Below are 54,477 nucleotides of genomic sequence, written 5' to 3'. Positions count from 1 at the left end.
CCCATCGATACCGGGTTCTCCCACCCACCCTCCCTTTGTTTGACCCCGGGCTCCGCCCGGCCCCGCCGCCACCGTGGCTCCTCTCGACGGAATCTTGCGGATGCGATTCCGACATAGAGCGACAACCAGAGTCCCCGACCGACCCCAGAAGAGGGCTACCACGATCTCCCACGAAACGAAACCGCCATAACAGCGAAAGCATGCGAAACCATCCACGCCCACCATCACAATTCCCCGAACACGGAACCACCGCAACAACGAAATCGGGCGGAGCCCGAGAGCAAACAAAGGGAGGGTGGGTGGGAGAATCACTTCAACAGCGGGCCACGCAAAAACTGGAAACAAGATGGGTGAGGGAACCACCGTAATGATTATGATCTTGTAACGGAAATCAGGGTGAGCGGGTTCGTCCGGTGGATGTCGGGATGGTTTGCCTAACGGATGCCTTCGCGGCGCAATGCCGTAGCCAATTTGCGTGTATGTCTTACGACGGCGTCGGCGATTTTCTCGGTTTCCTCCGGCGGAAGATCCGATGGCATGGAGCAGCTGATCGCGTCGGTGGCGGGGATGCGGTAGTCGACGGCCACCGCGACGCAGGCCACGCCTGGTGTGCCCTGTTCGCGTTCGTAGGCATAACCCCGAGTGCGTACCTGATCGAGTTCGCCGGTCAGCCGGGGAAGGTCGGTGATCGTGTGGTCGGTAATCCGGGCGAGTGGGGTCGGCAGGAGCGCGTGGACCTCGTCGTCGGTCAACTGGGCGAGGAGCACCTGGCCGAGGGCCGTGACATGGGCGGGGAGGCGGCGGCCGACGCGGGGGATCGTGGGGTGGCGTTCGCGGGATTCGCGGGTGGCCAGGTAGAGCACGTGCGCGTCGTCGCGGCGGGCGAAGTGCACGGTGTGACCGATCTCCTCCCGGAGGTCCTCCAAGGTCTCGTGAGCGAGCGGGAGCGCCAGGTCCTTGTCCAGGTAGGCCGTCCCGGTCAGCAGCGCATGCGGCCCGATCCCGTAGGCGGAGCCGGTGGCCTCGATCCACTTCAGTTCGGCGAGGGTACGCATCAGCGCGTGCAGACTGCTGCGCGGAAACCCGGTGAGCTGCTGGAGCGCCGAGAGAGTCAACCGGTCGGGCGACGCGGCGAGGGCTTCGAGGATACGTACCGTACGTTCGGCGGACTTGACCAGCTGGGGCTCCATCGCTGTCCCATTTCCGTCGTTTTGCTATATGACGGGCAGAATACCGGATGCCATCCAGATACATGGACACCTACCCTTTGATCGCGCCGCTGGTCAGACCGCGCATGAACTGACGCTGAAAGGCCAGAAACGCGATCACCGAGGGCAGCAACGCCAGTAGTGAGGCGGCAAGCAGCACCCCGATGCCCACCTGCTCGTCCGAACGAAGTGAGCGCAGCGCGATGGGCAACGTCCAGTGCGAGGACTCGTTGGCCACGATGAGCGGCAGCAGATACTGATCCCAGATCATGGTGAACCCGAACACGCCGATCACCCCAAGCGCCGGCCGGCACAACGGCAGAATGATCGTGAAGAACGTGCGCAACTCCCCCGCGCCATCGATCCGCGCCGCTTCCTCCAACTCGACCGGCACTTCCTTCATGAATTCGGTCATGACCAGAATCGAAAACCCCCACGCCCCCACCGGCAGGATCATCCCCAGGTACGTATCGATCAGGTTGGCGTGAATGAGCGGCAGATCGGCCAGCACCAGCGACAGCGGAATCGCGATGATCTCCTCCGGCAGCATCATCGTGGCCAGCATGACGAGCAGCACGAACGTCATCCCCCGGAACCTCTTGCGAGCCAGCGCGTACGCGGCGAACACGCTCACCACCATCTGCAGCAGCAACCCGAACCCGACGACCACGAAGGAGTTGAGCAGGTAGAGATAGACGTTCTTCTCCCCCGCCTGGGCGAAGTTCTCCAGCGTGAGCTCGGACGGCCAGAGCGTGAAAGCGGTCGGATCCAGGGTCGTGCTGAACGCGCTGATCAGCAGCCCGAAAAGCGGTCCGGTGAAGACCACGAGCATCATCGCGTACAGGACGAACTTGCCGATCGAGGCGAGCGGGCCCTTCCTGGCCTCCAGGCCGAGCGCGGTGTCGAATCTCATCGCGCCTGCCTGCGGCGCATCAGCTGGACCACCAGCGTGAGCACGAGCGTGGCCGCGAACAGCACGACCCCGCCCGCCGACGCGACCCCGAGCTCGTTGCGCTGGAAGCCCAGCTTGTAGATCAGCGTCATGATGACCTCGGACGAGCCGTTCGGCCCACCGTTGGTCAGCACGTACACCTCGACGAACACGCGCAGCCCGCGAATCGCGGCGAGCGTGAACAGGATCCAGAAAACCGGCCGCAACGCGGGCAAGGTGATATACCGCAACCGGTGCCGGGTGGTGGCGCCATCGACGGCTGCGGCTTCGTACAGCGTCCTGTCAATGCCCACCAGACCGGCCAGGAAGATCATCATGTCGTACGGCGCGCCGCGCCAGACATTCATCCCCATGATCGACCACAGCGACGAATGTTCGCTGGCCAGAAAGGGCTGCGGGTCGATGGCGATCCAGCCGAGGATGGTGTTGAGCAGCCCGCTGTCCCCCGGGTGATACATGATCCGCCAGACCTCCGCCACGGCCGCCATGGTGGTGACCACCGGCAGGAACACCGCCGCCCGGACGAACCAGAGATATCGCGCCGGCCCCTCGATCAGCAGCGCGAGCCCCAGCCCGAGGGCGAGCGACCCGCCGGTGGTCCCCACGGCCAGCAGCAGGCTGTGCCCCACCGCGCCGGCGAACGCCTCGTCCGTCATGATCGTGCGGTAGTTGTCCAGCCCGACCCATTCGTCCCCGAGAAACGGCTGGACCTTGAAGAAGCTCTTCCACAGCCCCAGCGCCATCGGGATGAACTTGAAGTAGAGGAACAGCAGTAGCGCGGGCGCGAGAAGCAACCACGCCACCGCCGTACCTCGCCGGGAGTGCGTCACGATGCCTTCTGGGCCTGCAGTTCCGCCGTCAGCTTGGCCGCCAGTCCGTCCATACCGGCCTTGACGTCGGCCGAGCAGTCCGCCCACACGGCGTTGATCGCGTCGGCGGTGGTCTGCCGGATGGGCGCCCAGTTGGGCACCGCCGAACTGTAGACGGCGTCCGCGTACGCCTCCTGGAAGACCTTCCACCCCGGAGCCTGCCGCTCGGCCGCCATGTCCACGGTCGTGTTGACCGGAAGCCGGACGATCGCACCGGGAGCGTCCTTGTTCATCCCGATCCGCTGGCCCTCGGCGGACACCGCGAACTCGGCGAACTTCTGCTGCCCTGGCTCGTCGGCGGAACCCGCCATCAGGTAGACGTTCTCCCCCTCGCCGAGCGTGCCGGGCCCGCCGGACGGACCCTTGGGCACCTTGACGACTTCGAGCTTGTCCGCGCCGATCGACTGCTCGAACCTGGCCAGCACGTACGGCCCGACCAGATAGATGCCGCCTTGACCTTTCTCGAAGACCTCGTGGGTGACGGTGGTGTCGTTGCTGACCGCGCCGGGGTTGACGGTCTTGGCGACGCAGAACTGATCCTGCAGGAACTTGATCGCCTCGACGAACTTGGCGTCGGCCACGGCCGGGGTGAACTTGCCGGCGCCGGTGGGGGTGAGGAAGGTGGCGCCGTTGGCGTAGATCATCGAGGAGGCGTACCAGGACGCGTAGCCGCGTTTAGTGCCCGCGGGGGCGACGAAGCCGTAGGTGTCGGCGGCGCCGTTGCCGTCCGGGTCCTGCTCGGTGAAGGCCTTGGCCAGGGCGGCCAGGGCGGCCCAGCTCCGTGGCGGTTCCAGGCCGAGCTTCTCGCGCCAGTCCTTCCTGATGATCAGCGCGAACGACTGGGCCGAGAAAGGCGCGGCGTAGTACTTGCCGTCGCTCGCCTGGGCCGCCTGCCAGGCCCGGTCGGCGAGCTGGTCGCCGCCCTTGAGCGTGGCCTTGTCGACTTCGCGCAGCCAGCCCTGGGTCCGCATGTTGCCGAGCTGGGCGGTGTCGTTGATGACGATGTCCGGCAGGTTCTTCTGCGCGGCCTGCTGCTGGAGCTTGGTCTCGAAGTCGTCCAGGAGCGCGACGACCTTCGTTTGGACGCCGCTGGCCGTGGTGAACGCGGTGGCCAGCTTGGTCGCGGTCTTGGCGGCGTCGGAGTCGGGGGGTTGCCGGATCCAAATCTCCAGCGCGTCGCCGCCGGAGGCGTCGCCGGATCCGCACCCGGCCACCGTGGTGGCGAGCGCCATGGCGATCACGGCCCCGAGCAGATGGCGTGTCATCAAACCACCTCTTCACAGATATGGAAATGTTTCGGGAGCGTGTCGCAAGTTTCAGGTGAACGTAACCAGAGCTGAAGAATCCGTCAATGGGTTGGAAGGTATCCATGTATGTGGATTTTCATCAGGGACGTGTACACCATGGGTGCATGCGCATCCTGATGACCGGGGCCGCCGGGAAGGTCGGCACCCTGATCCGCCCGCTGCTGGCTCGCGAGGGGCGGGAACTCCGCCTGTCCGACGTGGTCCCCATCGACGCGCCCGGCTCGGTGGTGGCCGACCTCACCGACGCCGACGCGATGGCGAGAGCCGTACGCGGCGTGGACGCGGTGATCCACCTGGGCGGCCAGAGCCGGGAACGGCCATGGGCCGACATCGTGCACGCCAACATGACGGGCACCCAGACCCTGCTGGAAGCCGCCCACCGCGAAGGAGTCCAGCACGTCGTCCTGGCCGGCAGCCACCACGCCGCCGGCTACCACACCCGCCCCCCGGACACCTCCGACCTGCCCGACTACACCTTCCCCCGGCCGGACACCTTCTACGGCGTGAGCAAGGTCGTCATGGAGGCCCTCGGCAGCCTCTACCACGACAGGTTCGGCCTGAACATCACCGTCATCCGCCTCGGCACCTGCACAGAACACCCCACCGACACCCGCTGCCTGGCCACCTGGATCTCCCCCGCCGACTGCGCCCACCTCATCGAATCCGCCCTCACCGCCCCCGGCTTCCACATCGTCTGGGGCGTCTCCGCCAACAAACGCCGCTGGTGGTCCCTCAACGAGGCCATGTCCATCGGCTACACCCCCCAGGACAACTCCGAGCCGTACGCCCCCGCCCTGCTCGCCCACGAGGGCGAACCCGACCTAACCCACCCCCTCCACCACCGCGCCGGCGGCTCCTTCACCCTCAACAACCTCGGCGGCACGTGGTGACCTTGGCGATCATCAACATCAGATGATCGGATGAATTGGCACCTCAAGGGGTCGCGCGAAGAGTAGTCTGCACGTTCGATGGCCACTGGAGGCAAGATGGCGGAAGGGTTGGGATGCCCGTGAGGGAGTCGCCAGCGGACGAGATCGTTCAGCTCCCTCTCAACGCCATGAAGGAGCAGTTCAGCCTCAGCTTCGTTCACATGATCGCATCGGCTGCCGGCTGTTCCATCAAGAGCCACGCCACCGACTATGACGGCGTTGACATCACGATCTCGTCTTCGGCCGAGTACGCGACGTACTACTGTCCAGAGTTTGAGCTGCAACTCAAGGCGACCGCGCAGCGCGATCTCCTCAAAGACGACCACCTGTCATGGACAATGAAGGCCATTCCGTTCAAGAAGCTGACCAATCCGAAGCGGTTCGCCCCTGCCTACCTTGGAGTCCTGCTGCTGCCGGAGGGTGGCTGGCTCGAGCAGGACGAGGAGCGGCTCGTCACGGGGAGTCGCATGTACTGGCAAAGCGCCGCTGATCTCGGCTCGATCGGCGATGACGAGGCAAGCAAGACTGTCCGTCTGCCGAGAAGCAATCTGTTTGATATACCTCAGCTTCAGGGCATCATGAAGACCATCGGCGATAGGGGCGACTGGTGAACACGTTCGCACCGGACCCCTCAATCCTTGAGCTCGCGCACTCGGTCACCCCCATTGCGGTCTCTCAATACCTGGCCACCCAACCCTGGGAACTCGAGTCCCGGCAAGACCACATCCGCGAGATCTGGCGGCTTCCCGGCGACGATGGGCAGAGCCTGGGCCGGGTACTTCTCCCGCTCGCTACCGACTATGCGGACTTCCTGCCACGGTTCTACGACGCCTTGTTCGCCATCAGTCGCGTCCATGACTGGGACGCCGAGAAGCTGCAGGAACGGATCGCGGCCGCCAGGGCAGATTTGTTCTTTGTCCGCCTTGATCAGGAAATGACGGACGGCACTATTCCGTTTCGCCAAGCCGAAATCACCGTCGACGCGATCTGGAAGATGCTACGAGCCGCTGCCACGACGGCTGCCGATCCAGAGCACTCTCATCTTGGGCGCAGACCAGCCGCAGTCGCCGATTTTCTGGACGAAGACGTCCGGTTGGGTCACACCAGGCGGGGCAGCTTCGTTTTCACCGTGGTCACCCGGCTCGGCGATCAGCCTCCGGAGCGGCAGGCCGATCAACCTCCCGGCGTGATCAGGCCATTTCCCCGGCGAGTTATGGAGACGCTAGCTCAAGGTCTGGAAACGACGCGCAATCTCACGCTTGGCCAGAATCTCACGGCTCTGGACGAGCCCTCCCGATGGGGGCTGAGCGCAGGGCTTGTCGAAGCCATCGAAGAGATGGCGGAACCTGATGGGCTTCGGGCGCTGGACCTATCCTTCGAATGGGCGGCAGCCGAGACTAAACCGAGCGTGGGAGAATCCCCCATCAAGTTGGAGCATCAGGCATTCGGACAACTGGGCCGTTTTCGTGAACGCCTCATTCGGCAGGAAGAGCCAAAGCGTCGCGAAACTCTTATCGGCACAGTACGGTCTTTGACCCGGGACGAGGCTCAGGAAGACGACGAGTCTGGAATGATCATCCTGCATGCCGCGGTTAAGGGCCGATTCCGGAATGTTCACATGACTCTCGGGGGCGAAGACCACGAGTGGGCGATTATCGCTTACCGCGAGAAACTGCCTTTCACGGTCACGGGCGATCTGGTCTACGAAAGGCGAGCTTGGCGGTTGGTGGGCGACCTCAGGGTCGATTCGGATTTCTTGCGTCAACGCCATAGGCAGACCCCGCCTTCCTGAATCGGCTGGCCACGCTATGCGCCGTGCGCGGCGGGTACAGTCGTGGCCATGGCGATCCCGCGGGTCATGAGATCAGCGTCCGTCGCTGTTCTCGTCGCGGTCGTTGACGCGGCGGTGGTGTTCCCCGGGTGGGATGGCTGGCCATCCGCCGCCCAGGTGGTGGCCATCGCAGTGGTAGCGGGTCTGGCGGCGTGGTTGCCTGTGGTCGCCTTGCTGGCGGCTTTGGTGCTTGCGGTGCCTGGTGGGGCGAACGCGCTGCTCGTCTGGACCGGATACCAGGTGGGGCGCCAGGTCGTGTCACGGTCGGGCATCGTCGTTGCCGCCGTGGGGTCGGTCGGTTGTTTGGGTGTGCAGCTTTTTGTCCTGTCCGCGCCGCCGGGGCCGGTGGTTTCCAGGTATGTGATCTTCGTTGCGTTGCCTGTGGTGCTCGGGCGTTACCTGGCCCAGCAGCGGAGGTTGGTGTCGGCCCGCGAGGCGCAGCGGCGGCAGTCGCGGCGGGAGCAGGCGCTGCATGAGCGGCTGCGGATCGCCAGGGATGTGCACGACTCCCTGGGGCACCGGCTCAGTCTGATCTCGATCCAGGCGGCCGCGCTGGAGGTGACGGAGCTGCCGGCCAAGCAGCGGGAGGCGGTGCTGGAGCTCGCCGCGAGCGCCCGGCAGGCATTAGACGACTTGCACGAGCTGGTCGGCACGCTCCGCGATCGCGGGATGCCGGAGTCGCGCTCGCTCGGTGGGATCGATGGGCTGGCGGCCGAGTTCCGGGCGACGGGCGCGCCCGTGACGGTCCTGAGGGAGGGGGTTCCGGCGGCGCTGGCCCCGGCCGCCTACCGGGTGGTCGAGGAAGGTCTCACCAACGCGGCCAAGCACGCGCCGGGGCAGCCGGTCACCGTGTCGTTGCGGGCGGAGGGCGACACGCTGCTGGTGACCGTACGCAATCCGCTGCCGGCTGAGCACCGCCGCAATGCAAACGGCCGTACCGGGCACGGGCTGGCAGGACTGGACGAGCGGGTACGGCTCGCCGGTGGGATGTTCCATACCGCGTCCTCGGACCAGGAGTTCCGGCTGGTCGCCATGCTGCCGCTCACCGATGCCATCGAGGAGGCCGAGCCGGAGGTTCCCGCGTCGCGCAGGCGGCTCTGGGTCGTCGCGCTCACCCTCACCGCGGCGGCTATCGTGATCTTGGCCGGTCCGGCCAGCATGCTGGGAGGATTGGGCGGGTGATCCGCGTGCTGCTTGCCGACGACGAGCCGCTCATCACCGCCGGGATCCGGACGGTGCTGGAGTCGGCGCCGGACATCGAGGTCGTCGCCGAGGCGGACAACGGCAGGGCGGCGGTCGAGAAGGCGCTCGCGCATCGCGTCGACGTGGCCCTGCTGGACATCACCATGCCGGTGCTGGACGGCCTGAGCGCGCTGGACGAACTGCGCAGGCACGCGCCGGACACGCGGGTGGTGATGCTGACCGCCTTCGGTCAGGACGCGAACGTGCGCCAGGCGTTGCGGAACGGCGTCGCCGGGTTCGTGCTGAAGAACTGCACTCCCGATGAGCTGATCCGGGCGGTCCGCGCCGCCGACGCCGGGGAGGCCTATCTCTCCCCGGCGGTGACCCGGCTCGTGCTCGGCATGGTGCCTCCGGCCAGCCGCCGGCTGGACGACGCGCGACAGCGCCTGGCGGGGCTGACCTCCCGCGAAGGCGAGGTTCTCGATCTGGTGGCCGAGGGCCTGTCCAACGCCGAGATCGGCCGGCGACTGCACATGAGCGAGCCCAGTATCAAGACCTACGTCAGCCGTATCCTCACCAAACTCGGCTGCGCCAACCGCGTCCAAGCCGCACTGCTCGCCCGCGACTCCCGCTGACTCACTCCTGGCACGGTACGGCGAGAATCACCGCTGGCATGAACGGCGCCGGATAACGGCGAGCAAGCTGGCGACATGCTCAGGCGTCGCGGCGGCGCAGCACGAGGTGGCCGCCGAGTAGGGCGGCGATGGTCCAGAGCGCGAGGATGCCCATGCCGGTCCATGGTCCGTAGTCGCGGGCCCAGCGTGGGTCGTCCTGCGGGCCGACGATGTGCATGATCAGCATGCCCGCCTGGTCCGGGAGGTACTGGGTGAATGCCTTCACTCCCGGGACGTTGCCGAGTCCCTGCGAGCCGAGGAACAGTAGGGGTAGCAGGATCCCGAGCGAGCGGGTGGGGCTGCGGAGCATCGTCGCCACTCCCATGGCGAACAGGCAGATCAGCGTCAGGTACAGGCACGCGCCGACGACGGCGGACGGCACTCCTTCGTCCCGCAGGGAGGGAGCGTCGGGGCCGAAGGCGGATGTCGCGACGAAGAAGGTGGCCAGCACGGTGATCACTGAGACCGGGAAGGCGAGCGCGGTTCCGGCCAGCAGCTTGCCGCCGTAGAACCGGCCGCGGCGGGGGACCGCCAGGAGCGAGGCGCGGATCGTCCCCGAGCCGTACTCGCCGCCCACGACGAGGACGCCGAACACCACCAGGGGGAGCTGGCCCAGGGTCAGGCTGTAGAAGGTGGCGAAGAGCGGATCGAGCGTCGCCCGGCGTTCTGGCGAGGCGGTGGCGTAGGAATCTCCCATCGAGTTCGCCAGCAGGTAGCCGAGGCCCACGCTGAGCGCGAAGGTCAGCAGGAGTGTCCAGACCGTCGACGGCACGGTCCGGATTTTGGTCCATTCGGAGCGGAGGATCGCGGTCACCGTCATCGCCCGCCTCCCCGGTACTCGACGGAGTCCCCGGTGAGCCGCATGAAGGCCTCTTCCAGCGACGCCGACCGCAGGGTGGTCTCGGATACGACCAGACCGTGGGCCAGAGCCAGCTGGCCGATCCGCTCCGGCGCGGTGTCGTAGACCTCCAGCGCGCCGTCGTCCGCCTGTTTGACCGGGAGACCCTCCGCCGCCAGGACGTCGCGCATACGTTCCGGTTCGGGGGTGCGGATCCGTACGTGCGGGCGGGCGCCCGACTCGGCGAACTCCTGTACGGAGGTGTCGGCGAGCAGCCGGCCGCGGGCCAGCACGATGAGATGCCCGGCGGTCAGAGCCATCTCGCTGATCAGGTGGCTTGACACGAACACGGTCCGGCCCTCGGCGGCCAGGCCCTTCAGCAGGTTCCTGATCCACAGCACGCCCTCGGGGTCCAGCCCGTTGACCGGCTCGTCAAAGAGCAGCACCGGCGGATCGCCCAGCAGGGCCGCCGCGATACCCAGCCGTTGCGTCATGCCGAGCGAGAACCTGCCCGCCCGCTTCCCCGCGACGCCCTCCAGCCCGGCCAGGCGCAGGACCTCCCGCACCCGCGACTTGGGGATCCGGTTGCTCTGCGCGAGCCAGAGCAGATGGTGGTACGCGCTGCGCCGGTTGTGCAACGCCTTCGCTTCCAGCAGCGCCCCGGCCCGTCGCAGCGGATCGGGCAGCTCCCGGTAGCTCCTGCCGTCGATGCGGACCCGGCCGCCGGTGGGGCGGTCAAGGTCCAGGATCATCCGCATCGTGGTGGATTTTCCGGCGCCGTTGGGTCCGAGGAATCCGGTCACCCGGCCGGGACGGACGGTGAAGGACACGCCATCGACGGCGAGCGTGTTCCCGTATCTCTTGCTGAGGTTCTCGACTTCGATCACCTGGTTCAGGGTAGGAACCGGGGCTCCGGCGGGCAGTCCTCGAAAGTCGCCGCCCGTGCCGACGAAAGTTGTGTTCCCCAGGGCTTCCCGATGGCCGTGGGATTGTCGGGGGCGGCTGTTAGCGTCGGGAGTTGTGAGTGAACTGGTCGCGGCGGTGGAGCGCGGGGAGTTGGCCCTGGTCCGGCTGCTGATCGAGCGTGGGGCGGTGCCGGACGAGGACGCGTTCTACCATGCCTGCGAGAACGGGAATACCGAGTTCCTTGACCTGCTCCATCGCCCCGGTTACGAACGCATGATCAACCATAAGCTGGACTTCGAGGATGTCGCCGGGCTCCGGTGGTTTCTCGACCGTGGTGTGGATGTCAACGTCTGTCGTTGCCTTCACCACGCGATCGCCCGGGGGCGCGGAATCGCCATCCTCACGCTGCTTCTGGACGCGGGAGCCGACGTGGATCTCCCGTGGGATCGGTGGGATGTCGGCCGTCTTCCGCTGGCGCTGGCCGCCCGGTGCGGACATCTGGCCGCGTACGAGCTCCTGGCCTCGCGGGGGGCGACCGCCGACCTGGACGCGGTCGACCGCGCGGTCCTGGCGGTTGCCCGGGGCGAGTCCACCCACCTGCCCGAAGCTCCACCGCCCGCTCTCGGCATCCCCGATGACGGACATTACGGCTGGATCCTCGGGCAGTTCGCCGTACTCGGCCAGGCGGGGATCGTCCGGAATCTCCTGGACAGCGGCCTCGCCGTCGACACCCGGGGCTGGAGCAACTTCACTCCCCTCGACCAGGCCGCCATGCACGGCCGCACTTCGGTCGTCCAGCTCCTGATCGCTCGCGGCGCGGACCTGACCGACTGTGCCTTCGACGACGAGGGCCCAACCCCGCTCGACTGCGCCCTCTGGGGCCTGAGCAACAACCGCGCCCAGGACGGCGACTACCGCGGCACCGTGGAAGCCCTCGTCTCCGCGGGCGCCCCGACCCGACATCCACCCAACACCATCGAACACGCCCTCGAACTCCCCCCACACCCCAACTCCCGGCCCGATTAATGCCCAGGCGTCCCGGTCCAGAGTTAGCCCGTTGGGGCGTCGTCGATCCACGACTGGGCCAGTTGATACTCAGCGTCTAGCCCGGCACGAGCCGATCAGGGTGCCACCGACCCACAACCCAGCTCCCGGCCCCGGTTGATGGTCAGCGTCCGGTCCAGAGTTAGCCGGTTGGGGCGTCGTCGATCCACGACTGGGCCAGTTGATACTCAGCGTCTAGCCCGGTATGAGCCGATCAGGGTGCCACCGACCCACAACCCAGCTCCCGGCCCTGGTTGAGGGTCAGCGTCTGGTCCAGCGTGGGCCGGTGGGGGTGTCGTCGATGTGGATGCCGATGGTGAGGAGGGTGGTGCGGAGGGTGTCGGCCACGTCGTAGCGGCCGTCTTGGCGGAGGGTGGCGCGGAGGTTCACCAGGGCTTCGGTGAGTGTGGTCAGGTGGTGGGCGGATTCGGCGTGTTTGCCGAGTTGGGTGATCAGGTGGCGGAGGGTGTCGCGGGATTGGGCGACGCCGCCGGAGTCCTCCTCGGTGTCGGCGGACCAGGCGACCAGGTCGGATTCGAGGGCGAGGATAGCCTGGGTCGCCGTGGCGGTGTCGCTGTCCTCCAGCGCGGCGGCGAAGCGGGACTCGTGGGCCTGGGTCAGCTCAGCCAGCGTGATCCGGGGCGCGCTATCGGGAGGCGGGGGTGGTGGTGGGGGCAGTGTGGTGTGGCCGCTGGTCAGGTGGCGGAGTTCGGGCAGCGTCAGGGTCGTCCCGGCGGGGAGTTGGAGTCGGGTGCCGGGGCGGCGGATGGTGACGGAGCCGCGACCGGCGACACGTACCTGGTCGGTGGTGAGGTCGATGATGGCGGCGGTGTGCTCGTCGATGCCGAGGACGGCGGTGCCGTCGGGGAGGTCGGCTTCCATCCTGGCCAGGCGGCGCTCCCCGAGGTAGCAGAAGCGGGTGTCGTGGGTGCCGCCTTCGGCGTTGTCGTAGTGCGGGATGACGACGACCTGGAGATCCAGCGCGCTGAGCAGGTCCAGCCCTTCGCGCCAGTGCGGGTCCGCGCCGACCTTGTAGATCTCGTAGACGGGTACGGTCACCACGCCTGCCGTACACGCGGCGGCAGAGGCCAGCACCGTCACGCCGCGCCGCGCCCGAACCCGGGACCGCAGGTCGGCGGCCGTTCCCGAGGCGGTCCAGCGATCCAGCGCGTACGTCGGGCTGCCGGGCCCGGAGAACACCCAGTCGGCGGTGGCGACGTCTCCCCCGACCTGGACGTCCAGCCCCACGCTCCGCGCGAAGTATCCACGGGCCCGAGCGGATATGTCCGCCGCGTTCTCCTGGAACGCGTAGGGGGTGTCGAGCAGCACCGCCCGAGGCCGGCCACCGAGCCGCCGCGCGGCGGAGCGGTGCACTTCGACCATGGTGGGGCTCGTCTCGCCCGACCCCATCAACATTAGGACGCGACATGTTTGTTGCTGCATACTATTCGCAATAACCACCACCTGCACGGGGGCGTACGTGAACGATCAGGTCAGCGTCGAGGTGCTGCCGCTTCGTGTCGATGCCGCCGGAACGTGGCGTTACCGCCGCCTGCTCACCCCGCTTGGCGGTGAATCACCTGACCAGGCGGCACGACGGGGCGCCGGTGTCCGCGCCGGCGACGCCTCCACGGTGGTCCACTCCACCAGCTGGCGCTACCGGCCGCAAGGCCAGATCGTCCTGACTTACGCCATTTGCCCCGATCCCGACCCGCATCTCCCCGCCACCGAACTGGAGACCATCCGCCTAGCCCGGGGCGCTACCCCTTCGAGCCCCACCCCCGAACATGTGCACCTGGAGAACGTGGTCGCACACGCCCTCCGCCACCTCGCCTACCTACTGGAACACGACCCGGTCGTGGGCGCAGCCCTATCGGGCGACATCGCCGTGGCCCGCGCCCTCAATTCCCTCTCCCGCGAACCGGCCGAAGCGTTCATCGGCGCTCATTGAGGGGCGTCACCGCACCGAACACCCAGCGCCACAGGAGTTCATCGGCGTTCGCTGGAGGGACGTCGCGCGCCCACAGCGCAGAAGTTCATCGGGGTTATTGAAGGGCGTCGCGGGCGTCCATCAGGGCGAAGCCGAGGAGGTTGAGGCCCTTCCAGGTGGTGGGGGACGCGGCGGCGGGGTCGTTGGCGGCCAGGCCGATGCCCCAGATGCGGTCGAGCGGGCTGGCCTCGACCAGGACACGTTCATGGGTGGCCAGGAGGAACGCCTTGAGGTCGGGGTTCTGGCCGAACTTAGCAATGCTCGCGCGCACCACGATCGGGTAGCGCTGGGCGGTCCACACCTCATCATCGAAGGCGCGCACCTTGCGGCCGAGAGCCTTCGCCTCGCCCGGCGTTCCGGCGGCGAGGATCTCGGCGGCCGTGGCTTCGTCACCGAAGAGCCACGCCTTGTGGGACATCATGTAGTGCTCCGCGGTACAGAAGACGTGGCCGTCCTCGGTGAACTCGGCAGGCCACCACTGGCTCAAGCAGCCCGCGCCAACGCTGCCGTCACGCATCGGGCGATGCCCCCAGAAGCACAGATAACGCAAGCGCGTTCCGGCCCGCTCAGCGTCGATCGCTTCCTCAACAGAACGGGGCAGTCTCGCGAAATCGGACATGCCCATACCTTGACACACCAAGCCTCTCCGACGCCTCAACACCAAGAGCTCCCCGCGCGAAGGAACTCGACGAGTCGTCATACGGAAGGTCTCGCGGGTTCGGTTCTGATGGCACGGAGTGGAACGGGATGTCCCGCCTCCTCTATGACGGCTCTCCCGCAGAACGTGATCCGAAGGACGTGACACCGATGGCCCGGTTCCGATGGAATCGCACGTCACTCGAGGCTGGTGACACGGCGGGGGCGCTGCCGGCGGAAAACGCGCCCGCGTCCCCAGATCACCCGACGTCCGACCACGATCCGGTCCCGCCGGATGTGATGCGCGACCGCCTGGCCGCCCTGTACGCCCTCGTCATGACCGACGACTCCCTAGACGACCCAGATCAGGACCCGGAAGACTGGGAGATCACCATTCCCGGCAAGCTCCCCGATCCGGCAACCGGGGAAGACACAAGGCGGCCATCGAACTGGCCCTAGAGCACCTGACAGCATGACCAGATCGTCGGCTTACTCGCCGTTATCCGGCGCCGTTCACGCAAGTGATGATCCTCACCGCACCGGCGCCAAGAGCAGCTGCGGCATTGTGCTCGGTGTTCCTTGGGCCGCAGAGCAATCACTCATAGATCCTCAAGCCACTGACCTCGGCGAACCCTTGGTGAGCACGCAAGTTAACTCTCTGCGGGCCTGACAGCATGAGCAGATCGTCGGCTTGCTCGCCGTTATCCGGCGCCGTTCACGCAGGTGATGGTCCTCACGCACCGGCGCCAAGAGCAACTACGGCATTGTGCTGCGGCATCATGTTGGGCGTTCTTTGGGCCCGCAGAGCAATCACTCATAGATCCTCAAGCCACTGACCTCGGCGAACCCTTGGTGAGCACGCAAGTTAACTCTCTGCGGGCCTAACAGCATGAGCAGATCGTCGGCTTGCTCGCCGTTATCCGGCGCCGTTCACGCAGGTGATAGTCCTCACCGCACCGGCGCCAAGAGCGGCTGCGGCATTACGTTGGGTGTTCTCTGGGCGAGCGTAGACATCGAGACGATCGCAACCTCGACCCGAACGGCTCTGCCTGGCGGGCAGGTCAGGGGAAACGTGCCGCTACGTCCAGCCTGCCGGTGGCGGGGGGCGGGAGGGGTAGGGCAAGGCAGGGGAAACGTGCCGCCACGTCCAGCCTGCCGGTGGCGGAGGGCCGGAGAGGGGCAGGACAGGGGAAACGTGCCGTTACGTCCGGTCTGCCGGTGGCGGGGGGTCGGGGAGGGGTAGGGCGAAGGCGACGGCCTTGCCGCCGGTGACTCGGTTGGTGGTGGAGATCTTGGTGGGGTAGGCGCCGCACCAGCCGCGGGACAGCCGGTGTACGACGTCCAGGCCGCGGCCCGACTCCAGCAGTAGCGGGTCGGGGATGGCGTCGATCTGGTCCAGGGTCAGATGTACGGCCCTTGGACCGGGGATCGCGGGCAGGGTCTCCGAGCCGTCGACGACCTCGCACACCACAACCGGGGGGCTCCGGTAGAGGCGGAGTTCGAATGGGCCACAGGCGTGCCGCAGCGCGTTGGTGACCAGTTCCGAGACCATCACCACGCCGTCGTCGATGGCGTCATTGCCCAGGCCCAAGCCGGTCAGCACGCCCCGCATGAGATCACGGCTGCGCATCACGGCGCGTGATCCCTCGGCCAATGGCCAGGTGGCGATCGATGCGGCCCGGTCCAAGCCGGTCTCCGCGAATCTTATGAGCGGCGAGGCGAGCGCGGACTCCGTCCCTCTCACACGGTCCCTCTCACACGTCGATCTCCCGGGCATACGCGCGGCTGGACAATCCAAATGTGCGGAACGTCCTAAGTATCTATCGGTTTCGGCCCGCGATGCAAGATGACCAACCCTCCGAAAACCACGAAGAGCCGGGGGTTCCGGCTCTTCGCGAAACTCTGCATTACGTGGGAAAACTCGGGTCAACCTGGGGAAACTCGGAAACGACTGGTGAGAGGGTCAGCTCAGGTCGTATTCGCCGTCCTTCACCGCGTCGACGAAGGCACGCCATTCCGATGGGGTGAACTCCAGCACGGGACCGCGCCCGCGCTGTTTGGAGTCGCGCACGCCGACAACGCCGTCGGCGCCGCCGGTGCTGGCGACCTCGACACAGTTGTCCCCGCCGCTGGAGCGGCTGGACTTGCGCCAGTTGGTGAACTTGCTGTTCTGGTTCATGAACCGTCTCTCGGACAACGGCTAATTCTGGACTGTACAAAAGTGTCGCATGTTCAGATTGCGGTCGTGCACGCCTGAACCGGACGTCTCACCGGCCTTGCCCGGCACGCCATACAGATGGATACTCGGCACGATCTAGAACCTCGGACCGTATGGAACCCGGAGATATCCAGCCGGACGGACAGACAAGGGGCCGGACAAGGTGTCTGACAGCCACGAGGCAGAGCCCATCAGGATCGACACCACCGCGGCCCACTCGGCCCGGGTGTACGACTACTGGCTGGGCGGCACCACCAACTTCGCCGCCGACCGCGCCGCCGGCGACGCCGTGCTCGCCGCCCGCCCGGGGCTCCGCTACAGCGTCCAGGCCAACCGCGCGTTCCTGGTCCGGGTCGTGCAATGGCTGGCCGGCGACATGGGCGTACGGCAGTTCCTGGACATCGGCACCGGCATCCCCAGCAAGAACAACACCCACGAGGTCGCCCAGGCGGTCAACCCGGCCACCCAGGTGGTCTACGTGGACAACGACCCGATCGTGCTCGCGCACGCGCACGAGTTGCTGAAATCCACCCCCGAGGGCGCCACCGACTACATCAACGGCGACCTGCGCGACACCGAGAAGCTGCTCCGCGGGGCGTCCAGGACGCTGGACTTCAGCCAGCCGGTGGGAATCCTGCTGCTCGGCGTCATGCACCACATCCCGGACGAGCACGACCCGTACGGGATCGTGGCCCAGCTGGTCGCCGCGGCGGCCTCCGGCAGCTACCTGGTGATCTCGCACCCGGCCAGCGACCTGCTCCCGGAAACCCAGGGCGAGGCGTCCAAGCGCTACAACCAGCATGTGGCCACCGGGCAGCGGCTACGCTCCCGGGAGGAGGTCGCCCGGTTCTTCGACGGCCTGGAGCTGGTCGAGCCTGGGCTGGTCCAGTGGCACCAGTGGCGGGCCGGGGACGGCTCTCCCGATGGCGCGATCACCGGCCACAGCGGCGTGGCCAGGGTGCCATAGAACGTTCGGAGGATGCCGATGATCAGTCCTTATGTGCGGCGGCTGCGACTGGCCACCGAACTCCGGCACCTGCGGGTCAGCGCCCAGCTCACCCACGAGCAGCTCGCCAAGCGCATCGGGCTGCCACGCGCGCAGATCTCCCGGCTGGAGAACGGCCATGTGGTGGACCTCGCCGACATCATGGCCATCCTGGAAGAGCTGGGCGTGCACGGCGAGCGGTGGACGCAGATCATCACCATCGCCCGGGAGGCCGGGGAGCGCGGCTGGTGGGAGTCGAACAAGGCGATGGGCGAGCGGCAGGCCCTGTTCGCCGACCTGGAGGCGGGGGCGGAGACCATCCGCGAGTTCCAGATGACCTTCCTGCCCGGCCTGCTGCAGACGGCCGAGTTCACCCGGGCCCGGGCCGAGACCGACCGCAGGGACGGGGCGGACGGCTACAAGCCGGACAAGGCCGCCGAAGCGCGCCTCGGGCGCCAGCGTATGCTGCGCCGCCCGGGCGGGCCGAGCTACGAAGTGATCATCGATGAGGTGGCCGTGCGACGCCGCGCGGCCCCGCTGGAAGTGGTGCAGCAACAGCTTTATCACCTTGCGGCTACCGTCAACGGGGACCCGAAGATCACCCTGCGGGTGCTGCCCATCGACGCGGTCATCGACGGCTACAGCCTGCCGCGGTCGGCCTTCTCGATCTACACCTTCGCCGATCCCGGCGACCCCACCGTGGTGGCCGTGGACACCGTCACCGACGATCTCGTCCTGACCGAGCCGGACGCCGCGACCCGCTACGAGACCCTTTTCACCCGCATCCGGGCGGCCGCGCTGACCCCGGACGAGAGCCTGCAGTTCCTGATCAAGGCGGCTCGAAACCTACCGAATGGGCATAGCTCCGCGTAACCAGGAGCGGGTTCGGAACGTTCCCACGCCGCGATCGCGCCGTGGCGGCGGGTGACGCCCCCGGAACGCCGGGAATCGGCCCTCCCCTATCGCCGCCGACCGAATCCGCAGGTCATCGCCATCCCAGTTATATTTCCCGGGTTAACTACCGTGCGTGGCAAACTCGAATGCAATTCCCGCTTTATATCCCGGGCATTCAAGTTCTCTATAGAACTTCGCGCTTCGCAAAAAATGGGGTCTACCCATTCAGGTGGCCCGCATGTAAGCATGTCGTCAATTGACTCCGGGTCGAAAGGCGTGTCAAGTGACAGTGTCCGAGGCCCTGGGTGACCGCCTCCGGCAACTCCGCAAGGAGGCGGGCCTGACCCAGGATCGATTGGCGCGGCGCGCACATGTTAACGACAGTTACATCTCTCTGATCGAGACGGGACGGCGGGTTCCGTCGCCCGAGGTGACGGCGGCATTGGCGGCCGAACTCGGGTGCACGGCGGAATACCTGCTCTACGGCAAGGCGGGAATCCCGGTGCAATACTCGGTCGAGACACGGAGCGCGGCCAACCGCCGGCTGCTCCGCCCGCTGAAGCGCCCCCTGGCCGGGTTCCGCCCTGGTGACAAGGTCGAATACCGCCAGTCGGGGGCGCTGCTGATGATCACCTACATCCGCCGGGTGGGCGAGAGCGCGGTGCCCGGTCAGTGAAGCTTGACAGCGACTCCACCCAGGATGTGACCGGGGACGTAATCAGGCGCGGACGCGCCGGGGACGTCCCCGTTCGGGTGCCAGTCCTGCACCGGGACGACCCCGGGGTGCAGAATGTCGAGCCCGTCGAAGAACTGAATGATCTGAGCCCGGTCGCGCGGATAAAGCGGCTTGTTGGTTCGATTATATATTTCGAGAATTCGCTCTTCGTCTTCTTGATTGGCCACATCCCCGTGTTTACTGTGAGATAAGACCAGATAACTTCCCGGCGGCATCGCGCGCATAATACGGCCCACGATGTCATGCGGATCGTCAGCGTCGGAGACATAGTGCAGGACAGAAGTGAGGATCACGCCGACCGGCCCGTCGAAATTGATCATTTCGTTCAGGCGGGGATCGGCCAGGATCTTTTCGGTCGCGCGCATGTCGCCACTCGTGGCCACCGTGTTGCCGTCGGAGAGGATCGCCTGGATGTGGGCGAAGACGATCGGGTCGTTGTCGACGTACACCACCCGGGCCCCCGGCGCCGCCGCCTGGGCCATCTGATGGGTGTTCTCCCTGGTCGGAAGGCCACTGCCGATGTCGAGGAACTGCCTGATCCCACGCTCGGCGAGGTAGTTCACGGCACGCTTGAGGAACGCCCGGTTCCCCACCGCGACGTCGGCGGCGTCGGGCGCGACCTTGAGGAGTTCCTCGGCCGCGACCCGATCGGGAGCATGGTTGTCGCTCCCACCGAGTAGATGATCATAGATTCTGGATGCATTCGGACAGTCATGGTCGAACACGTTCTGCCGCTTCATGTAGTCACCCTCGCCGGTGCCCATTGAGCTAGCGTTTGATCACTTTCACCGATCAACCATAGCAACCCACGCTATTCACGTCAGGTGTGGATCATGTGGTCATGCCATCCGGAGTTTCCCCGCGAACGACATGAACGTGCCTTGACCGTCGCGAGTATATGACTACATGCCCGACATAGCCGATAATTCCGAGGGAAGAATTTTTCCTTTTCCGGGTGGGCCGAATCCGCATTTCCGGCCGTACTGGATTACCAGCCCCGAGCGGCCCTCCGGGCCTCCTGCGCCTCGACCTGGAACCCCAGGTTCTCCAGGTCCGCCGCGGCCTGCTCAGCCAGCTTCCTGGCCTCGTCCAGGGAGCCCTGAGCTGCGTACATGGCGGCGATCCTGACCCGGCAGAGGGACGGCCGCCGGTCGTCGGCGGCGATCTCGAACAGGCCGGCCGCGCGGGTGTAGCGGGTGATCGCCTCGGCGGGGCGATCCAGGCCCGCGAGGGCGTCCCCGGCGAACTCCTCGAAGGCCGCCTCGGCCGGGATGTCCCCGGTCTCCTGGCCCAGCACGCGGCCGTGATCGCACAGCTCAAGGGCTTGATCGTGATGGCCCGCGGCGATCTTGACGGTGATCAGCGTGTCCAGGGCGAGGCACTCGTAGACGCGCTCGCCGCTCTCCCTGGCCAGCTTCTCGGCCCGGGTGTGGGCTGACTCGCAGAGCTGGATCGCCTCGTCGGGGCGGCCCTCGGCGGCGGCCACCAGGCCGAGCACCCGCAGGCAGGCCACCTCGGAGGGCGCGTCCTCGACCTCGCGGGCCAGCTTGAGACCGCGCTCGGCGTCCGCGGCGGCGGCGTCGAGCGTGTGCTGCCGGTGCCCCACCAGGGCCCGCCAGGCCAGCGACCTGGCCACCCCTTCGGCGTTCTTGACCTGCTCGAAGGCGTCCAGGCAGGCGGCCAGCAGCTGGACCGCGCGCGGCTCGTCGCCGGGCTGCCTGGCCACCACGGCGGCCAGCCTGAGCCGGGCCTCGGCGGCCAGCCGGGTGTCCTCCTCGGCCAGCGCGGCGGTCATGACCCGGTCCCACATGTCCTCGGCCTCGCGGTGGCGGCTCTGGTGGCACAGGAACGACGAGAGCCGCAGGGCCAGCCCGTACGCCAGCCGGTAACGCCTCTCTTCGCAGGCCAGGCGGATCGCGGCCAAGATATTCGCGCATTCGGCGATGAACCAGACACCAGGGCCGGAGTCGATCAGGTGCCGAGCCTCGTCAGGGGCGAAAAGTTCCACGTTCAGCCGGGCAGGGCGAGGAAAGTGTGGCTCTCCGGGTAGGCGAGCGTCGGCCCGGTCCACGAGCTCCAGCCAGCCCAGCAGCAGCCGCTCCACGGCCAGGTCCCGCTCGCTGATGTGATCCTGCAGCTGCGCCTCGGCGTAGTCCCTGAGCAGGTCGTGCTGCCGGTAGCGGGGCTGCCCCACGGTGCCCGCGCTGACGGTGACCAGCAGGCTCCGGTCGGACAGCGTCTCCAGTAGTTCCTCGGCCTCCAGGGTGCCCAGCAGCATGGCGATCAGCCAGACCGGGAAGTCGCCAGGCCCGGCCAGGGCGAGCACCCGGAAGGCCTGCTTGGCGGGCCCGGGCAGGGCGTCGTAGCTGTCGGCGATGCTGGCGCTGACGGTCATCTCGTTGGCCCGCAGCGCGCGCAGCCGGTCGCTGAGCCGCCCGGCGAAGTAGGCGATCGGCCAGTTGGGCTGGGCGGACAGCCGGGCGCCCGCGATCCGCACGGCCAGCGGGAAGCCGCCGCAGGCGGCCATCACCTCGTCGGCGGCCGCCGGCTCCGCGGCCACGCGGTCGGCCCCGATGATCTCTTCGAGCAGGCGCAGGGCCTCCTGGCGCCGCAGCGGTTCCAGCCGAAAGGGACGGATACCGGCCCCGCCCGTGAGGTAGGCCCGGGACGTCACGATGACCGCGCACCCGGCCGTACCAGGCAGGAAGGGCTGGACGTGCTCGGCGCCGGCCGCGTCGTCGATCACCACGAGCACCCGGCGGCCGGCCAGCATGGACCGGAACAGCGCGGCCCGCTCCCCCGTGCTGGCGGGCAGGCTGTCGGCCGGGGCGCCCATGAAGGCCAGCAGCTCGCCGAGCACCTCGGCGGCCTCGCGCGGGTGCGCGGACATCCCGGCCAGGTGGATGTAGATCTGGCCGTCGGGGAAGGCGGCCCGCAGCCGGTGCGCGATGTGGATGGCCAGCGCGGACTTGCCCACCCCCGGCGGGCCGATCAGGGAGGCGATCGGCACGCCCGTCACGTCAGGGCCGGGGGTCAGGAACTCGGCGACCCTGGCCACCTCGTCCTCGCGGCCGGTGAAGTCGATCACGTCGGGCGGGAGCTGGGCCAGCGGCGGGGGCGGCGGGGCCTGGGCGGGCGCGGCGGCGGCCGGGGCAGGCGCTCTGGTGTCCAGCACCAGGGCCTCGTCGTCCACGTCGATGGCGTCCCTGAGCTGGCGCAACGCCTGGCCGGGGCCGCTGCCGGCCTCGCGCAGCAGCAGCGCGGAGACCGTGTCGAAGTGCCGGAGCGCCTCCGCCCGGTAGCCGGAGCGGTACAGGGCGGTCATCAGCAGCGCGTGCAGCTGCTCGGAGAACGGGTCCTCGGCGATGCCGCGGCGCAGGTCGCCCAGCACGTCGCGGTGCTCGCCGAGGTGAATGCGCTCGCGGAAGAGGGAGATCTGGGCGGCCCTGCGCTCGAAGACCAGCTCGTCGCGGAGCAGCCGGAGGCGGGCGGTGTGGTCGGGCAGGTCGGCCAGCGGGGGCTCCCCCTGCCCCCAGAGGTTCAGCGCCTCCTGGAGCGTGCGCACGGCCTCGTCGTGCTCGCCCCGGCGGACCGCGTCGGCGCTGTCGGCGACCAGGGCGCGGAACCGGTGGGCGTCCAGGGTGTCGGCGGGGTCGAACTCGATCCGGTAGCCGCCGGAGCCGCCGGCGGGGATCCGCCCGGGCAGCACCCGGCGCAGCTGGGACAGGCACGTCTTGAGCGAGCCGTCGCGGGCATATCCGTCACCCCAGACGGCCTCCATCAACTCGCCCGGTGACAGGCCCTGCTCACCGGCCAGCAGAAGCGCGCACAGAGCCCTTCTCTTGATCGGCGAAATGGCCAGCGGGCCGCCCTCATCCGGGATCACTTCCAACCGGGTCAAGATCCGGAAGTGCAACGCCTGGGCCCCCAATCCGCTCGGAGGTACGCGCGATCAACATGACATTCAGCGGGAATCCGTTGAAAAGCGCGTAGTGGAGATACTACTGCCTTTCTGTCTCCAGGCCATGACTAAACGCTGACTGGGTTGCAACCTTCCGATTACCACTCCTGGATAGCGTTCAACTCCCCGGACAGGCAGGAGTTTCCCTCATGTCACCAGGGCGCACATCTGATCCCATCCGTATCTCGGTCCGACTGCTTCTAACTGGCGAGGGAAGCGCCGGAGCCGAGAAAGAACTAGTCACAATATATAATTTTGGTCAAGCCTTAAGGGTGCCTTAATGCTGAAGAGGAGGCGCTGAAGTGGGCGACTGGGAGGTCTCGCCAGATCCTCGCGGCCCGGCACTGCCTGACGCCGAACCCCCGCCAGGCCGTTTCGTCGTGGACGGTCACCCCATGCACGGGGTGTACCGGCGGCCCACCAAGGCCGCGTTCAGCGATCTTCTCGTCACCTGGAACGGCCATCGGCTGTGGCAGGGCGAGGAAGCCGCACGCTTCACCGTGGACGCGTCCCCGCTACTCAGCATCTGGAACCTCGTCTACGCCGACGATTACGCCGCCTCCGGCTGGCTGGTCCGCGCTCGTGCCGACCAGGCGGGACGGAGCCTGCAGTGGGCGAGCCCGGAACCGAGCGGGCGGGCCAACTGGATCGATCTATGGAAGGCGCGGGCCCTGCTCGACGGCCTGCTGCCCTTCGCCCGGCTGACGCTGCCGGAGTCCGACGCGCTGCGCTGGTGCGCCGCCGCCGGGCGGGCCGGCGTGATCGCCAACATCACCCGGGACATCCCCGCGGACCCGCTGGCCGAGGCCGGCAACGATCTGCTGCTCGTCACCGCGTCCCGGGACGAGACGTACGGGCGGCTCTTCCCGATCGACGCGATCATCGACGGTTACCGCGAGGTGCTGCCGAAGACGATCGCGGAGCGGGAGATCGAGTCCCTGGAGTACCACCGCACGCTGTCGCTGGCCACCTACGTGGCGGCGCACTGCCAGCTGGACGAGGTGGGCGGCGCGGTCCGCGGGCTCACGCTCGGCTATCCGGTGGCGGTGACCGTGGCGCAGATCGTGGACGACGCCTTCCCGCTGACCGACCCGGACGCGATCACGTCGACCGGGCGCGCGGTGCCGTACCGGCTGGAGGGAGCGGATTCGGTGGACGGCGAGTTCCAGCTGGAGATCCCGTCCTGCCCGTACTCGTCGCACGCGCACGCGCGGCTGCGCGACCCGCTGCCGGCCATGGGCGCCGAGCTGATCGAATTCGTCCGCGGAAACTGGTCGCCGGAGTTCCTTCCTGGATCTGAGGTGAATTCGCTTGAGGAGCTGTCCGGGCGGACTTACGTCCTGTCGGTGGCTTATGTGCATTACCTCGTCTCGCGCGCGTTCGAGGCGCGCCCGCTCGATTCCGAGGTGCACGCGTATATCTGCTGCCTGCTCCGGGATCTCGGGCACGAGCCCCGGCAACTCGTCAACGAGGTCAGGCTCATGGAACGCGCCGGGCTCCGGGGGAAATCTTGACAGGTCGCATTGACAGGTGCCGATGACCACGCCAGCGCTTATGACAGATAAGGGATGTTCCGTCCGGGAATGCCACCGGACCGTCCTGGCCCTTGGCGTTTGCGCGCAGCATTACTACGGCGCGCCCGACAAACGCTCGACGTGTTCGGCCGACTGCGACCGCCAGGTGCACCGGCGCGGCCTGTGCACCTCGCATTACCGGGTCTGGCGGCTCGCCGTGGCGTCCCCGTGCTCCATCGAGGGCTGCGAGCGCCCGGCCGCCGACAGCGGCATGTGCGGCCTGCACGTGCAGCGGGTCCGCAAGTCCGGCAGGCCCGGCGAGGCGGCCTCCCGGCTGCGCTCCACCGACGGGCTCTGCGGCGAGGACGGCTGCGAGCTGAAGATCTTCACGCGCGGGCTGTGCCGGGGGCACTACCTCGCGCACGGGCTGCCGTGCTCGATCGACGGCTGCGAGAAGCCGGTGGTGGCCCGCAAGCTCTGCGGCATGCACTACGCGCGGCTGTCGAAGACCGGCGACCCGGGGGACGCGCGCCCGCGCCGTACCCGGCAGAGCGAGCGCCCGGCCGAGCCGCGCGATGAGCGGCTGGAGGCGACCCGGCGCCTGTGCGCGATCGAGGAGTGCGGGCGGGCGGTGTGGAGCCGCGGGCTGTGCGGCATGCACTACCAGCGCCGCCGCGCCTACGGCGATCCCACCCGGGTGCCACCGCGCTGGGAGCGGCGCCCGTGCGCCGTGGAGGGCTGCCAGGAGCGGGCCCGGGATCTCGGCCGCTGCCCCCGGCACGCGGCCCAGCTGCGCCGCGAGCGGATCAGGGAACGCGCCGCCAAGGCGCCGCGGCCCGAGGCGGTCATGGCGCTGGCCGAGGCCGCCGAGGCGGCCCGACGGTGGCGCGAGGTCTCCCAGGAGGTGGCCGCCTGCCGCCGCGACCGCAACGATCTGGTACGGACCTTCGCGGTGACCGCGGGCGAGAACGCCAGCGCCCGGCTGGCGGCGGCGTCCGGCCTGCGCCAGGGCACGCTGCGCCAGATCATCGCCCGGCGCGGGACCGACCAGGAACGCCTGGACCAACCTGAGCGCCTGACCGAGCCTGAGCGCCTGACCGAACCCGAGGGCCTCGCGGAGACGGAACGCGCGGACCGGCCCGAGCAGGGGGCGGAACCCGGGCGGCTGGCCGAATGGCGGCCACTGCTGACCGACCTGACCGCGGCGGGGGCGGCGATCGCCCGCGCCGACCGGGAGCGGGCCGAGCTGATCGTGGCCTGCTGGGAGAGCGGCGCCACCAACGCCGCCGCGCTGCGCCGGGCCAGCGGCCTGCCCAAGGCCGAGGTCGAGCGGATCCTGCTGGCCGCCCGCAGCAACGGCTACCAGCGGCAGCCGGGGCGGGGCCGACACGCGCCGCCGTCGCCGGTGGTGGAGGCGCTGGAGCGGGTGGTGGCCGAGATCGCCGAGCTGAACCAGCTGCGGCAGGGCGCCGGCCTGCGCCTGCTGCAGGGCATCGGCCGGCTGAGCGAGATCCTCACGCACACCGCCGACGCCGAGCTGGCCGCGCGCGGGAAGCGGGACCAGCTGATCGCCGAGTGCTGGCGGGCCGGCACCCAGAACCTGTCGCTGATCGAACGCAGGACCGGCCTGTCCCAGGCCACCGTCTACAAGGCGCTGCGCGACCACGGGATCAACCCGCCCGAGGTGCGCAGATAATCCGGCCTCCGGGGGCGGCCTTGCCGCGCGCCCGCCCGCCCCCGGAGCCCGAGTTCATGGAGTGACGCAGCTGGCCACGGTGAGAGTGATCCTACCGTTGGCGGCGACGTCCTCGTTCTTGCCGGTCCACCTGATCGTGATGACATCCATCACGCTGGTCTCCACGCCCAGCTCGTCGTCGGACTCGAACAGGCAGGAGGAGGCCAGCAGGCCGTCGTCGGTCAGTCCGACCTCCAGCCGCACCTTCTTCCCGGCCGCGACGGTCCCCGACGCGGGGGCGATCTCCACCAGGTCCTGCTCGCTGTCGGCCTTCCACTTCACCGTCCCGGCGTTCACCGAGAAGGTGACGACCCCGGCCCCGTCCGCGAGCTCGATCGCCTGCGGCTTGACCGACAGCACCGGCCGGACGGCCGGCGCCGGCTTCTTGACGCTCGGTTTCACGCTCGGCCGCACCACGGGCTTGCTGACCGGCTGGGTACGGCGCTGCGTCGGCGAGGCCTTGGGCTTCGACGTGGGCTTCGCCGCGGGCGCCGCGCTGCGCTTCTCCGGCGACGGCGACACCGACGGCACCGGCTTGGTCAGCTGCGGCACGGCCACGGGCAGCTTGGCCCCGCTGGTCTCGATCGCCAGGCCCGACGGGTGGTAGTCCCGCGCCGACAGCCCGCGCCAGGCCAGCGAGACGATCAGCAGCGCCGCGGCGCCGAGCGCGACCACCCGGACCGGGCGGGGCCGCCGTTCCCTGCGCTGCTTGGCCCGCGCCCTGGTGCCCTGCCGGGACAGCTTGCCGCGCGAGGAGACGTTCTCGTCCCATACTTCAGCGGTCGTGGCTTCGGAGCGTTCCCGCACAGCGGGGGGGACCCTGGCGGTGATGCGCCGGTCCCAGATCTCCTCCACGGGCGCCAGCTCGTCGTCCAGGGGCCGCCGGGGGGCGGGGATGCCGTGCACGTTGGCGCGCGGGCGGCGGGTCCGCAGCGGCGTGGCGTCGTCCCGCGACCGGTCGGGCAGCCGCGGCACGGGCCGGTTCTCCCAGACCCTGTCGTCCCACGGGCGCGGCGTCGCGCGGCCCTCCCGCGCCTCCTCCGGCTGGCGGGGGGCGGGAGGGCGACGCTCCTCCCAGGCGTCTTCCGTTGGGTGTGGGCCGGAAGGACCGGAGGGTCGGTGGCCGTCGTCGGTGTCGGCGTAGTAGTCCTCGTAGACGGGCGCGCCGAGGGGCATCGAGCGCGGCCGTCCCCGCGAGTCCCGGAACATGGGCTCCGGCATGTGGTGCCCGTTGGTGCGCGGGATCGCGTTCAGAAGCGGCGTGTCGTCCCGGGCGGCCGAGGCTTCATAAGCCTCATAAGCGTCGCGATCGACATAAGCGTTACGGGCGCCATAGGAGTCATGGGCGCCGTTGGAGGCGTCACGAGCCGCGTAGGAGTCATGGGCGCCGTTGGAGGCCTCACGAGCCGCGTAGGAGTCACGGGCGCCGTTGGAGGCCTCACGAGCCGCGTAGGAGTCACGGGCGCCGTTGGAGGCCTCACGAGCCGCGTAGGAGTCACGGGCGCCGTTGGAGGCCTCGCGAGCGCGGTAGGCGTCGCGAGCCCGGTGGGCCGCCCGCGTGCGGTGTCCCAGCGCGTCCTGGCCGTCCCGCGCCTCGTAGGCGTCGTACGCGTCCGGCTGGAGCGGGTAGTCGTGCTGGCTCCACCGGATCTCCACGCTCTCCGGCCGGGCCGGTTCCTCGATCCTGGACCTGGCCAGGTCGTCGAGTTCGGCGATCGGCAGCCGGGCCAGCAGGGCCGGGACCGAGACGGTCAGGTTGGCCGCCCTGGCGCAGGTGGCACAGGTCATGACGTGCGTCTTGAGCCGGCTGCGCAGCTCCCTGCGCGGCGAGTCCAGCCAGTCAAGCGCGATCGGCTCCCCCACCCCGCACACCGACCGGCCGGTCTGGGCCAGCCGTACACAGGTCACGAAGGACTCGACCAGGTCCTGGGCGCCCAGGGCGAGGCGAGCCGCCTCGTCCGTGGGCACCCCGAGCACCAGGCCCACCGCGGGCACCGAGAGCCCGTGCCGGTGGATGAGCTCCAGGACCTCCCGCTCACGCCGCCCGAGCGCGCCCATGGCGTTGGCGGTCAGCTCGGTGTCGTCGCCGTGCGGGGTGGCGCCGATCGGGGGGAAGGGGGCGGTGGTGAAGCCGCCGTAGTGGGGCTGGGCCATGCAGTGCACCCGGGCTATGGCGTACAGCCAGGAGCGGAGGTGCTCGTGGCCGGGGTAGAGGTCCTGGTGCACCACCGCCAGCGCGAAGGTGTTGCGCACCGCGTTGATGGTGGCGAGCTTGTCGCCGAGCCAGAGGGAACAGTAGTCGTAGAGGCTCCGCCCGTGGTCGGAGATGAGGTCTTCAGCCGCGGGTAACCGCATGATGGGGGCCTTCGGCGGAGCGGCTTCCGACGGGTCCTGCGGTGCTCGGCTTACCATTCCCTTTGTCTCCCGGAAGAGGTCGAACGTGGTCGTTATCGGGAGCCCGATACCGACATGGCCGGCGGTGCGGAGCCGTCGGCGGCGACGACCGTGACCTTCAGCGCCCTGCGCAGCCGGTCCAGCCGTTCGTGACATTCCCTGCGATTGCGGCCGGTGACGACGGCGAGCCCGATCCGCGCGGTGTGCCCGTCGGGGGACGGGTCCACGGCGCTGCCCGGCGCGACGTCCAGCACCAGCCGTTCCAGCCAGGCGGCCCGCCCGACCTGGTCGCTCAGCTGGGCGCCCAGCTCCAGCCGGGAGACCTTGCCCGGGGCGGGCGCGCTGAGGTAGGTGACGGCGGCCACCCGGTGGTGGCGCTGCGGCGTGACGGTGCTCGGCGCGCCGCAGGCGATCATGGTTTCGGCGGTGGCCAGGTCGGCCCCGGTGGCCAGGTAGACCAGCCGGGTGACCAGGTCGTGCAGCCCGGCGTTGACCGCCATCACGCACGGCCCCGCCGGGGTGAGCCGCATGCTCACCTGGCTGGCCCCGTCCTGCACGCCCAGCGCGCGCAGGCTCACGTTGGCGGCGTGCCGGATGGTCTGGTCGTCCAGCAGCGGGTCGGCGGCGTCCACCAGGTGGCCCAGGTCGGCCGCGCTGGGGGTGAAGTCCACCATGGTGCGGACGATGCTGACCAGCTGGGTGACCCCGCCGGCGGTCAGGCAGATCGCGACGATCTCCTGCCCGTCCAGGTGCTGCTCCACCAGCACGCCGCGCCGGCTGCCCAAGGTGGCCGAGGCCGAGGCCGCGCCCGCCGTGGCGGCGAAGCCGGTGATCAGCCGGCCGTGGTCCTCGGCCAGCCGGGCCGGGAAGCCGGTGGTCTTGAGCCGGGGCTTGAGCACGACCGGGTAGCCCAGCGCCTGGGCCGCCTCCTCGGCCTCGCCGAGGTCGACCGCGAGCGCCGAGCGCGGCACCGCGCAGCCGGAGGCCTCGACCAGGGTACGGGTGACCGCCCGGTCCCGGCTGGCGGTGGCGGCGGTCCTGCCGTACCCGGGCAGCCGGAGCCGGTCGGCGACGGCCGCCGCGGCGGCGAAGTGCCGGTCCTCCCAGCAGATGACCCCGTTGACGGGTTCCGGGTGGGCGGCGACGGCGGCGGTCAGGGTGGCCGCGGTCATCCCCGGCACCCACTTGTGGCCCACCAGGTACGGCCGCTGCCACGCGGCGGGGGCGGACCGGTCGAAGGCCACCACCCGGATCCCGGCCTCGTGCAGCCGGCGGAAGAGGTGCTCGCGGCCGGTCCTGTCGGCCTGGCCGCCGCCGATCATCGCGACCAGCGGGCCGGCCTCCGGCACCGCGCGAACGGTCCTGCGATGCGGCCACGGACGGCGCACCGGAGTCGGCACGGGCTCGGCGTCATCGGCGTCTGAATACGGAAAGGCAAGGTTCACAGCGGCCACCGTTCTACTCGGCGGGAATTGCATCGGGAATATGAAGTAAACGTCTCTAGATAAGATTCGAGAAGCTCTCTAGATAAGTTCCTGATTTAGTTTTCCGACTGCCTGGCGCCCTTCCCACTCACCGTCCGGCGACCGTCTCCCCGAGCACGCCAGGCAATCAATGCGATGGTCAGGCCCTTGACACGTGGTTGTCAAGGGCAGGATAAGAACATTTCTGATACCCCCTCGGCCCCTGACAGAATTGGTTTGTCAGTAAGCTGACAAGAGTCAAGTTCAGCGACCTCTCGCGTGCCATTTATGTGAACTTTCATCGAACCCCTAGCGTGATTCGAGTTCGCCTGTCTATGCTCCCGACTCAAAGAATTGAATCTTGTCAAGGACGCCGTCGAGAAGAAATAGCAGGTCATGAACATTGATCCGTGAGGATCACCAGTGCCCCGCCCCGAGCACCGCCTAGAACCCCAGTTCCACGCGGGCCGCGCGCCCGCTGACCCGAAGGAGCGGCATGCGCCGCAACCCGTTTCCCGGCACCGGACCCGATCGTCCGCGACCCTCGGCCTTCCCCGGCCATCTGGTGACCACGCCGCCGTACCCCACTCCCCCGCAGCCCGCCCCCGCCCCCGACCCGTACGCCGACGACCCGCCTGAGGCGGTCACCGGGCAGCGTCCGGTCCAGGGCCGGCACGCCCGCCCGATGCCGGTGGGGGTGCAGCCATGGCAAGGGTGGCTGCCCTCCGAGGAGGCCGACACCGACGTGCTCCCGGCCGTCGGCAGGTCCATCCCCGCCCCCCGGCGGCCGGTGCCGCTCTCGGCCCCGGTGGCAGACGCCGACATCGCCTACGAGATGCACCTGCGGCTGCGCACGGCGGCGGCCGGTCTGGAGAACCGGTCCCGCGAGACGCTCTCGCCGGACATGGTGGCGGCCGTCCGCGAGCTCAGGCAGCAGACCATGCAGCTGATGTCCGCCCTGGAGGCGGCCATCGAGAACCAGGGCGGCGTCCTGTGGCCGGGACCGGCACGGCGGGCGCAGCGATGATCATCTCAATGAGCCCAGGGGCCACCGCCGAGGACATCGCCTCCGTCGTCGACACCGTGACCGCCCGCGGCTGCGAGGCGTATGTCAGCCAGGGTGTCAGCCGTACCATCATCGCCCTGTCCGGAGCGGTCGAGCAGATCGGCTCGCTCGACCTGCGGGGGGTCGCCGAGGTGCGGCGGGTGTCCGCGCCGTACAAGCTGGTGAGCCGGGAGGGGCACGCCGAGCGGTCCACCGTCTGGGTCGGGCCGGTGCCGATCGGGCCCGGCACGGTGACGCTGATCGCCGGGCCGTGCGCGGTCGAGTCACCGCAGCAGACGCTGGAGGCGGCCCAGATGGCCAGGGCCGCCGGAGCGGTGCTGCTGCGCGGCGGCGCGTTCAAGCCGCGCACCTCGCCCTACGCGTTCCAGGGACTCGGCGAGGCCGGGCTGAAGATCCTGGCCGAGGTGGGGGCCGAGACCGGCATGCCGGTGGTCACCGAGGTGGTGGACGCCCGCGACGTCGACCTGGTCGCCTCCTACGCCGACATGCTGCAGGTCGGGGCCCGCAACACGCAGAACTTCACGCTGCTGCGCGCGGTCGGCAGGTCGGGCCGCCCGGTACTGCTCAAGCGCGGCATGAGCGGCACGATCGAGGACTGGCTGCTGTCCGCCGAGTACATCGCCCAGCAGGGCAACCTGCGGGTGGTGCTGTGCGAGCGCGGGATCAGGACCTTCGAGACCGCCACCAGGAACACCCTGGACATCTCGGCGGTGCCGGTGGCGCAGCGGCTGTCCCACCTGCCGGTGCTGGTGGACCCGTCGCACTCGGGCGGCCACCGCGACCTGGTGCTGCCGCTCTCGCGGGCGGCCATCGCGGTCGGCGCGGACGGGATCATCGTGGACGTGCACCCCCGCCCGTCGCAGGCGCTCTGCGACGGCGCGCAGGCGCTGGTCCACGACGACCTGCGCGAGCTGGCCGAGACGGTGACCGCCTTCGCCCCGCTGGTGAACCGAATCCCCGCGATCTCCCCGTTGACGCTGACCGGGCACGCCGCCCGGGTTCCGGTCGGCGCTTGAGACGACGGCACGCGGGCGCCACTCCCCGGCGCCCGCGGCACTCGGACAGGAGAACCCGATGACCGCTCTCCCCGCTCGGCGCGGACGCACCGCGCTGACCCTTCTGGTGTGCATGGGCGCGGTGGCGCTGTCCATGGCCGACTCGATCGGAGCGACGTTCGCCGTCCCGAGCATGACCAAATCCGCCATCGGGATCGGCCTGGAGCGCACCGACCTGCAGTGGGTGATCACCGCGTTCGCGGTGCCCTACGCGGCGCTGCTGCCGACCGCGGGGCGGATCGCCGACCTGGTCGGGCACCGGCGGCTGCTGGTGCTCGGGCTTGGCGCGTTCACCGCGGGCGCGGCCATCGCGATCACCGTGAACTCCTTCCCGCTGCTGCTGGCGGCGCGTGCGGTGCAGGGCGTGGGCACGGCGGCGATGGTGCCGTCGTCGCTGGCGCTGATGCTGGCCGGGTTCCCTGACGAGCGCAGGGCCGCGGCGATCGGCGCGTGGAGCGCGGCGCCGGGGCTGAGCGGCGCGCTGATGCACGCGGCGGGCGGTTTCCTCGGTGAGGGTCTGGGCTGGCGCGCCTACTTCATGCCGAGCGCGATCGTGGGAGCGCTGCTACTCTGCGCCGCGCTGGCCCTGCCGCACACCCGCCGGCTGGCCGGGCGGCTGCCCGACCCGTTCGGCACCGCCCTGCTGTTCGGCTCGCTCTCGATGATCGTCTGGGCGATCGTGCAGAGCCCGACCTGGGGCTGGAGCACCCAGCTGGCGGCCGCCCTCGGCACCGGTCTGGTGCTGCTGGCGGTGGCCGTCTGGCGGTCCTCGCGGCACCCGGTCCCGGCCATCGAGCTGGCGGTGTGGCGGATCCCGATGTTCGCCCTGGCCGGGCTGCTCTCCATCCTGTACGGCCTGATCGCCTTCCCGATGCTGGTGATGGCGCCGATGTACCTGCGGGACATGTGGCCGGACGATCCGGTCCTGCTGGGGGCCGGCCTGGCCCCGATCTCGCTGGGGGTGCTGGTCTCCGGCCTGATCTCCGGGCAGCTGACCAAGAGGCACGGGCCGCGGCCGGTGATCTACACCGGCGCGCTGCTGGTCACCACGGCCTGCGTCTGGCTGATCACCCAGGGCATGCAGGACGGGCCGCCCCGGCTGCTGGAGGTCTGGCTGCCCTCCAGCGCGGTGTTCGGCCTGGGCCTGGGCGCGCTCAGCACCGCGATCTCGGCGGCGGCCGCGCTGTCCGGCGGACCCGAGCGGTACGCGGCGGCGACCGGGGCCAGCCAGTCGGCCCGGCAGGTCGGGGCCGCCCTGGGCGTGGCCCTGGCCGCCGTGCTGATGGACCACCCGATCGTGTCGGGGCCGATGCCCGGCTACAGCTCCGCCGTGCTGTCCTGTCTGGCCATGGCGGCGCTGGCGGGCGTGCTCGGGTTGTTCCTGGCCCCGGCCCCCGCCAAGGTCAAGGTCAAGAAGACCCCACCGGCCCCCGCGGCGCCGGCCGAACCCGCGGAGACCGCCGGGCGGGTGGTCCCGGTGCTCGTCCGCCGTGAGCCCCCGCCCCGGCGTCCCGCCCCCGAACCGGCCCCAAGCCAACCGGCCCCGAGCCCGTCAAGCCCGCCCCAGGTCCCGGTCAAGTCGCTCATCGCGCTCTACGAGGCGGCCGGGCGGGTGGCCGAGGCGGCCGACACCGTGCTCTCGAAGCACGCCATGAACGAGCAGGCGCAGCAGAAACCGCGCCACAACGCTCACACCAATTGAAGGGAACACCCGATATGAACATCGCGCCGGAAGCGCTCACGCGCATGATCCTCGGCCACGACGGCTCGACCACCCGCATCCTGTCCGCCTTCCTGGGCGAGCCGCTGCGGGTCAGGATCGGCCGGCAGGAGCGCATCCAGGCCGGTCTCGCGCTGGCCGCCGAGGTCCGCGCCCACCTGCGGATCACCGCCGAGCAGACCGTCATCGTCCGCTACTCCGAGCTGGTCAGGGCCAGCGGCCACGCCGTCTCGGTCAACCGGGTGGTCATGATGCCGGACCGGCACCCGGTCATCGAGCGCATCTTCGACGGCGGCGACGTGCCGCTCGGGCGGCTGCTCGACGAGCACGTGCCCGGCCACCACCGGATCCTCCTGCGCGTCGGCACCCGCTGGTTCAACGGGTGGGCGACGGACAGCCGTACCAGCGCGAGCCGCAGTTACGTGATCATGCTCGGGGACACGCCGCTGCTCTACGTCGAGGAGATCTTCAGCCCCCGGATCGTGCCGCCGGTCACCGACGCCGACCCCCGCCCGGCCAGGGAGCCGGCGCTGCCGTTACACCTGATCCCGCAGTGGCGGGAACCGGTCACCTGAAAACTCGCTTGTCACGGCGCGGTAGGGTGGGTGATCAGGAGGTTCCGATGTCTGAGACCACGGCAGAACCCACCCCGGAACCCGCAGAGGACACAGCCGATATCGCTGTGTCCGAGGGGGACGAGGGGGAGGACGAGCTGAAGCGCAAGTTCCGGGAGGCGCTGGAGCGCAAGCGCCAGACGCAGGCCGACCGGAACGCCAAGGGCGCTGGCAAGGGGTCCTCGAAGATCCACGGCACCCACGGCGTGGTGGGCGGTAAGCGGTCCTTCCGCCGCAAGAGCGGCGGCTGATGACCACCGAGATCACCGGGGTTCCGGGGATCGACGTTCCGGACGGTCGCGGCCGGACCGGCCTCGACCAGGCCGGCCGCGATCTGACGGGCAATCCGCGGGTGCTGGTCCGCGACGTGCAACTGCTCTCCTGCAGCTGGTACGTGTTGCTCAAGACGACCTTCGACTACCAGCACGCCGACGGCCACTGGTCGGTCGAGCACCGGGAGACCTACGACCGGGGCAACGGCGCCACCATGCTGCTCTACGACGCCGCGCGCCGCACGGTCCTGCTCACCCGCCAGTTCCGTTACCCGGTGTACGTGAACGGACACCCGGACGGCATGCTGCTGGAGACCCCGGGGGGCCTGCTCGACGCCGACGACGCCGAGACCGCGGTCCGCCGCGAGGTTGAAGAGGAGACCGGTTACACCATCGGATCTATCGAACACGTTTTCGACGTGTTCATGAGTCCTGGCTCCGTGACCGAATGTGTGCACTTCTACGCGGCGCCGTACCAGGCGGAATCGCGCCTGGCGGCCGGGGGCGGGGTGGCCGAGGAGGGCGAGGACATCGAGGTTGTCGAGCTGCCCTTCGCCGAGGCGCTGGCCATGATCAGGCGCGGTGAGATCGCCGACGCTAAGACGATCATGCTGCTGCAGTGGGCGGCACTGGAGGGCCCCTTCCGCTCCGCGTGATCGAGGCGCACACTGGAAAGTGACATCACGGACGAAATCGCATGGGAAAGCACATGGGAAATCGCACCGAACGACTCGTTTCAGGCCAACCACCGGCAGCGGTTCCGCTGCTGGGCAAGGGAAAGCACCGCAATCCGCGCAAGGGTGCGTGCTTCATGGAGTTCGCGTCCTACCTGGCCGGAGAGAAGTGGAGCGACCACCCGTCCTGTACGCATCCGCTGCTGGCCGGTCTGGCCCGGCTGGTCAACGACCACACCACGGACGAGAACCGGCAGCTGCTCGCGCCGCTCATCCCGTCGGTGATCGGGCTCACCGGCGACGACCCGCGGATCGAGGTGGCGATCGCGCTGCGCTGCGCGACGACCGCGTTGCCCGTGGTGGCCGCCGAGCGGCAGCTGGCGCTCGCGGTGTCCGTACTGGCCGCCGAGCATGTGCTCGGCGAGCTGGAGGGCAGGGCGCCCGGTCTGGAACCGGCCAGCCGCGAGGCGCTTGACCGGGTTCCGGAAGCGGCGCGCTGGGCCCGCGGGTTCCGCGGCGGCGTGCACATCTCGCGCCGGGGTTTCCGCAGGTACGCGGCCCCGAACACGGTCCAGCTCGCGGTCCGGGGCATCGCCCAGGCGTGCATCCAGGATCCGGATCGGCTGCTCAGGGAGCTGCTGACCGGGGCGATCCAGGACTGCGCGGCGGCGGTCAGGACCGAGACGGCGATCCGGGAGGTCGCGCCGGTCAGCTAGAGGACGGCGCAGCCGATCCGGATCGGCACGCGTGCCGACCAGCGGCCGGAGACCAGGTCATGCGCCTGCGCGTACGCGTTGGCGGGCTTGCCGGGGCCTGAGCAGTCGAACAGGCCGGTCTTGCGGCCGAAGCTGCCCCCGGCGAAACCGGCGTGGGCGGAGGCGCCGAGCGTGACGCTGTACGCGACGCGGTTGGTGGCGGAATAGCGCACGAACAGCCGTACCTGGCCGTAGTTGTAGTGGCTGCCGTTGATCTTCAGTTTGGGGATGTCGTCGGTCGAGGTGGCCGTGCCGCTCTTGGGCTTGATCGTGTACTTCGAGATCCACAGTTTGGCGGCCACCTTGCGGCCCGGGCTGGCGGCGTTGTCGGCCGCGGCCTGGCTGCGCACCCTGGGGTGCACGCAGACGTCGTCGCCGTCGAAGGCGTCGCGCCAGACGTAGCCGGTCAGGCAGGTGTGGGCGCCGTACGCGCCGGAGGTCCAGCGGGTGTGCTTCACGCTGTTGTCCAGCGCGGTCTGGTCGCGGTTGCCGGGGGTGACGCAGACCAGGTCGGAAGGCTTGGCGCCCCGCCAGACGTACCCCTGGCGGCAGGTGTCGGGCCCGGAGTCCGCGGCGGCGGCGGAGGTGGCGGGCAGGGTGGCGCCGAATCCGGCGATCGCGACGGCGGCCAGGCCGAGGAGGATGCGGTTCATGAGGGGGGCTCCAGACGGGCGGATCTGCTGCTCCCCTGTTATGGACCCGGCCGCCTGCACATCTCTTGACTGATACTTGATTCAGGCGGTCTGAAGCCCTGTATAGACGCCGCCGGAGCGCAAAAGTTCCTCGTGGGAGCCCGTCTCGGCGATCCTGCCGCCGTCCAGGACCACGATCCGGTCGGCGGTGCGGATCGTGGAGAGCCGGTGGGCCACGACCAGCACGGTCCGGCCCGCGACCAGCCTGGCCAGGGCCTGCTGGATGAGCGCTTCTGAGCGGGTGTCGAGCGCCGAGGTGGCCTCGTCCAGGATCAGCACCCGGGGATCGCGGATCAGCGCGCGGGCGATGGCCAGCCGCTGCTTCTGGCCGCCGGACAGGCGCGCGCCGCGCTCCCCCACGACCGTGTCGAGGCCGCCGGGCAGGCGGTCCACGAACTCGGTGGCGTTGGCGTCCTGCAACGCCTGGCGCACGACCTCGTCGGGGACCTCGGGCATGCCGTAGGTGACGTTCTCCCGGATGCTGCCCTCGAACAGGATGGACTCCTGCGGCACGACCGAGACGAACCTGCGGTAACTGCGCAGGTCGAGGGCCTCCATGTCGCGGCCGTCCAGCAGGATCCGGCCGCCGGTGGGCCGCAGGAAGCCGATGACCAGGTTGAGCACGGTCGACTTGCCCGCCCCCGACGCGCCGACCAGGGCGACCGTCTCCCCGGGCACGACGCTCAGGTCGAGGCCGGCCACGGCGACGCGCCCGGTCTCGTACGCGAACGAGACGTTCTCGAAGTCGAGCCGCCCCGACACGGACGCCACCTCGGCCTTGCCGGCGTTCTGCTCCAGGTCGGGTTCCTGCAGGACCTCGCCGATGGACCGGACCGACTCCAGGCCCTTGGCGATGATCGGGGACAGGCTCATGAGCGTGGTCACCGAGGCGGTCAGCGTGGTGAAGAAGGTGCTCAGCATGACCACGTCGCCGGGGGTCAGCACGAACACCTCGTAGTAGGAGATCAGCGCCGCCCCGGCCAGGCAGGCCACGCCGAGCACGTTCAGCAGGATCCAGGCCAGCGCGCCGAACCTGCCGTTGACCAGGTCCAGCTTGAGGCCGGTGCGGAGCACCTTGGTCAGGGTGCCGTCGACCCGGTGCAGCGCGTCCTTCTCCAGGCCGTGCGCGCGGGTGATCGGGATGAGGTGCGTCATCTCGGTCACCCGCGAGGACAGCAGCTCCACCTCCTGGCGGAAGCTCTCGTTGTTGGAGCGCAGCCGGTCGCGCATCCTCATCACCAGCACGGCCGCGGCGGGCACGACCACCAGGAACACCGGCAGCGCGGCCGGCACCCGGACGGCGATCACGGTGATCCCGCCCGCCATCGTGACCAGCGCGGCCAGGCCCATGTCGCTGGCCTGCTGGGTCATCTGCTCGACGCCCTCCACGTCCCGGATCACCTTGGTCTGGAGCACGGCCGCGCTGACCCGGGAGTGGTAGCCGATGGACAGTTCCTGCATCCTGCGGCACAGGGCCGAGCGCAGGCCGGTGCCCACCCGCCGGATGGCGCCGCTGAGGGCGCGCACGTAGAGCAGGTGGAACGGGTAGTTGAGGATCAGCAGCAGGCAGAGCACCCCGGCGTTGACCCAGAGTTCGCCGACCGGGCGATGCTCCACCAGCACGTTGACGATGTTGGCGGTGACCAGCGGGAGCAGCCAGGTGGGGCTGTGCTTCACGATGAACGCGAGCACCGCCCCCAGCAGCCGCCGCCGGTGGTCGCGGTAGAGGTAGGCGAGGGTACGGACCGGATGTTCTCCCCTATACCGGTGTTCGAGCTCGCCCACGAATACCCCCGGGTGAAAAGACCTACAAACAACGTAGATCTTTCCTTATGTACGTTTCGAGCGGATTACTGGGTGCTGTACAGGATCTTCCATGCCTGCTCGTACAGGCAGTTGAGGGACGGCTTGCTGTGCTTGGCCTCGCTGCAGACCTTGAGCTCGACCAGGTAGACGCGCTTGTCGGTGAAGGTGAAGGACTTGGCCGACTTGTACGTGCAGTCGCGGATCGTCCGGTGCTTGAACGGGAGCGAGCCGTCGGCCTTCATGTAGGTGATGCGGAACACCGCGTATCCGCAGGTGCTGCTCTTGGTCAGGTCGTACGCCTTGCCGGTGACCTTCACGGTCGCCAGCGGGGGGATGGTCTCCTTGTTCAGGTTGGTGGCGAGCAGGGTGCCCTTGGCGTACGCCTTCTTGCCGGGCGAGTAGCGGTCCCAGCTCTTGCGGGCCTTGTAGATCGAGGCTTCGCCCGTCTTGGAGGCGACGGGGGCGGGCGCGGCCAGGGCTGGGGCGGCGGGTAAGAAGAGGATCGCGGCTGCGATCAGACCTGCTAGTGCGCGCATGGCACGTTCCTTTCACGCGATTGCGCCTAGAATCCAGCACGCTGAGGGCTTTGCGCCAGGTTTCCCTCGGAAATACGTTTCTTCCGGCGTACCATCCGGCCATGGACGTCATTCACCCCCAGCGAGTGGCGTGGGACACGGCCCGGGTCTTCGTGGCCGCGACCACCGCTGACGCGTACTGGTGGCTCAGCGAGATGGTGGGGAACCACCTGGGCGTGACGTACCAGCTGAAGCTGGCGGAGACCCGGCTGCGGCTGCTGACCGAGGACGCGTCGATCGCCGAGTCGGGCATGTGGCGGGTACGGCTGCAGGACGTCATCGCCGAGCGGCCGGAACTCGCGCGCGTGCTCATCGACCTCACCCGGGAGACCGCGGCGCGCCTGCCGTGACTACCGTGGACACATGATCAGAACGTTGCGGGCGGAGGACCTGCCCGCGGTCACCGCGATCTACGCGCACTACGTGACCGAGAGCGTCGCCACGTTCGACGAGGTGCCGCCGAGTCAGGAGGCCTGGCGCGCGAAGGCCGAGGACATCGAGATCCGTGGCCTGCCGTTCCTGGTCGCCGAGGTGGACGGGGTGGTGGTGGGGTACGCCTACGCGGCGGCGTACCGGCCTAAACCGGCTTACCGGCACACGGTGGAGGACACGATCTATCTGGCTCCGGGGCGTACCGGGCAGGGGATCGGGCGGGCGCTGCTCAAGGAGTTGCTGGGGCTGGCGGCTCAGGCGGGGGCGCGGCAGATGATCGCCGTGATCGCCGACAGCGGGCCGGAGTCGGCGGCGACGCTGGCCTTGCACGCGTCGGAGGGGTTCACGGAGGCCGGGCGGTTGCGGCATGTGGGGTTCAAGCAGGGGCGCTGGCTGGACACGGTGTTACTGCAGCGCCCGCTCTGACCGGTCTACGCTGGGCGGATGCGCGCGGTGGTCTATGACGGGTTCGGGGTTTCGCCGGAGGTTCGGGACGTGGTGGAGCCCGGGCCGCCGCCCGGGGGTGTGGTGATCCGGGTGGAGGCGACCGGGTTGTGCCGGAGCGACTGGCACGGCTGGCAGGGGCATGACGCCGATATCCAGAAATTTCCGCATGTTCCGGGGCATGAGTTCTCGGGGGTCGTCGCGGAGGTCGGGGCCGGGGTGCGGCACTGGGCGGCGGGTGACCGGGTCATGGCGCCGTTCGTCTGCGCGTGCGGGTCGTGCTCGGACTGCGCCAGGGGTGACCAGCAGGTCTGCGCGTACCAGACCCAGCCGGGGTTCACGCACTGGGGCTCCTTCGCTGGATATGTCGTGATTAATCACGCCGATGTGAACCTGATCCGGCTGCCCGAGGGCATGTCCTTCGCCACCGCGGCCAGCCTCGGCTGCCGCTTCGCCACCGCGTTCCGCGCGGTCACCGCCCGCGCGTCGGTACGGCCCGGCGAATGGGTCGCCGTCTACGGCTGCGGCGGCGTCGGCCTGTCCGCGGTCATGATCGCGGCCGCCGCCGGGGCGCAGGTGATCGCGATCGACACCTCGCCGGACGCCCTCGCGCTGGCCCGGCGTTTCGGCGCGGCCGAAAGCCTGCTCGCCGGGGACGGTGATCTGACCGGCCAGATCGTGGAGCTGACCGCCGGAGGGGCGCACGTGTCGATGGACGCGCTGGGCGACCCCGGCATCTGCGCCCAGTCCATCCAGAGCCTGCGGCGGCGCGGGCGGCACGTCCAGATCGGGCTGCTTCCCCGGGGGGCCGAGCTGCCGATGGGGCGGGTCATCGCGTACGAGCTGGATCTGCTGGGCAGCCACGGCATGCCCGCGCACGCGTACCCGCCGATGCTGGAACTGATCGCGGCGGGCCGGCTCACCCCGGAGGCGCTGATCACCAGGACGATCTCCCTGGACGAGGCGGTCCCCGCCCTGGTCGGCGGCTCCACGCCGGGGGTCACGATGATCGACCCCTGGCGTCACAGCGACATGTAAAGCTCCCGGGTGCGTTCGGCGATGCGCGGCCAGGAGAAGTGATCGATCGCGCGGCGGCGGCCCTGCCGGCCCATGTCGTCGGCCAGGCCGGGGTCGGACAGCAGCGCGTTGACCCGGGACGCGATCGCGACCGCGAAGGCCTCCCGGTCGTGCGGCTCGCCGTCGGGGCCCTGCTCGATCGGGACCAGCAGGCCGGTCTCCTGGTCGGCGACGACCTCGGGGATGCCGCCGGTGGCGGTGGCCACGACCGCCGTCTCGCAGGCCATCGCCTCCAGGTTGACGATGCCCATCGGCTCGTAGACCGACGGGCAGACGAAGACGGTGGCGTGGGTGAGGATCTCGATGACCTCGGGGCGGGGCAGCATCTCGGAGATCCAGATGACGCCCTTGCGGGTGGTGGCGAGTTCCTCGACCAGCGCGGTCACCTCGGCGGCGATCTCCGGGGTGTCCGGGGCGCCCGCGCAGAGCACGAGCTGGGCGGCGGGGTCGAAGGAGTGCGCCGCGCGGAGCAGGTGGGCCAGGCCCTTCTGGCGGGTGATCCGGCCCACGAACACGACGTACGGCCGGGCGGGGTCGATGCCGTGGCGGGCGAGGGCGGCGGCTCCGGGGGCGGGGGCGTACTCGCCGGTGTCGATCCCGTTGTGAATCACCGTCACCCTTTCGGGCGAAATTTCGGGATATGCGGTGAGGACGTCGGCGCGCATGCCCTCCGAGACCGCGATGATCGCGTCGGCGGACGCCAGGGCGGTGCGTTCGGCCCAGGAGGAGAGGGTGTAGCCGCCGCCGAGCTGCTCGGCCTTCCAGGGGCGGAGGGGTTCCAGGCTGTGGGTGGTGACGACGTGCGGCAGGCCGTACAACATCTTGGCGACGTGGCCGGCGAAGTTGGCATACCAGGTGTGGCTGTGCACGAGGTCGGCGCCCAGGCAGCCCGCCGCCATCTCCAGGTCCACGCCGAGCACCTGCAAGGCCGGATTGGCCGACTCCAGGCCGCCCGGGATCCGGTAGGCGGTGGCGTCCTCGCGCGGCCCGCCGAAGCAGCGGACCCGCACGTCCAGCAGGCGGCGCAGCTCGCGCGCCAGATACTCCACGTGGACTCCGGCCCCCCCGTAAACCTCGGGCGGGTACTCGCGGCTGAGCAGATCGACACGCATATGCTCACCCTAGTGTTTGCGACCCTTTTGACGGGTTAAGGTCATGGCCATGAGGGTGCTCGCAGTCGTGCTCGCCGGTGGCGAAGGCAAACGTTTGATGCCGCTCACCGCTGACCGGGCCAAGCCGGCCGTGCCGTTCGGGGGGATCTACCGCCTGGTCGACTTCGTGCTGTCCAACCTGGCCAACGGGCATTATCTGAAGATCGTCGTACTGACCCAGTACAAGAACCACAGCCTGGACCGGCACATCTCGCGGACCTGGCGGCTGTCGGCGATGCTCGGCAACTACGTCACCCCCGTGCCCGCCCAGCAGCGGCTCGGCCCGCGCTGGTTCGCCGGCTCCGCCGACGCGCTGTTCCAGAACTTGAACCTGATCTACGACGAGTTGCCCGACCACGTGATCGTGTTCGGCGCCGACCACATCTACCGGATGGACCCCCGGCAGATGGTCGACCAGCACATCGACTCCGGCGCCGACGTCACCGTCGCCGCGATCCGGCAGCCGCTGGCCCTGGCCGACCAGTTCGGCGTGATCGAGACCGACCCCACCGGCCGCCGCGTGGTCGCCTTCCGCGAGAAGCCCACCGACGCGGTCGGCCTGCCCGACGCGCCCGACCAGGTGTACGCGTCGATGGGCAACTACGTCTTCAAGACCCAGTCCATGATCGAGGCGCTCCGCGAGGACGCCATGGACCCCGCCAGCAAGCACGACCTCGGCGGCAACATCATCCCCATGATGGTCAAGGCGGGCGGCGCCGAGGTCTACGACTTCGCCCACAACGTCGTCCCCGGCTCCACCGAACGCGACCGCGGCTACTGGCGCGACGTCGGCACCCTGGACGCCTACTACGACGCCCACATGGACCTGATCTCCGCCCACCCCGTCTTCAACCTCTACAACGACCGCTGGCCCATCTACACCGGCCACGATCCCCTGCCCCCCGCCAAGTTCGTCCACAACGACGGCGACCGCATCGGCCACGCCATCGACTCCCTCGTCTCCGCCGGGGTGATCGTCTCGGGAGGTACGGCCCTGCGCTCGATCCTCTCCCCCGGCGTCATCCTGCACTCCCACTCCCAGGTCGAGGACTCGGTCCTGATGGGCTGCGTCAAGGTCGGCCGCGGCGCCATCGTCCGCCGCGCCATCATCGACAAGAACGTCATCATCCCCGACGGCGCCCGCATCGGCTTCGACCTGGAAGAAGACCGCAAACGCTTCGCCGTCACCCGCGGCGGCATCGTCGTCATCGGCAAAAACGAAATCCTCGACCGCTGACGCTCGGGCCCCACCCCATGATCGCCAGACCTTCGACCAGGGAGGCGCTCGTCGGCGCGCGTCCGTTCGGGGCCTTGCAGCACAAGGTACGAGCGCTTCCAGCCAAAACCAGTCCTGCTGCCCCTGGCGAGTGTCTGTAGTCATCACCAGCGGTGATAACCCAGGTCGAGATCGGTGACTTCCGTGCTGGCGGGGTTGATGGATGATGGGGGTCATCGCAACGATCTGGGTTGACACGATCAAGAGCGTCCTTCACGCCGTCGGGACTTCGTGGCCACGGTGTCCGGCACGTCCGTCCCCGGAGGAATCGGCATGAACGCCACCCTCAGCCCCAGCACCCCTCGCGATCAGATCGTCGGACCGTTCATGATCAACTACTGGCATCTGCGCATCGACCAGCTGCTCGACCCGCCTGGGCTGCGGATCGAGGGAGAGCTCGACGTCGCCACGCTGCCTGCCCTGACCTGGGCGCTAGCCGAGATCGCGGGAAACGGTGACATCTGCCTGGATCTGGCCGCTCTGACTTTCATCGACGTCGGCTGCTTGCGCGTCCTGGTCACCACCGCCGCCCGACTGGCAGACGGGCATGTACTGACGTTGTGGTCCGCGTCGCCGCAGTTGCGGCGCTTGCTGGAGCTCCTTCGCTGGCACGGGACGCCCCGGCTTCGGCTGCGGAGCGCGCCGCTGCCCCGCCGCGTGAGTGCATGACCTTTAAGTCGGCTGCACGCTCCCGCGACCAAGACGGCGAACGACGCGCAGGAAGGCCCAGACCGAACCGAGGAAGGCCAGAGTGCTGATGCACGCCACCGCGACGGGACGCACCAGCAGGTAGACCTCGATCGGCTGGCTCAGCAGCAGCCAGATACTCAAGCTGGCGTTGATCAGCAGGACCAACGCCCACCACCCGGTCAACCAGGCGAAGCACCGCCGGACCCGCTCATGCTTGGCCACGAGCGCGGGTAGATGGACGTACTCGAGGATCAGCTTGCCCACCAGCGGGCGGCGCAGCCGCATAGAGATCAGGAACGCCATGCTGATGCAGATGGTGCCCAGCTCGGGCTGCAGGAAGTAGAGGACCGCACTGCCGCTCCACAGCGCGAGCGCGGACCTGGCGGTAATCGCGACCAGGGCGAGGATCATGGTCCCAGAGATCGGCCGACGGAGAAGCAGCCGCCCGGCCACATTGCCGTACACCCACGCGAGTACCGCGGCCAACGCACCGGTCAGCCCGAAGACGCTCAGCCCCACGTAGAACACCGCCAGAGGAACGACCACACCCTCCAGCAGCCGGGGCACGGCCTGTCTGGCCAGCGCCCTGACGCTCGGGAACGACACTCGCACCGGGCCCGCATCGGCCGGACGGGCGCCGCTGTCGCTGCTGACCTGAACGGTCGCCATGACATCCTCTGGATCCGGAGATAGGTGACCAAAGGCGACCCAGCAGTCACATGACCCCGGACATATGCCCCATGAGGGGAGGCGACCGGGCGCTTCCAGTCAATGCCACCCGCCAGGATGCGGATACGGGCGTTCCCAGCAAGGCTCATCTTCAACGCTGATCACCAGAGCGCCGCTCGTTTCCCCGTCAATCGGCTCTCATCGCCCTGGGCGCGGTCAGGGCGTCCGGGGTCAGGCCACGGCTTTGAGCTTCCTGGCTGGCGAAGTGACCGCCGGTGGACGCTGTCCGGGCCCTGGCAATGCCAACCGCAGGACGCGCTTCCAGACCGAGCCTGTCTGACGGGCCAGTGAATCGGATGTATAGGCGAGGTCGAACCGCTCACATAGGGCCCGGACCCGGGGCGCGATCTCGGCGTACCGGTTGCTGGGCAGGTCGGGGAACAGATGGTGTTCAATCTGGTGGCTCAGGTTGCCGCTCATGATGTGGAACAGGCGGCTGCCGTCGATGTTGCACGAGCCGAGAAGCTGGCGTAGGTACCATTCACCCCGGGTTTCACCCTGGAGGCGGTCCTCGGTGAAGACTTCGGCGCCTTCGGGAAAGTGGCCGCAGAAGATGATGGTGTGCGCCCACACGTTGCGGGCCAGGTTCGCGGTCAGGTTGCCGAGCAGGACGGGCAGGAAGGCCGGACCGGCGAGCAGCGGAAAGGCGATGTAGTCCTTGATGATCTGCCGTTGTATCTTGCCTGCGACGGCGCGCAGCTGGGCCATGGTCTCCTTCAGGCTCTTCTGCCCAGACGGGATGCGCTCGAGCTCCAGGTCGTAGATCGCGATGCCGTACTCGAAGAACAGGGCCAGCAGCGTGTTGTAGAACGGCTGGGCGAGGTAGACCGGATGCCATTGCTGCTCCGGGCTGATCCGCAACGCCGAATAGCCGATATCCCGATCCTTGCCGAGCACGTTCGTCCAGGTGTGGTGGACGAAGTTGTGCGAGTGCTTCCACAGGTCGGCCGGGCAGGCGCTGTCCCACTCCCAGGTGGTCGAGTGGATCTTCGGATCGCGCATCCAGTCCCACTGCCCATGCAGGACGTTGTGGCCGATCTCCATGTTCTCAAGGATCTTCGCGGTGGCCAGTGCCGCGGTCCCGGCGGCCCAGGCGGGCGGCAGCCAGGAGGCGAAGAGCAGCACCCGACCGCCCAGCTCCAGCTTGCGCTGGGTGGAGATGATGCCGCGGATGTAGCGCGCGTCCTGCTCGCCAAGGCTGGCGAGCACCTCCTCCCGGATCTTGTCCAGTTCCCGGCCGAACTCTTCGACATCGGCCCGGGTGAGATGCGAGGTGGCAGGCATGAACGTTCCTCTCAAAGCTCAATCTCGATGGGACCGGCGGCGGCCGACACGCAGGTCTGGATCAGGTCCCCCGCTTCACCGTGGACCTGGCCGGTGCGCAGATCACGTACTCGACCGGAGCGGAGACGCCCGACGCAGCTGTGGCAGATGCCCATGCGGCAGCCGCTCGGCATGAGAACCCCCGTATCCTCGCCGACGGTCAGCAACGGCGTTACGCCGTCGGCATCCGCCTCCCGGCCGGTCTTGGTGAAACGCACGCGTCCGCCCTCACCGCCAGATGTCAGGACCGTCGGGCGGAAGTGCTCGATGTGCAGCCGATCCTCCGGCCCGGTCCAGTGCGCCACGACCTCGTCGAGCATCGCGGCCGGCCCGCAGGCCCAGACGGAACGCTGTGCCCAGTCCGGGCAGAGCCCGGCCAAGTCCGCCGGCCTGAGCCGTCCCGCGCTCCGCGTGTGCCGCTCATACAGCCGCAGGTACGGGGATCGCGCGGCGAGGTGCCGAAGCCGTTCACCGAAGATGACGTCCTGGGGTGTCGGCGCCGAATGCACCAGCACCACGTCGGGCAGCGCGCGTCGCTCCTGCACGGGCGGCCACTTCGGGTGAACGGCTTCGGCGCCCGCCGGGGAAGCCTCCGCGCTGCTGCGGCCGGTACCCGTGGGGGTCTCGCCGGCCAGCAAACTGCTCAGTATCGCCATCACCGGTGTGATGCCGCTGCCGGCGGTCAGGAACAGCAGACGCGGCGGTGGTGGCTCCGGGACAACGAACTCACCCTCCGGCCCGGCCAGCCTGACAATCGTCCCGGGCGCCGTGCGCCGTGCGAGGTGATTGGAGACGAGTCCGTCCGGGATCGCTTTGACCGTGATCGTGAAGCAGCCGTCGGGCCGTTCCGGCGGTGACGACAGCGAATAGGTCCGCCAGTGGCGTCTGCCCTGGATATCGACGCCGATCCGGACCCATTGGCCGGGGCGGTGCGCGCTCCAGCCACGGCCGGGGCGGATCACCAGGGTGGCCGCGTCGGCGGTTTCGCGGTACACGCCCTCGACCCGGCCGCGCAGTTCCTCAGCCGACCAGAGCGGGTCCAACAACCCCAGGTAGTCCTCTGGCAGCAAGGGTGTCGACAGCCAATGGGCGGCCTTCGCCAGCCGCCGCAGAACCGTCGGCCCAGGCAAGCCGAATTCCGCACTCATCCTCCCCACATGCCCCCCTGGGGCACTGCCGAGCGAATCCTTCGGCTCCGAATACCCGCCAGTGATCACGGTGCGCGATCCGGCAACGTCCTGGCTCAACTTCCCAAGCACGTCACGAACCCAGGTCTTCCGCCGGCCCGCGAGAGCGACCTGCACATCAGAACTCGCCGTGATCGCCGTCGCCCGCGTCGGCATAGGCGCGAGGCAGCGAATGGAGAGCGGCATCCAGCCCTTGCGCCGGTGGCTTAGGGGCGTTTGCAACGATCATGACACCTGGTCGCCTTTCTCGACGCGGAAGAGGCCGGCCCTGCCGACCGTGTTCGGGTGATACCCGCTGATTCATAAAGGGGTCGCCGTAGCATCCGCCGAAATCAATAGATCGTCTGACCAGGGATGTCGCTGAGAATCGTGTCGCCACTGCCTCATGCGGTGACGAGTGCACCGAGGGCGGCGGCGCGGTCGACGTCGTGGCCGAGGCCGACGTCGAACCCGTTGATGGCCTTGACCAGGCCGGCAGAGGCGGCCTGGTCAAGGCCTTCCGGCATCACCCCAAGCCGCGCCAGCCGGGCGTGCTGGGCGGGGTCATCGGCGGCCGGCCCGGCGGCCAGAACGGCGGCCGGTGAGCAGGTTGTAGCCAAGAAGCAGGACTGCCGCCAAACTCGTTCACCTTGAACCAACACCCCGGCGTGCCATGCGGAAACAGGGGATCGGGGAAGGACCGATCACCAGAACCGATGACCAGGACGCGGAGGCGCGTCAGACGGTTTCCTCCCCCTGGCCGATGACCGCTGGAGCGTCCGCAGGCGAGGTCGGCCCGGCGGGGTGCAGCCAGCCGAGCCGCTGGGCGAGTCCCCGTGCGTCTTGGAGGACGGCGGCCAGGTGGGGAGAGGGGTTGCCTTCGCGCCACAGCAGTGACCAGGGATAGTGCGTGACCGGTTCGGTCAGCGGCCGCCAGATGGTGCCCGGCCGGTTGGAGGTGCGGGAGGAGGAGGGGATGCAATGCACGCAGCGGTGCTGGAGCACCAGATCGGCGGCGGCGCGGGTGCTCTCCACGGTTCCCTCATAGATGGTGGGCGCGAACCCGGCCGAGCGGCACAGCTCGATGACGAACTGGTTGAGCTCCGGTGTCTGGCCGTCCTCGCCGAGCAGCAGGAGCTCGTCGGCGAGGGCGGCGACGGGTACCCCGTCCTGGGCGGCGAAGCGGTGGTCGTCGGGGATCAGCACGCCGAGCGGGTCGAGCCTGATCAGCTCGGAGGCCACCTCGGGCGGTGCCTGGGAGGCGCGCCCGATGCCGATGTCCAGCCGCCCGTCGGCCAGTTGCCGGTACTGTTCGGGGGTGCCCGCTTCGACCTGGTGGATGGTGAAATCCGGATGGCTGCGCTGGACCTCGCGCAGGATCTGGGGCATGGAGTCGTAGGAGGCGTCGATGATGCCGGCGCGCAGTGTCGGCGATGACGCGACGGCGTTGCGCGCGGCCAGCGCCGCGCGGTTCACGTGGTCCAGGATCTGGCGCGCCTCGATGAGGAAGGCAGCGCCCGCCGGGGTCAGGTCCACGTGGTGGGTGCTGCGGTCCAGCAGCCGCACCCCCAGCTCGCGCTCCAGCCGCTGCACCTGCTGGCTGAGCGCGGATTGCACGATGTGCTCCCGGGCGGCGGCCCGGCCGAAATGCAGCTCCTCGGCCAGCGTCACGAAATAGCGCAGCTGGCGTAACTCCATGCCGCCACCCCTTCCCGATCGGGCGGCGCCGATATGGACCGTCTACCTCACTTTAGATCCTCACGGGGCTGTGGCAGCCCTGGCGTTACTGGCTGGGCTGGGGTGTCTGGCAGGCGATCTTCGGGTTCATGCCGAGGTAGTTGAGGGGGCCTGCCAGGATCGTCACGGCGATGGTGGCCCCCTGGTTGCAGTTCTCCACCGGTCCTGCGTAGTAGTCGCGTTGGCCTGCCGCGATGACGCCGGCGATCAGCCACAGGATCAGCAATATCGATGCGATGCGCATCGGTTCTACCTCTATCTTCGTCAATTCACGGGGGGCGTCGGAGGGTGATGGGGACAACGCCGGGCATCGTGCGATTCGACGGCATCCAGGCGGGATCGGCCGCGCGACCTGGCCTCGCCGGGCGGACATGCGCCGCGGTCAGGCGGCTCGGAATTCCAGTGTCCTCCCCGGCCTCGGACGGGGAAACGAGCAATGATCAGGCCGGTTATCACCGGAATCGATGAGCGTGCGTGCCGTGCCCCGAGGACGTGGCTCACACGGGCCGTTCGTGCACGTAACACCAGCGCCAGACTCGTTGGTGGCCGGGTCGGAGGGGGGAAGATGATGGTCCATGTCTGTCCTGGTCTGTCCTCAGCTCAGCCTGGGGCACCGGCCCTTTGGACCGTCGGGCCGCTCGCTAGCCACACCTCCCCTGGGGCCGGGCGCTGGGGTTCAGGGCGTGGCTGGCGATGTCGCGGTCTAAGGCCATGCGTGCCCAGCGGAGCGCGGTGGAGGGATCCAGTCGGTGCGGGATGCGATCTGCTGGGGTGTAGCTGAGCCATTGGTCGATGAGCCTGCCGAGCGGCTCGGGCACGGCTGGGATGAAACGGTCGGCGCGCTCGGGCCGGGTCCCGGCTTGCATCAGGTGCCGCACCTGCAGAAGATCGGTATCGGCGTTGGCGCCGGTTTCGGTTTCGAGCTCGCGTCGCAGCGGTGCCAGGCCGGTCAGCAGCCAGTAGGCCAGGGCACCCACGCCGTACAGGTCGGACAGGCTGCTGGGGGCGGTGGCGGTGCCGCCGAGTTGCTCGGGGCTGGCGAACCACTTGGTTCCCCCGGGCAGGAACGTGGAGACGCTGTGCCCGGCCTGGTGTAGTTGTGACATTCCCCAGTCGATGATCCTGATGTTGCCGGGGCCGTCCAGCACGATGTTCTGCGGCTTGATGTCGAGGTGGATGATGTTGCTCATGGCGGCGGCCTCCAGCCCGGCCAGCACCTGGTCCAGGACCCACAGGCTCCACTTCAGGGGGACGCCGGCGCCTGGCCGGTCTTGGAGGTGAAGGTTGAGACTGCCCGGCTGGTAGAGGGGGGAGATGAGGTAGACCGCCTTGGACCTGCGGTCCTGGCCGGAGTCGATGATCTGCCCGATGTGCGGGTCGTGCAAGCGCATGCTCCGGACCTCGCGCAGGAAGGTGCGGAACCGCTGGGGGTCGCCGTGGGGCTGGTGGAACACCTTGGCCACGACGGTGGTGGCGGGGTCGGCCAGTTCGTATGCCTTGTACAGGGCGGCCATGCCACCGGAGTCGGCGCCCAGGGGCGCATAGATCCGCCAGTGGCCGTTTAGCACCATGATCGGCGTGAGGTCGTGGCCGTCGGCGGGTGCGGGCGCCTGCTGCCGCGCGGTGTGGCCCGTGGTGTGGCCCGTGGTGTGGCCCGCTTGGGTCTGCAGCCGTGGCAGGTGTTCGCTGTTGGCTCGCTGTCGCCTGGCCCCGGCCATGATCTGCTCGGCTTCGGTGCGGGCCCGGGCGAGTACTGCGGCGGCCTCGGCCTGGGCACGTCGCAGCACCTGGCGGCGCAGCCGTTCCAGTTCGGCTGTCGGCGCGCCGGGATGAGGGGAGGCCACGCACCTGCCGGTGTGCCGGGCTCGCCGGTAGGGCGCCCTCATGACGCTGGGGGCATCCACCGGGCCGGTGATTCGTGAGCGTCATCAGGTGGATCAGGCCAGGGGGGCAGCGGCGCGTACATGCGAAGACCGAGCGTCTTGTGCCAGCCGGTGAGGTTGAGCAGGCGTCGCGCGTGCCGGGGCACCGACCGCAACGTCAGGACGTGGCCGATGGGCAGAGCGGCGGCGGCGGTGACCAAGGCACGCAGCCCGGCGACATCGACGAATGCCAGGCCGCTCAGATCGACGCTGAAGCTGCCGCCGCCCATCGAGGCCAGCGCCCGGGTCAGGGCGGGCAAGGTGGCGTAGTCGAGCTCACCCTCGATCCGCAAGCCCGCACGATCTACCAGCGGGGTGATGCGCAGGAGCCGGTCAGCTGCTGTGCGAGGCATGAGCGCGAGGACAGGTGCCAGGACGGGACCGGGGATGCCGGGTGCGTCCGTGGTGTTCATGCCTACTCCTACGGAGGAGTGCGGGAACGATGGCCGCGAGGGCCAGGCGGCAGGAACACGTTGCGATGGTGGCCAGCGTGGACGATGCGGTGAAGTGCGATGCGATGCGATGACCTGATCATCTAGCGGATTCGGCGGAGCGGAAAGCATCAATCTCGACCGCGCTTATCACCCCCGGTGATCACCAGATGGATCAGGCCCCTGCCCGCACCCGATGATGCAGGCACAGGTGCAGCCGGGCCATACCCGCAACGCGTTCGAGGCTGACCTCGTCACATAGGCGGCGGATCAGCCACAGACCGGCACCATGACCGACGGCGGGTTCGGGTCCGGTGTCCAGATGGGCGTCGGTCAGGGTGCCTGCGGCATCAACGAACTCCAGGCTCACGCCCACCTCGTCGCTCCACGCGGTGAGGGTGCCGCTTCCGCCGCCGTGCTGCAGCACGTTGGTGGCGGCCTCGTTGGCGGCGATCACCAGATCCAGCAGGCGCTGCCCGCTCAGGCCGGCTCCGGTACCGAAAACGCGGACACGGTCGCGCAGCTCTGCCAGGTCGCTGGTGATCGGCCACTGGAACCGGAGGTCAAAAATCACGGTGAATCGCCGTCTCTCGAAGGTGAGGTTGATTCGCCCGCCTCCCTGCTGCCCAGCGCTGGCTGTCCCATGCCGATGATCACCTTGACCTGCTGACACGGGAACTGCGGCCAAAAGTTCATGCCGGTGATAATGGGCGTGGGCTTTCAGCGGGGCCAGGACCAGTCGCGGATGTCGGCGGGGTCCTCGCCGTGTTCGCCGGTGTGGGCGCGGGCGCGCAGCCGGTGGTCGGTCATCTGCCGGCGGACCTGCCCGGCGTTGCCGTCCAGGCTGCTCACGCGCCGGGGAGGGTGGTCCAGGACGCCGTATGGAGATTCGACCCCCCCGGGCAACTTTTCGTGGTGCCCGATAAGAGCAAACATCATCACAATAATTGGTAAACATTCACGTCGTGCGCTGGGTGTAGTGGTGCGGCTGGATGCGTGACTTTCCGTCACTTTGATCTACCGGCCGACAGATGATGTGATCTTCGGGTGTCCGGCCTGGAGGAGCTGTCCCGCGAGGAGCTGATCGCTCTGACGCGTGCCCTCATGGCCGAGAACGCCGCTCTGAAGGCGGAGGTCGCCCAGCTGCGGGAACGCGTGGCCAAGCTGGAACGGCTGGTCTCACGCAACAGCGGTAACTCCGGGATGCCACCATCGGCCGACGACCTTCCTGGCCGCAAGAAGCCGAAGGACCGCACGGCCGGCAGCACCGGCCGGCGCAGGCCGGGAAAGCAGCCCGGCGCCGAGGGCAAGGCGCTGGCCTGGTCGGACGACATCGCCGACGGCGCCATCATCAATCACTACCCGCAAGGGCCGTGCGGGTGCGGGGCCGATCTCGCCCTGGCGGCCGATCTGGGAGTGACCGCTGCTCACCAGCAGATCGAGATCCCGCTGGTGGTGGCCCGGCGCGTCCAGCACAACCTGCACACGCTCGCCTGCCGGTGCGGCGCCGTGCACACCGCGCCGCGTCCGGCGGGAGTGAACGCCGCGCCCGTCAGTCTCGGTGTCAATCTGCAGGCCTGGTGCGTGTATCTGCTGGTCGTCCACGCGATTCCGGTGCACCGGTGCGCCGAGCTGGTGGCCTCGCTGACCGGCGCCACCCCCTCGCCCGGGTTCGTGCACGGCCTGATCGGCCGGGCCGCCGCCGCGGTCGCGGCGGCCAACGCGCGCATCCGGATGCTGCTCACCCTCGCCTACGTCGTCTCCTGCGATGAAACGCCGGTCCGGGTGGGACCGAAGAAGACCGGGAAGTATCTGCTGGTGGCCTGCACCGAGTTGCTGACCTGGTACATGCTCGGCGGACGCGACCTGGCCACCTTCAAACGGTTCGTCTTGGCCGAGGTGACCGGCGTGGTGGTGCACGACCGCTACCAGAACTACGACGCCGCCGACCTCGGGACACGAGACCATCAACTCTGCGTGGCGCACCTGATCCGCGATCTCGAAGACTGCGCCGAGACCTACCCCGAAGCCCGCTGGCCCCGGCAGCTTCAGATGGCGCTGCGCGGCCTGATCCACGCCGCCAACCTTGCCCGCGAGCAGGGCGGGGACGCCATCGCGGCGGGCACATTGGCGATGTTCACGAAGATGTTCCGCGGCGGGGTCGCCGTCGGCCTGTCAGAGGTCAAGCGTGTCCCCGGCCCGGCCAAGACCGTCACCCAACCGGTCGGCCGGGTCCTGCTGGAGGTCCTGCGCGACCGGGCCGACGACGTCCTGCGCTTCGCTCATGACCTGCGGATCCCGCCCACCAACAACCAGGCTGAGCGCGACCTGCGACCCGCCAAGACCCAGCAGAAGATCTCCGGACGGCTCCGCTCCGAGCGGCACGCCCGGCATCGGTATGCGATCCGCGGCTACCTGTCCACCGCGATGAAGCACGGTCTGGATGTCATGACCGTCCTGCGCGATGCGCTGCTGGGCAGGCTCTGGATGCCACCCGGCCCTGCTACGGCCTGACACTACGAAGCCGCCGTACTCACGCACGCGCAAGGACGATCACACAGCGCGATCGTCAGAACTCGAAATGCGCGGGACGTGAATGCTTAC

The 54,477-nt window shown here is 69.0% G+C and carries 54 protein-coding genes; 26 read left to right on the top strand and 28 right to left on the bottom strand.

Annotation, left to right across the window (positions count from 1 at the left end; all coding sequences use genetic code 11):
• Positions 1-434: 434 nt before the first annotated feature.
• The 4 genes from Amac_RS00270 to Amac_RS00255 form a co-directional block, all read right to left on the bottom strand.
• Entirely contained in the window at positions 435-1,190 is a 756-nt protein-coding gene (locus Amac_RS00270) for an IclR family transcriptional regulator (protein ID WP_155352214.1), read from the bottom strand.
• A gap of 70 nt (positions 1,191-1,260) precedes the next feature.
• Positions 1,261-2,121 (bottom strand): carbohydrate ABC transporter permease, encoded by an 861-nt coding sequence (locus Amac_RS00265; RefSeq protein ID WP_155352213.1) that lies wholly within the window; start codon positions 2,119-2,121, stop codon positions 1,261-1,263.
• The gene (locus tag Amac_RS00260) at positions 2,118-2,963 is read right to left on the bottom strand and encodes a carbohydrate ABC transporter permease (protein ID WP_246267976.1); all 846 of its coding nucleotides are present in this window, start codon (positions 2,961-2,963) and stop codon (positions 2,118-2,120) included. The genes Amac_RS00265 and Amac_RS00260 overlap by 4 nt, the downstream gene beginning before the upstream one ends.
• A 23-nt stretch (positions 2,964-2,986) precedes the next feature.
• Positions 2,987-4,294, bottom strand: a complete 1,308-nt coding sequence (locus Amac_RS00255) for a sugar ABC transporter substrate-binding protein (RefSeq protein ID WP_155352212.1) — start codon at positions 4,292-4,294, stop codon at positions 2,987-2,989.
• A gap of 146 nt (positions 4,295-4,440) precedes the next feature.
• Here Amac_RS00255 and Amac_RS00250 point away from each other — a divergent pair, with 146 nt between their 5' ends.
• The 5 genes from Amac_RS00250 (at position 4,441) to Amac_RS00230 (ending at position 8,913) form a co-directional block, all read left to right on the top strand.
• Positions 4,441-5,226 (top strand): NAD-dependent epimerase/dehydratase family protein, encoded by a 786-nt coding sequence (locus Amac_RS00250; protein WP_170322235.1) that lies wholly within the window; start codon positions 4,441-4,443, stop codon positions 5,224-5,226.
• 167 nt (positions 5,227-5,393) lie between these two features.
• Complete coding sequence (locus tag Amac_RS00245) at positions 5,394-5,876, top strand: DUF4365 domain-containing protein (RefSeq protein ID WP_246267973.1); 483 nt, start codon at positions 5,394-5,396, stop codon at positions 5,874-5,876.
• Positions 5,873-7,057, top strand: a complete 1,185-nt coding sequence (locus Amac_RS00240) for a hypothetical protein (protein ID WP_218040800.1) — start codon at positions 5,873-5,875, stop codon at positions 7,055-7,057. Before Amac_RS00245 ends, Amac_RS00240 begins: the two co-directional genes overlap by 4 nt.
• 48 nt (positions 7,058-7,105) lie before the next feature.
• Positions 7,106-8,278: a sensor histidine kinase gene (locus Amac_RS00235; protein WP_155352210.1), complete on the top strand. Its 1,173-nt coding sequence runs from the start codon at positions 7,106-7,108 to the stop codon at positions 8,276-8,278.
• Positions 8,275-8,913: a response regulator gene (locus Amac_RS00230; protein WP_155352209.1), complete on the top strand. Its 639-nt coding sequence runs from the start codon at positions 8,275-8,277 to the stop codon at positions 8,911-8,913. Before Amac_RS00235 ends, Amac_RS00230 begins: the two co-directional genes overlap by 4 nt.
• A 79-nt stretch (positions 8,914-8,992) precedes the next feature.
• Here the strand turns inward: Amac_RS00230 and Amac_RS00225 are convergent, their stop codons facing one another.
• Together Amac_RS00225 and Amac_RS00220 are read right to left on the bottom strand one after the other, a co-directional pair.
• On the bottom strand, positions 8,993-9,772 hold the full coding sequence (locus Amac_RS00225; RefSeq protein WP_155352208.1) for an ABC transporter permease subunit: 780 nt from the start codon (positions 9,770-9,772) through the stop codon (positions 8,993-8,995).
• Positions 9,769-10,677 (bottom strand): ABC transporter ATP-binding protein, encoded by a 909-nt coding sequence (locus tag Amac_RS00220; protein WP_155352207.1) that lies wholly within the window; start codon positions 10,675-10,677, stop codon positions 9,769-9,771. The genes Amac_RS00225 and Amac_RS00220 overlap by 4 nt, the downstream gene beginning before the upstream one ends.
• Before the next feature lie 133 nt (positions 10,678-10,810).
• On the opposite strand from Amac_RS00220, the gene Amac_RS00215 reads away from it, so the two are divergent.
• Positions 10,811-11,722: an ankyrin repeat domain-containing protein gene (locus tag Amac_RS00215; protein WP_155352206.1), complete on the top strand. Its 912-nt coding sequence runs from the start codon at positions 10,811-10,813 to the stop codon at positions 11,720-11,722.
• A 279-nt stretch (positions 11,723-12,001) separates the two neighbouring features.
• On the opposite strand, the gene Amac_RS00210 is transcribed toward Amac_RS00215, so the two are convergent.
• Entirely contained in the window at positions 12,002-13,123 is a 1,122-nt protein-coding gene (locus Amac_RS00210) for a hypothetical protein (protein WP_155352205.1), read from the bottom strand.
• Between the two features lie 97 nt (positions 13,124-13,220).
• Between Amac_RS00210 and Amac_RS00205 the strand changes: the two genes are divergently transcribed.
• Positions 13,221-13,691: a hypothetical protein gene (locus Amac_RS00205; RefSeq protein ID WP_155352204.1), complete on the top strand. Its 471-nt coding sequence runs from the start codon at positions 13,221-13,223 to the stop codon at positions 13,689-13,691.
• A 94-nt stretch (positions 13,692-13,785) separates the two neighbouring features.
• Here Amac_RS00205 and ybiA read toward each other — a convergent pair whose 3' ends face one another.
• Entirely contained in the window at positions 13,786-14,349 is a 564-nt protein-coding gene (gene ybiA, locus Amac_RS00200) for a riboflavin biosynthesis intermediates N-glycosidase (RefSeq protein ID WP_218040799.1), read from the bottom strand.
• Between the two features lie 188 nt (positions 14,350-14,537).
• On the opposite strand from ybiA, the gene Amac_RS00195 reads away from it, so the two are divergent.
• Positions 14,538-14,825, top strand: a complete 288-nt coding sequence (locus Amac_RS00195) for a hypothetical protein (protein ID WP_155352202.1) — start codon at positions 14,538-14,540, stop codon at positions 14,823-14,825.
• Positions 14,826-15,567: 742 nt separating this feature from the next.
• Here Amac_RS00195 and Amac_RS00190 read toward each other — a convergent pair.
• Both Amac_RS00190 and Amac_RS00185 read right to left on the bottom strand, forming a co-directional pair.
• A complete protein-coding gene (locus Amac_RS00190; protein WP_170322234.1) occupies positions 15,568-16,053 on the bottom strand; it encodes an ATP-binding protein in 486 nt (161 codons plus the stop codon).
• A gap of 276 nt (positions 16,054-16,329) precedes the next feature.
• Positions 16,330-16,563: a DUF397 domain-containing protein gene (locus Amac_RS00185; protein WP_307729681.1), complete on the bottom strand. Its 234-nt coding sequence runs from the start codon at positions 16,561-16,563 to the stop codon at positions 16,330-16,332.
• Between the two features lie 184 nt (positions 16,564-16,747).
• Here Amac_RS00185 and Amac_RS00180 point away from each other — a divergent pair, with 184 nt between their 5' ends.
• From Amac_RS00180 to Amac_RS00170, 3 genes are all read left to right on the top strand, one after another.
• Positions 16,748-17,551: an SAM-dependent methyltransferase gene (locus Amac_RS00180; protein WP_155352200.1), complete on the top strand. Its 804-nt coding sequence runs from the start codon at positions 16,748-16,750 to the stop codon at positions 17,549-17,551.
• Positions 17,552-17,569: 18 nt separating this feature from the next.
• Positions 17,570-18,442 carry a helix-turn-helix domain-containing protein gene (locus tag Amac_RS00175; protein WP_155352199.1) on the top strand — a complete coding sequence of 291 codons (873 nt, stop codon included), beginning with the start codon at positions 17,570-17,572 and terminating at the stop codon, positions 18,440-18,442.
• Between the two features lie 304 nt (positions 18,443-18,746).
• Entirely contained in the window at positions 18,747-19,139 is a 393-nt protein-coding gene (locus tag Amac_RS00170; protein ID WP_170322233.1) for a helix-turn-helix domain-containing protein, read from the top strand.
• Here Amac_RS00170 and Amac_RS00165 read toward each other — a convergent pair.
• Together Amac_RS00165 and Amac_RS00160 are read right to left on the bottom strand one after the other, a co-directional pair.
• Positions 19,133-19,963: an SAM-dependent methyltransferase gene (locus Amac_RS00165; RefSeq protein ID WP_246267970.1), complete on the bottom strand. Its 831-nt coding sequence runs from the start codon at positions 19,961-19,963 to the stop codon at positions 19,133-19,135. The genes Amac_RS00170 and Amac_RS00165 overlap by 7 nt on opposite strands.
• A 224-nt stretch (positions 19,964-20,187) precedes the next feature.
• Positions 20,188-23,100: an AfsR/SARP family transcriptional regulator gene (locus Amac_RS00160; protein WP_170322232.1), complete on the bottom strand. Its 2,913-nt coding sequence runs from the start codon at positions 23,098-23,100 to the stop codon at positions 20,188-20,190.
• 362 nt (positions 23,101-23,462) lie between these two features.
• Between Amac_RS00160 and Amac_RS00155 the strand changes: the two genes are divergently transcribed.
• Positions 23,463-24,674 (top strand): hypothetical protein, encoded by a 1,212-nt coding sequence (locus Amac_RS00155; protein ID WP_155352196.1) that lies wholly within the window; start codon positions 23,463-23,465, stop codon positions 24,672-24,674.
• Positions 24,675-24,714: 40 nt separating this feature from the next.
• A complete protein-coding gene (locus Amac_RS00150; protein WP_155352195.1) occupies positions 24,715-26,370 on the top strand; it encodes a hypothetical protein in 1,656 nt (551 codons plus the stop codon).
• A 54-nt stretch (positions 26,371-26,424) separates the two neighbouring features.
• Here Amac_RS00150 and Amac_RS00145 read toward each other — a convergent pair whose 3' ends face one another.
• Entirely contained in the window at positions 26,425-28,764 is a 2,340-nt protein-coding gene (locus tag Amac_RS00145; RefSeq protein ID WP_155352194.1) for a hypothetical protein, read from the bottom strand.
• A 92-nt stretch (positions 28,765-28,856) separates the two neighbouring features.
• Entirely contained in the window at positions 28,857-30,248 is a 1,392-nt protein-coding gene (locus Amac_RS00140) for an ATP-grasp domain-containing protein (RefSeq protein WP_170322231.1), read from the bottom strand.
• A gap of 514 nt (positions 30,249-30,762) precedes the next feature.
• Between Amac_RS00140 and Amac_RS00135 the strand changes: the two genes are divergently transcribed.
• The 7 genes from Amac_RS00135 (at position 30,763) to Amac_RS00105 (ending at position 36,383) form a co-directional block, all read left to right on the top strand.
• Positions 30,763-31,293: a hypothetical protein gene (locus Amac_RS00135; protein WP_155352192.1), complete on the top strand. Its 531-nt coding sequence runs from the start codon at positions 30,763-30,765 to the stop codon at positions 31,291-31,293.
• Complete coding sequence (aroF, locus tag Amac_RS00130; protein WP_155352191.1) at positions 31,290-32,348, top strand: 3-deoxy-7-phosphoheptulonate synthase; 1,059 nt, start codon at positions 31,290-31,292, stop codon at positions 32,346-32,348. Before Amac_RS00135 ends, aroF begins: the two co-directional genes overlap by 4 nt.
• Before the next feature lie 58 nt (positions 32,349-32,406).
• Positions 32,407-34,089 (top strand): MFS transporter, encoded by a 1,683-nt coding sequence (locus Amac_RS00125; protein WP_155352190.1) that lies wholly within the window; start codon positions 32,407-32,409, stop codon positions 34,087-34,089.
• A gap of 14 nt (positions 34,090-34,103) precedes the next feature.
• A complete protein-coding gene (locus tag Amac_RS00120) occupies positions 34,104-34,682 on the top strand; it encodes a chorismate--pyruvate lyase family protein (RefSeq protein ID WP_155352189.1) in 579 nt (192 codons plus the stop codon).
• Between the two features lie 47 nt (positions 34,683-34,729).
• Positions 34,730-34,972, top strand: a complete 243-nt coding sequence (locus Amac_RS00115) for a DUF5302 domain-containing protein (protein WP_155352188.1) — start codon at positions 34,730-34,732, stop codon at positions 34,970-34,972.
• Positions 34,972-35,649 carry an NUDIX domain-containing protein gene (locus Amac_RS00110; RefSeq protein ID WP_155352187.1) on the top strand — a complete coding sequence of 226 codons (678 nt, stop codon included), beginning with the start codon at positions 34,972-34,974 and terminating at the stop codon, positions 35,647-35,649. Before Amac_RS00115 ends, Amac_RS00110 begins: the two co-directional genes overlap by 1 nt.
• A gap of 155 nt (positions 35,650-35,804) precedes the next feature.
• A complete protein-coding gene (locus Amac_RS00105; protein ID WP_246267967.1) occupies positions 35,805-36,383 on the top strand; it encodes a hypothetical protein in 579 nt (192 codons plus the stop codon).
• Here Amac_RS00105 and Amac_RS00100 read toward each other — a convergent pair.
• From Amac_RS00100 to Amac_RS00090, 3 genes are all read right to left on the bottom strand, one after another.
• Complete coding sequence (locus tag Amac_RS00100) at positions 36,380-37,075, bottom strand: hypothetical protein (protein ID WP_155352185.1); 696 nt, start codon at positions 37,073-37,075, stop codon at positions 36,380-36,382. The genes Amac_RS00105 and Amac_RS00100 overlap by 4 nt on opposite strands.
• 81 nt (positions 37,076-37,156) lie before the next feature.
• The gene (locus Amac_RS00095; protein WP_218040798.1) at positions 37,157-38,899 is read right to left on the bottom strand and encodes an ABC transporter ATP-binding protein; all 1,743 of its coding nucleotides are present in this window, start codon (positions 38,897-38,899) and stop codon (positions 37,157-37,159) included.
• 65 nt (positions 38,900-38,964) lie between these two features.
• Entirely contained in the window at positions 38,965-39,456 is a 492-nt protein-coding gene (locus Amac_RS00090) for a hypothetical protein (RefSeq protein WP_155352183.1), read from the bottom strand.
• A gap of 101 nt (positions 39,457-39,557) precedes the next feature.
• Between Amac_RS00090 and Amac_RS00085 the strand changes: the two genes are divergently transcribed.
• Genes Amac_RS00085 through Amac_RS00075 form a run of 3 tightly spaced genes read left to right on the top strand, consistent with a single transcriptional unit; the run spans position 39,558 to position 41,409 of the window.
• Complete coding sequence (locus Amac_RS00085) at positions 39,558-39,845, top strand: hypothetical protein (RefSeq protein ID WP_155352182.1); 288 nt, start codon at positions 39,558-39,560, stop codon at positions 39,843-39,845.
• Positions 39,846-39,858: 13 nt separating this feature from the next.
• Positions 39,859-40,353 carry a GNAT family N-acetyltransferase gene (locus tag Amac_RS00080; protein ID WP_155352181.1) on the top strand — a complete coding sequence of 165 codons (495 nt, stop codon included), beginning with the start codon at positions 39,859-39,861 and terminating at the stop codon, positions 40,351-40,353.
• A gap of 18 nt (positions 40,354-40,371) precedes the next feature.
• A complete protein-coding gene (locus tag Amac_RS00075; RefSeq protein ID WP_155352180.1) occupies positions 40,372-41,409 on the top strand; it encodes a zinc-dependent alcohol dehydrogenase family protein in 1,038 nt (345 codons plus the stop codon).
• Here the strand turns inward: Amac_RS00075 and glgA are convergent.
• Positions 41,394-42,560, bottom strand: coding sequence for a glycogen synthase (glgA, locus tag Amac_RS00070; RefSeq protein ID WP_155352179.1), 1,167 nt, complete (start codon positions 42,558-42,560; stop codon positions 41,394-41,396). The two genes, Amac_RS00075 and glgA, sit on opposite strands and share 16 nt — an antisense overlap.
• 49 nt (positions 42,561-42,609) lie before the next feature.
• Between glgA and glgC the strand changes: the two genes are divergently transcribed.
• Both glgC and Amac_RS00060 read left to right on the top strand, forming a co-directional pair.
• The gene (gene glgC, locus Amac_RS00065) at positions 42,610-43,836 is read left to right on the top strand and encodes a glucose-1-phosphate adenylyltransferase (protein ID WP_218040797.1); all 1,227 of its coding nucleotides are present in this window, start codon (positions 42,610-42,612) and stop codon (positions 43,834-43,836) included.
• Between the two features lie 312 nt (positions 43,837-44,148).
• Entirely contained in the window at positions 44,149-44,544 is a 396-nt protein-coding gene (locus tag Amac_RS00060) for an STAS domain-containing protein (RefSeq protein ID WP_155352177.1), read from the top strand.
• A gap of 3 nt (positions 44,545-44,547) precedes the next feature.
• Here the strand turns inward: Amac_RS00060 and Amac_RS00055 are convergent, their stop codons facing one another.
• The 10 genes from Amac_RS00055 to Amac_RS57100 form a co-directional block, all read right to left on the bottom strand.
• On the bottom strand, positions 44,548-45,234 hold the full coding sequence (locus Amac_RS00055; RefSeq protein ID WP_246267965.1) for a VC0807 family protein: 687 nt from the start codon (positions 45,232-45,234) through the stop codon (positions 44,548-44,550).
• 231 nt (positions 45,235-45,465) lie between these two features.
• The gene (locus Amac_RS00050; RefSeq protein ID WP_155352176.1) at positions 45,466-46,578 is read right to left on the bottom strand and encodes a fatty acid desaturase family protein; all 1,113 of its coding nucleotides are present in this window, start codon (positions 46,576-46,578) and stop codon (positions 45,466-45,468) included.
• Between the two features lie 11 nt (positions 46,579-46,589).
• The gene (locus Amac_RS00045; RefSeq protein WP_155352175.1) at positions 46,590-47,765 is read right to left on the bottom strand and encodes a ferredoxin reductase; all 1,176 of its coding nucleotides are present in this window, start codon (positions 47,763-47,765) and stop codon (positions 46,590-46,592) included.
• Positions 47,766-48,187: 422 nt separating this feature from the next.
• The gene (locus tag Amac_RS00040; RefSeq protein WP_155352174.1) at positions 48,188-48,403 is read right to left on the bottom strand and encodes a hypothetical protein; all 216 of its coding nucleotides are present in this window, start codon (positions 48,401-48,403) and stop codon (positions 48,188-48,190) included.
• Positions 48,404-48,521: 118 nt separating this feature from the next.
• Positions 48,522-49,481: a LysR family transcriptional regulator gene (locus Amac_RS00035; protein ID WP_155352173.1), complete on the bottom strand. Its 960-nt coding sequence runs from the start codon at positions 49,479-49,481 to the stop codon at positions 48,522-48,524.
• 85 nt (positions 49,482-49,566) lie between these two features.
• Positions 49,567-49,764 (bottom strand): hypothetical protein, encoded by a 198-nt coding sequence (locus tag Amac_RS00030; protein WP_155352172.1) that lies wholly within the window; start codon positions 49,762-49,764, stop codon positions 49,567-49,569.
• 397 nt (positions 49,765-50,161) lie between these two features.
• Complete coding sequence (locus Amac_RS00025; protein ID WP_155352171.1) at positions 50,162-51,406, bottom strand: serine/threonine-protein kinase; 1,245 nt, start codon at positions 51,404-51,406, stop codon at positions 50,162-50,164.
• Positions 51,403-51,855 carry an STAS domain-containing protein gene (locus tag Amac_RS00020; RefSeq protein WP_170322230.1) on the bottom strand — a complete coding sequence of 151 codons (453 nt, stop codon included), beginning with the start codon at positions 51,853-51,855 and terminating at the stop codon, positions 51,403-51,405. Before Amac_RS00020 ends, Amac_RS00025 begins: the two co-directional genes overlap by 4 nt.
• 193 nt (positions 51,856-52,048) lie before the next feature.
• On the bottom strand, positions 52,049-52,447 hold the full coding sequence (locus Amac_RS00015) for an ATP-binding protein (protein ID WP_170322229.1): 399 nt from the start codon (positions 52,445-52,447) through the stop codon (positions 52,049-52,051).
• A 146-nt stretch (positions 52,448-52,593) separates the two neighbouring features.
• A complete protein-coding gene (locus tag Amac_RS57100; RefSeq protein WP_281356239.1) occupies positions 52,594-52,725 on the bottom strand; it encodes a hypothetical protein in 132 nt (43 codons plus the stop codon).
• A 195-nt stretch (positions 52,726-52,920) separates the two neighbouring features.
• On the opposite strand from Amac_RS57100, the gene tnpC reads away from it, so the two are divergent.
• A complete protein-coding gene (gene tnpC / locus Amac_RS00010) occupies positions 52,921-54,387 on the top strand; it encodes an IS66 family transposase (protein WP_155352169.1) in 1,467 nt (488 codons plus the stop codon).
• The last annotated feature ends 90 nt before the right edge of the window (positions 54,388-54,477 follow it).

This window comes from Acrocarpospora macrocephala (assembly GCF_009687865.1).
In the GTDB taxonomy this organism is placed as follows: Bacteria; Actinomycetota; Actinomycetes; order Streptosporangiales; family Streptosporangiaceae; genus Acrocarpospora; species Acrocarpospora macrocephala.
This window is presented reverse-complemented; position numbering and strand designations above follow the sequence as displayed.

What these genes read in the sequence shown, in the direction of transcription:
- Amac_RS00120 (WP_155352189.1), top strand. Translation starts at nt 34,104, where the DNA reads ATGAACATCGCGCCGGAAGCGCTCACGCGCATGATCCTCGGCCACGAC.
- Amac_RS00050 (WP_155352176.1), bottom strand. Translation starts at nt 46,578, where the DNA reads ATGCCTGCCACCTCGCATCTCACCCGGGCCGATGTCGAAGAGTTCGGC.
- Amac_RS00210 (WP_155352205.1), bottom strand. Translation starts at nt 13,123, where the DNA reads ATGGTCGAAGTGCACCGCTCCGCCGCGCGGCGGCTCGGTGGCCGGCCT.
- Amac_RS00245 (WP_246267973.1), top strand. Translation starts at nt 5,394, where the DNA reads ATGAAGGAGCAGTTCAGCCTCAGCTTCGTTCACATGATCGCATCGGCT.
- Amac_RS00030 (WP_155352172.1), bottom strand. Translation starts at nt 49,764, where the DNA reads ATGCGCATCGCATCGATATTGCTGATCCTGTGGCTGATCGCCGGCGTC.
- aroF (WP_155352191.1), top strand. Translation starts at nt 31,290, where the DNA reads ATGATCATCTCAATGAGCCCAGGGGCCACCGCCGAGGACATCGCCTCC.
- Amac_RS00045 (WP_155352175.1), bottom strand. Translation starts at nt 47,765, where the DNA reads ATGAGTGCGGAATTCGGCTTGCCTGGGCCGACGGTTCTGCGGCGGCTG.
- Amac_RS00100 (WP_155352185.1), bottom strand. Translation starts at nt 37,075, where the DNA reads ATGAACCGCATCCTCCTCGGCCTGGCCGCCGTCGCGATCGCCGGATTC.
- Amac_RS00055 (WP_246267965.1), bottom strand. Translation starts at nt 45,234, where the DNA reads ATGGCGACCGTTCAGGTCAGCAGCGACAGCGGCGCCCGTCCGGCCGAT.
- Amac_RS00145 (WP_155352194.1), bottom strand. Translation starts at nt 28,764, where the DNA reads ATGCGGTTACCCGCGGCTGAAGACCTCATCTCCGACCACGGGCGGAGC.
- Amac_RS00125 (WP_155352190.1), top strand. Translation starts at nt 32,407, where the DNA reads ATGACCGCTCTCCCCGCTCGGCGCGGACGCACCGCGCTGACCCTTCTG.
- glgC (WP_218040797.1), top strand. Translation starts at nt 42,610, where the DNA reads ATGAGGGTGCTCGCAGTCGTGCTCGCCGGTGGCGAAGGCAAACGTTTG.
- Amac_RS00080 (WP_155352181.1), top strand. Translation starts at nt 39,859, where the DNA reads ATGATCAGAACGTTGCGGGCGGAGGACCTGCCCGCGGTCACCGCGATC.
- Amac_RS00150 (WP_155352195.1), top strand. Translation starts at nt 24,715, where the DNA reads ATGACAGATAAGGGATGTTCCGTCCGGGAATGCCACCGGACCGTCCTG.
- Amac_RS00225 (WP_155352208.1), bottom strand. Translation starts at nt 9,772, where the DNA reads ATGACGGTGACCGCGATCCTCCGCTCCGAATGGACCAAAATCCGGACC.
- Amac_RS00115 (WP_155352188.1), top strand. Translation starts at nt 34,730, where the DNA reads ATGTCTGAGACCACGGCAGAACCCACCCCGGAACCCGCAGAGGACACA.
- Amac_RS00265 (WP_155352213.1), bottom strand. Translation starts at nt 2,121, where the DNA reads ATGAGATTCGACACCGCGCTCGGCCTGGAGGCCAGGAAGGGCCCGCTC.
- Amac_RS00105 (WP_246267967.1), top strand. Translation starts at nt 35,805, where the DNA reads ATGGAGTTCGCGTCCTACCTGGCCGGAGAGAAGTGGAGCGACCACCCG.
- Amac_RS00175 (WP_155352199.1), top strand. Translation starts at nt 17,570, where the DNA reads ATGATCAGTCCTTATGTGCGGCGGCTGCGACTGGCCACCGAACTCCGG.
- Amac_RS00110 (WP_155352187.1), top strand. Translation starts at nt 34,972, where the DNA reads ATGACCACCGAGATCACCGGGGTTCCGGGGATCGACGTTCCGGACGGT.
- Amac_RS00085 (WP_155352182.1), top strand. Translation starts at nt 39,558, where the DNA reads ATGGACGTCATTCACCCCCAGCGAGTGGCGTGGGACACGGCCCGGGTC.
- Amac_RS00060 (WP_155352177.1), top strand. Translation starts at nt 44,149, where the DNA reads ATGAACGCCACCCTCAGCCCCAGCACCCCTCGCGATCAGATCGTCGGA.
- Amac_RS00165 (WP_246267970.1), bottom strand. Translation starts at nt 19,963, where the DNA reads ATGGGCACCGGCGAGGGTGACTACATGAAGCGGCAGAACGTGTTCGAC.
- Amac_RS00135 (WP_155352192.1), top strand. Translation starts at nt 30,763, where the DNA reads ATGCGCCGCAACCCGTTTCCCGGCACCGGACCCGATCGTCCGCGACCC.
- Amac_RS00235 (WP_155352210.1), top strand. Translation starts at nt 7,106, where the DNA reads ATGGCGATCCCGCGGGTCATGAGATCAGCGTCCGTCGCTGTTCTCGTC.
- Amac_RS00075 (WP_155352180.1), top strand. Translation starts at nt 40,372, where the DNA reads ATGCGCGCGGTGGTCTATGACGGGTTCGGGGTTTCGCCGGAGGTTCGG.
- glgA (WP_155352179.1), bottom strand. Translation starts at nt 42,560, where the DNA reads ATGCGTGTCGATCTGCTCAGCCGCGAGTACCCGCCCGAGGTTTACGGG.
- Amac_RS00195 (WP_155352202.1), top strand. Translation starts at nt 14,538, where the DNA reads ATGGCCCGGTTCCGATGGAATCGCACGTCACTCGAGGCTGGTGACACG.
- ybiA (WP_218040799.1), bottom strand. Translation starts at nt 14,349, where the DNA reads ATGTCCGATTTCGCGAGACTGCCCCGTTCTGTTGAGGAAGCGATCGAC.
- Amac_RS00035 (WP_155352173.1), bottom strand. Translation starts at nt 49,481, where the DNA reads ATGGAGTTACGCCAGCTGCGCTATTTCGTGACGCTGGCCGAGGAGCTG.
- Amac_RS00250 (WP_170322235.1), top strand. Translation starts at nt 4,441, where the DNA reads ATGCGCATCCTGATGACCGGGGCCGCCGGGAAGGTCGGCACCCTGATC.
- Amac_RS00025 (WP_155352171.1), bottom strand. Translation starts at nt 51,406, where the DNA reads ATGAGGGCGCCCTACCGGCGAGCCCGGCACACCGGCAGGTGCGTGGCC.
- Amac_RS00255 (WP_155352212.1), bottom strand. Translation starts at nt 4,294, where the DNA reads ATGACACGCCATCTGCTCGGGGCCGTGATCGCCATGGCGCTCGCCACC.
- Amac_RS00270 (WP_155352214.1), bottom strand. Translation starts at nt 1,190, where the DNA reads ATGGAGCCCCAGCTGGTCAAGTCCGCCGAACGTACGGTACGTATCCTC.
- Amac_RS00020 (WP_170322230.1), bottom strand. Translation starts at nt 51,855, where the DNA reads ATGAACACCACGGACGCACCCGGCATCCCCGGTCCCGTCCTGGCACCT.
- Amac_RS00090 (WP_155352183.1), bottom strand. Translation starts at nt 39,456, where the DNA reads ATGCGCGCACTAGCAGGTCTGATCGCAGCCGCGATCCTCTTCTTACCC.